The 56,179-nt window shown below is 56.0% G+C and carries 55 protein-coding genes and 8 pseudogenes (2 of these 63 only partly in view); 30 read left to right on the forward strand and 33 right to left on the reverse strand.

The genetic code is table 11. The annotated features are described in order from the left end of the window. Positions 1-634, forward strand: the 3' portion of a protein-coding gene (locus tag N6V40_RS03675) for a sugar diacid recognition domain-containing protein (protein WP_131089494.1). It extends 425 nt beyond the left edge of the window; only the last 634 of its 1,059 coding nucleotides appear in the window; its start codon lies off the left edge, out of view; its stop codon occupies positions 632-634. A gap of 61 nt (positions 635-695) precedes the next feature. Here the strand turns inward: N6V40_RS03675 and N6V40_RS03680 are convergent, their stop codons facing one another. After that, positions 696-956 carry a type II toxin-antitoxin system Phd/YefM family antitoxin gene (locus N6V40_RS03680; protein WP_131089493.1) on the reverse strand — a complete coding sequence of 87 codons (261 nt, stop codon included), beginning with the start codon at positions 954-956 and terminating at the stop codon, positions 696-698. A gap of 315 nt (positions 957-1,271) precedes the next feature. On the opposite strand from N6V40_RS03680, the gene N6V40_RS03685 reads away from it, so the two are divergent. After that, positions 1,272-2,633, forward strand: a complete 1,362-nt coding sequence (locus N6V40_RS03685) for a GntP family permease (RefSeq protein ID WP_262199057.1) — start codon at positions 1,272-1,274, stop codon at positions 2,631-2,633. Between the two features lie 90 nt (positions 2,634-2,723). Here the strand turns inward: N6V40_RS03685 and N6V40_RS03690 are convergent, their stop codons facing one another. Further along, positions 2,724-3,089 carry an SdpI family protein gene (locus N6V40_RS03690; protein WP_131089489.1) on the reverse strand — a complete coding sequence of 122 codons (366 nt, stop codon included), beginning with the start codon at positions 3,087-3,089 and terminating at the stop codon, positions 2,724-2,726. A 313-nt stretch (positions 3,090-3,402) separates the two neighbouring features. Between N6V40_RS03690 and N6V40_RS03695 the strand changes: the two genes are divergently transcribed. The 3 genes from N6V40_RS03695 to N6V40_RS17265 are packed head-to-tail and all read left to right on the forward strand — an operon-like array spanning position 3,403 to position 5,884. After that, a complete protein-coding gene (locus N6V40_RS03695) occupies positions 3,403-4,629 on the forward strand; it encodes an acyl-CoA dehydrogenase family protein (protein ID WP_262199058.1) in 1,227 nt (408 codons plus the stop codon). Between the two features lie 26 nt (positions 4,630-4,655). Beyond that, positions 4,656-5,423: an acyl-CoA dehydrogenase family protein gene (locus N6V40_RS17260; protein WP_315973762.1), complete on the forward strand. Its 768-nt coding sequence runs from the start codon at positions 4,656-4,658 to the stop codon at positions 5,421-5,423. Continuing rightward, positions 5,372-5,884, forward strand: a complete 513-nt coding sequence (locus N6V40_RS17265) for an acyl-CoA dehydrogenase family protein (protein ID WP_315973763.1) — start codon at positions 5,372-5,374, stop codon at positions 5,882-5,884. Before N6V40_RS17260 ends, N6V40_RS17265 begins: the two co-directional genes overlap by 52 nt. A 79-nt stretch (positions 5,885-5,963) precedes the next feature. Here the strand turns inward: N6V40_RS17265 and N6V40_RS03705 are convergent, their stop codons facing one another. Beyond that, positions 5,964-6,284: a hypothetical protein gene (locus N6V40_RS03705; protein WP_131089484.1), complete on the reverse strand. Its 321-nt coding sequence runs from the start codon at positions 6,282-6,284 to the stop codon at positions 5,964-5,966. Positions 6,285-6,688: 404 nt separating this feature from the next. On the opposite strand from N6V40_RS03705, the gene N6V40_RS03710 reads away from it, so the two are divergent. Next, a complete protein-coding gene (locus tag N6V40_RS03710; protein ID WP_131089482.1) occupies positions 6,689-7,126 on the forward strand; it encodes a DUF6069 family protein in 438 nt (145 codons plus the stop codon). Between the two features lie 67 nt (positions 7,127-7,193). Here the strand turns inward: N6V40_RS03710 and N6V40_RS03715 are convergent, their stop codons facing one another. The 4 genes from N6V40_RS03715 to N6V40_RS03730 form a co-directional block, all read right to left on the reverse strand. Continuing rightward, complete coding sequence (locus N6V40_RS03715; RefSeq protein WP_262199059.1) at positions 7,194-8,855, reverse strand: glycoside hydrolase family 13 protein; 1,662 nt, start codon at positions 8,853-8,855, stop codon at positions 7,194-7,196. Between the two features lie 61 nt (positions 8,856-8,916). Next, a complete protein-coding gene (locus N6V40_RS03720; RefSeq protein WP_262199060.1) occupies positions 8,917-9,792 on the reverse strand; it encodes a carbohydrate ABC transporter permease in 876 nt (291 codons plus the stop codon). Continuing rightward, positions 9,789-10,715: a carbohydrate ABC transporter permease gene (locus N6V40_RS03725; RefSeq protein WP_262199061.1), complete on the reverse strand. Its 927-nt coding sequence runs from the start codon at positions 10,713-10,715 to the stop codon at positions 9,789-9,791. The genes N6V40_RS03720 and N6V40_RS03725 overlap by 4 nt, the downstream gene beginning before the upstream one ends. A gap of 18 nt (positions 10,716-10,733) precedes the next feature. After that, entirely contained in the window at positions 10,734-11,945 is a 1,212-nt protein-coding gene (locus N6V40_RS03730) for an ABC transporter substrate-binding protein (RefSeq protein WP_262199062.1), read from the reverse strand. A 149-nt stretch (positions 11,946-12,094) separates the two neighbouring features. On the opposite strand from N6V40_RS03730, the gene N6V40_RS03735 reads away from it, so the two are divergent. After that, complete coding sequence (locus N6V40_RS03735; RefSeq protein ID WP_262199063.1) at positions 12,095-13,288, forward strand: ROK family transcriptional regulator; 1,194 nt, start codon at positions 12,095-12,097, stop codon at positions 13,286-13,288. Between the two features lie 89 nt (positions 13,289-13,377). Here the strand turns inward: N6V40_RS03735 and N6V40_RS03740 are convergent, their stop codons facing one another. Together N6V40_RS03740 and N6V40_RS03745 are read right to left on the reverse strand one after the other, a co-directional pair. Beyond that, positions 13,378-14,016, reverse strand: a complete 639-nt coding sequence (locus tag N6V40_RS03740; protein ID WP_262199064.1) for an MFS transporter — start codon at positions 14,014-14,016, stop codon at positions 13,378-13,380. An 87-nt stretch (positions 14,017-14,103) separates the two neighbouring features. After that, positions 14,104-14,532 carry an MFS transporter gene (locus tag N6V40_RS03745; protein ID WP_315973801.1) on the reverse strand — a complete coding sequence of 143 codons (429 nt, stop codon included), beginning with the start codon at positions 14,530-14,532 and terminating at the stop codon, positions 14,104-14,106. 553 nt (positions 14,533-15,085) lie between these two features. Between N6V40_RS03745 and N6V40_RS03750 the strand changes: the two genes are divergently transcribed. The 3 genes from N6V40_RS03750 (at position 15,086) to N6V40_RS03760 (ending at position 17,803) form a co-directional block, all read left to right on the forward strand. After that, complete coding sequence (locus N6V40_RS03750; RefSeq protein WP_262199065.1) at positions 15,086-15,841, forward strand: ATP-binding cassette domain-containing protein; 756 nt, start codon at positions 15,086-15,088, stop codon at positions 15,839-15,841. Between the two features lie 101 nt (positions 15,842-15,942). Beyond that, on the forward strand, positions 15,943-17,097 hold the full coding sequence (locus N6V40_RS03755; RefSeq protein ID WP_262199066.1) for a hypothetical protein: 1,155 nt from the start codon (positions 15,943-15,945) through the stop codon (positions 17,095-17,097). Positions 17,098-17,197: 100 nt separating this feature from the next. Continuing rightward, the gene (locus N6V40_RS03760) at positions 17,198-17,803 is read left to right on the forward strand and encodes a hypothetical protein (protein WP_165477318.1); all 606 of its coding nucleotides are present in this window, start codon (positions 17,198-17,200) and stop codon (positions 17,801-17,803) included. On the opposite strand, the gene N6V40_RS03765 is transcribed toward N6V40_RS03760, so the two are convergent. From N6V40_RS03765 to N6V40_RS03790, 6 genes and pseudogenes are all read right to left on the reverse strand, one after another. Then, positions 17,800-18,615, reverse strand: a complete 816-nt coding sequence (locus N6V40_RS03765) for an HpcH/HpaI aldolase/citrate lyase family protein (protein WP_262199067.1) — start codon at positions 18,613-18,615, stop codon at positions 17,800-17,802. The genes N6V40_RS03760 and N6V40_RS03765 overlap by 4 nt on opposite strands. Continuing rightward, entirely contained in the window at positions 18,608-19,114 is a 507-nt protein-coding gene (locus N6V40_RS03770; protein ID WP_131089469.1) for a MaoC family dehydratase, read from the reverse strand. The genes N6V40_RS03765 and N6V40_RS03770 overlap by 8 nt, the downstream gene beginning before the upstream one ends. After that, positions 19,111-21,071, reverse strand: a pseudogene (locus N6V40_RS03775) (acetyl/propionyl/methylcrotonyl-CoA carboxylase subunit alpha). The gene N6V40_RS03770 and the pseudogene N6V40_RS03775 overlap by 4 nt, the downstream one beginning before the upstream one ends. A gap of 15 nt (positions 21,072-21,086) precedes the next feature. Continuing rightward, positions 21,087-22,623 (reverse strand): annotated as a pseudogene (locus N6V40_RS03780) (carboxyl transferase domain-containing protein). Between the two features lie 69 nt (positions 22,624-22,692). Beyond that, positions 22,693-23,022 (reverse strand): TetR-type transcription factor C-terminal domain-containing protein, encoded by a 330-nt coding sequence (locus N6V40_RS03785; protein WP_262199068.1) that lies wholly within the window; start codon positions 23,020-23,022, stop codon positions 22,693-22,695. 218 nt (positions 23,023-23,240) lie between these two features. Further along, positions 23,241-23,327, reverse strand: a pseudogene (locus N6V40_RS03790) (TetR/AcrR family transcriptional regulator); the annotation flags it as partial. Between the two features lie 237 nt (positions 23,328-23,564). Between N6V40_RS03790 and N6V40_RS03795 the strand changes: the two are divergent. Beyond that, positions 23,565-24,329, forward strand: coding sequence for a carbonic anhydrase (locus N6V40_RS03795; RefSeq protein WP_262199069.1), 765 nt, complete (start codon positions 23,565-23,567; stop codon positions 24,327-24,329). A 186-nt stretch (positions 24,330-24,515) separates the two neighbouring features. Here the strand turns inward: N6V40_RS03795 and N6V40_RS03800 are convergent, their stop codons facing one another. Next, the gene (locus tag N6V40_RS03800) at positions 24,516-25,547 is read right to left on the reverse strand and encodes an ABC transporter substrate-binding protein (RefSeq protein WP_396268318.1); all 1,032 of its coding nucleotides are present in this window, start codon (positions 25,545-25,547) and stop codon (positions 24,516-24,518) included. A gap of 166 nt (positions 25,548-25,713) precedes the next feature. Between N6V40_RS03800 and N6V40_RS03805 the strand changes: the two genes are divergently transcribed. Both N6V40_RS03805 and N6V40_RS03810 read left to right on the forward strand, forming a co-directional pair. Beyond that, entirely contained in the window at positions 25,714-26,703 is a 990-nt protein-coding gene (locus tag N6V40_RS03805) for a FecCD family ABC transporter permease (protein WP_262199070.1), read from the forward strand. Next, positions 26,700-27,695: a FecCD family ABC transporter permease gene (locus N6V40_RS03810; protein ID WP_262199071.1), complete on the forward strand. Its 996-nt coding sequence runs from the start codon at positions 26,700-26,702 to the stop codon at positions 27,693-27,695. Before N6V40_RS03805 ends, N6V40_RS03810 begins: the two co-directional genes overlap by 4 nt. Before the next feature lie 62 nt (positions 27,696-27,757). Here the strand turns inward: N6V40_RS03810 and N6V40_RS03815 are convergent, their stop codons facing one another. Further along, the gene (locus tag N6V40_RS03815) at positions 27,758-28,333 is read right to left on the reverse strand and encodes a hypothetical protein (protein WP_262199072.1); all 576 of its coding nucleotides are present in this window, start codon (positions 28,331-28,333) and stop codon (positions 27,758-27,760) included. Next, complete coding sequence (locus N6V40_RS03820; RefSeq protein WP_262199073.1) at positions 28,330-28,872, reverse strand: RNA polymerase sigma factor; 543 nt, start codon at positions 28,870-28,872, stop codon at positions 28,330-28,332. Before N6V40_RS03820 ends, N6V40_RS03815 begins: the two co-directional genes overlap by 4 nt. A gap of 115 nt (positions 28,873-28,987) precedes the next feature. Here N6V40_RS03820 and N6V40_RS03825 point away from each other — a divergent pair, with 115 nt between their 5' ends. From N6V40_RS03825 to N6V40_RS03850, 6 genes are all read left to right on the forward strand, one after another. Beyond that, entirely contained in the window at positions 28,988-29,500 is a 513-nt protein-coding gene (locus N6V40_RS03825; protein WP_131089856.1) for an Asp23/Gls24 family envelope stress response protein, read from the forward strand. A gap of 24 nt (positions 29,501-29,524) precedes the next feature. Continuing rightward, a complete protein-coding gene (locus tag N6V40_RS03830) occupies positions 29,525-29,701 on the forward strand; it encodes a hypothetical protein (protein WP_165477316.1) in 177 nt (58 codons plus the stop codon). 5 nt (positions 29,702-29,706) lie between these two features. Next, positions 29,707-30,078, forward strand: coding sequence for an Asp23/Gls24 family envelope stress response protein (locus tag N6V40_RS03835; protein ID WP_262199074.1), 372 nt, complete (start codon positions 29,707-29,709; stop codon positions 30,076-30,078). Next, complete coding sequence (locus tag N6V40_RS03840) at positions 30,075-30,626, forward strand: DUF6286 domain-containing protein (RefSeq protein WP_262199075.1); 552 nt, start codon at positions 30,075-30,077, stop codon at positions 30,624-30,626. Before N6V40_RS03835 ends, N6V40_RS03840 begins: the two co-directional genes overlap by 4 nt. A 2-nt stretch (positions 30,627-30,628) precedes the next feature. Then, the gene (locus N6V40_RS03845; protein ID WP_262199076.1) at positions 30,629-31,213 is read left to right on the forward strand and encodes a hypothetical protein; all 585 of its coding nucleotides are present in this window, start codon (positions 30,629-30,631) and stop codon (positions 31,211-31,213) included. A gap of 77 nt (positions 31,214-31,290) precedes the next feature. Continuing rightward, positions 31,291-31,551, forward strand: coding sequence for a GlsB/YeaQ/YmgE family stress response membrane protein (locus N6V40_RS03850; RefSeq protein WP_262199077.1), 261 nt, complete (start codon positions 31,291-31,293; stop codon positions 31,549-31,551). A gap of 74 nt (positions 31,552-31,625) precedes the next feature. Here N6V40_RS03850 and N6V40_RS03855 read toward each other — a convergent pair whose 3' ends face one another. The 6 genes and pseudogenes from N6V40_RS03855 to N6V40_RS03880 form a co-directional block, all read right to left on the reverse strand. Beyond that, positions 31,626-33,086 carry an SLC13 family permease gene (locus tag N6V40_RS03855; protein WP_262199078.1) on the reverse strand — a complete coding sequence of 487 codons (1,461 nt, stop codon included), beginning with the start codon at positions 33,084-33,086 and terminating at the stop codon, positions 31,626-31,628. A gap of 11 nt (positions 33,087-33,097) precedes the next feature. Continuing rightward, the gene (locus tag N6V40_RS03860; protein ID WP_262199079.1) at positions 33,098-34,213 is read right to left on the reverse strand and encodes a PrpF domain-containing protein; all 1,116 of its coding nucleotides are present in this window, start codon (positions 34,211-34,213) and stop codon (positions 33,098-33,100) included. A 452-nt stretch (positions 34,214-34,665) separates the two neighbouring features. Beyond that, on the reverse strand, positions 34,666-35,421 hold the full coding sequence (locus N6V40_RS03865) for an iron ABC transporter ATP-binding protein (RefSeq protein ID WP_262199080.1): 756 nt from the start codon (positions 35,419-35,421) through the stop codon (positions 34,666-34,668). Beyond that, positions 35,418-36,451: pseudogene (locus N6V40_RS03870) on the reverse strand (iron chelate uptake ABC transporter family permease subunit). The gene N6V40_RS03865 and the pseudogene N6V40_RS03870 overlap by 4 nt, the downstream one beginning before the upstream one ends. Positions 36,452-36,455: 4 nt before the next feature. Continuing rightward, on the reverse strand, positions 36,456-37,436 hold the full coding sequence (locus N6V40_RS03875; RefSeq protein ID WP_262199081.1) for an ABC transporter permease: 981 nt from the start codon (positions 37,434-37,436) through the stop codon (positions 36,456-36,458). Positions 37,437-37,529: 93 nt separating this feature from the next. After that, positions 37,530-38,514: pseudogene (locus tag N6V40_RS03880) on the reverse strand (siderophore ABC transporter substrate-binding protein). Between the two features lie 262 nt (positions 38,515-38,776). Here N6V40_RS03880 and N6V40_RS03885 point away from each other — a divergent pair. Then, a complete protein-coding gene (locus tag N6V40_RS03885; protein WP_262199082.1) occupies positions 38,777-39,370 on the forward strand; it encodes a GNAT family N-acetyltransferase in 594 nt (197 codons plus the stop codon). Here the strand turns inward: N6V40_RS03885 and N6V40_RS03890 are convergent. Then, on the reverse strand, positions 39,367-39,576 hold the full coding sequence (locus N6V40_RS03890) for a hypothetical protein (protein WP_131089443.1): 210 nt from the start codon (positions 39,574-39,576) through the stop codon (positions 39,367-39,369). The genes N6V40_RS03885 and N6V40_RS03890 overlap by 4 nt on opposite strands. A gap of 185 nt (positions 39,577-39,761) precedes the next feature. Between N6V40_RS03890 and N6V40_RS03895 the strand changes: the two genes are divergently transcribed. Together N6V40_RS03895 and N6V40_RS03900 are read left to right on the forward strand one after the other, a co-directional pair. Next, positions 39,762-40,448 (forward strand): SDR family oxidoreductase, encoded by a 687-nt coding sequence (locus N6V40_RS03895; RefSeq protein ID WP_262199083.1) that lies wholly within the window; start codon positions 39,762-39,764, stop codon positions 40,446-40,448. 386 nt (positions 40,449-40,834) lie between these two features. After that, the gene (locus tag N6V40_RS03900; protein ID WP_262199084.1) at positions 40,835-41,566 is read left to right on the forward strand and encodes a YoaK family protein; all 732 of its coding nucleotides are present in this window, start codon (positions 40,835-40,837) and stop codon (positions 41,564-41,566) included. Between the two features lie 129 nt (positions 41,567-41,695). Here the strand turns inward: N6V40_RS03900 and N6V40_RS03905 are convergent. Together N6V40_RS03905 and N6V40_RS03910 are read right to left on the reverse strand one after the other, a co-directional pair. After that, positions 41,696-42,432, reverse strand: a pseudogene (locus N6V40_RS03905) (aspartate/glutamate racemase family protein). 7 nt (positions 42,433-42,439) lie between these two features. Then, positions 42,440-43,969 (reverse strand): NCS1 family nucleobase:cation symporter-1, encoded by a 1,530-nt coding sequence (locus N6V40_RS03910; RefSeq protein ID WP_131089437.1) that lies wholly within the window; start codon positions 43,967-43,969, stop codon positions 42,440-42,442. A 663-nt stretch (positions 43,970-44,632) separates the two neighbouring features. Here N6V40_RS03910 and N6V40_RS03915 point away from each other — a divergent pair. The 8 genes and pseudogenes from N6V40_RS03915 (at position 44,633) to N6V40_RS03950 (ending at position 51,472) form a co-directional block, all read left to right on the forward strand. After that, complete coding sequence (locus tag N6V40_RS03915) at positions 44,633-45,451, forward strand: hydroxypyruvate isomerase family protein (protein ID WP_131089435.1); 819 nt, start codon at positions 44,633-44,635, stop codon at positions 45,449-45,451. Positions 45,452-45,460: 9 nt separating this feature from the next. Next, positions 45,461-46,359, forward strand: a pseudogene (locus N6V40_RS03920) (2-hydroxy-3-oxopropionate reductase). Positions 46,360-46,429: 70 nt separating this feature from the next. Further along, the gene (locus N6V40_RS03925) at positions 46,430-46,552 is read left to right on the forward strand and encodes a hypothetical protein (RefSeq protein ID WP_262199085.1); all 123 of its coding nucleotides are present in this window, start codon (positions 46,430-46,432) and stop codon (positions 46,550-46,552) included. Between the two features lie 59 nt (positions 46,553-46,611). Further along, positions 46,612-48,405: a glyoxylate carboligase gene (gene gcl / locus N6V40_RS03930; protein ID WP_131089433.1), complete on the forward strand. Its 1,794-nt coding sequence runs from the start codon at positions 46,612-46,614 to the stop codon at positions 48,403-48,405. 146 nt (positions 48,406-48,551) lie between these two features. Beyond that, a complete protein-coding gene (gene allB, locus N6V40_RS03935; RefSeq protein WP_131089432.1) occupies positions 48,552-49,937 on the forward strand; it encodes an allantoinase AllB in 1,386 nt (461 codons plus the stop codon). Positions 49,938-50,098: 161 nt separating this feature from the next. Next, positions 50,099-50,446, forward strand: a complete 348-nt coding sequence (locus N6V40_RS03940) for a hypothetical protein (RefSeq protein ID WP_262199087.1) — start codon at positions 50,099-50,101, stop codon at positions 50,444-50,446. Positions 50,447-50,524: 78 nt separating this feature from the next. Beyond that, positions 50,525-51,055 carry an ASCH domain-containing protein gene (locus N6V40_RS03945; RefSeq protein ID WP_131089430.1) on the forward strand — a complete coding sequence of 177 codons (531 nt, stop codon included), beginning with the start codon at positions 50,525-50,527 and terminating at the stop codon, positions 51,053-51,055. Between the two features lie 120 nt (positions 51,056-51,175). Beyond that, positions 51,176-51,472, forward strand: coding sequence for an antibiotic biosynthesis monooxygenase family protein (locus N6V40_RS03950; RefSeq protein ID WP_262199089.1), 297 nt, complete (start codon positions 51,176-51,178; stop codon positions 51,470-51,472). A gap of 52 nt (positions 51,473-51,524) precedes the next feature. Here the strand turns inward: N6V40_RS03950 and N6V40_RS03955 are convergent, their stop codons facing one another. The 6 genes and pseudogenes from N6V40_RS03955 to N6V40_RS03980 all read right to left on the reverse strand — a co-directional run. Then, entirely contained in the window at positions 51,525-51,911 is a 387-nt protein-coding gene (locus tag N6V40_RS03955; RefSeq protein ID WP_262199090.1) for an MFS transporter, read from the reverse strand. A 151-nt stretch (positions 51,912-52,062) separates the two neighbouring features. Beyond that, positions 52,063-52,968, reverse strand: a complete 906-nt coding sequence (locus N6V40_RS03960; RefSeq protein ID WP_262199091.1) for an MFS transporter — start codon at positions 52,966-52,968, stop codon at positions 52,063-52,065. Next, a complete protein-coding gene (locus tag N6V40_RS03965) occupies positions 52,965-53,399 on the reverse strand; it encodes a MarR family winged helix-turn-helix transcriptional regulator (protein ID WP_131089427.1) in 435 nt (144 codons plus the stop codon). Before N6V40_RS03965 ends, N6V40_RS03960 begins: the two co-directional genes overlap by 4 nt. A gap of 158 nt (positions 53,400-53,557) precedes the next feature. Next, positions 53,558-53,935, reverse strand: a complete 378-nt coding sequence (locus N6V40_RS03970; RefSeq protein ID WP_262199094.1) for a universal stress protein — start codon at positions 53,933-53,935, stop codon at positions 53,558-53,560. 9 nt (positions 53,936-53,944) lie between these two features. Further along, positions 53,945-56,034 (reverse strand): annotated as a pseudogene (locus N6V40_RS03975) (tripartite tricarboxylate transporter permease). 12 nt (positions 56,035-56,046) lie between these two features. After that, positions 56,047-56,179: the final stretch of a type 2 periplasmic-binding domain-containing protein gene (locus N6V40_RS03980; RefSeq protein ID WP_165477315.1), read on the reverse strand. It continues 845 nt past the right edge of the window; 133 of the gene's 978 nt are visible here — the last part of the coding sequence; its start codon lies beyond the right edge, outside the window; its stop codon occupies positions 56,047-56,049.

A 56,179-nucleotide genomic window follows, 5' to 3' on the forward strand; every position in this document is an offset into this window, starting at 1 on the left:
CGGACACGTGGCCGCTGAAGTAATCGAGCGAACCCTAGAAACACACGGGCTGCGCGCACCATGGCAACTTGAACTGTGGATACCGCGCAGCGAACAGGATCCTGAGTTGGAGCAGCCTGCGCTCGACGGGATACGCACCGCATGGGTGGGGCTATTTGGCGCTCACTGGCGACTTCGGAAAGCCGGTGGTGAGGCAGTCGACGCCCCGAAAGCTAATGATCGCTATCTTGTCGGGCCGGAGGCTTCGGACGCAGGGGAACTATTGGCGCAGGCCGAAGTGTTGCGTACTTTGGTGGCTCGTCCGGCGCTACTGCCGCAACACGGACATCAGGCAATCTGGAATCAGGATATCGCCGTAGCTGTGGCGCGCGCGCCCGCACGGAGCCTGAAGTATCTGGCCCTCAAAGCGCAGGTGCTGAACCAAGAGCAGGCCAAAACCCTGCTGGTGGTCGTCGCAGCATCTTCTATGTCAGAGGCAGCAGAATCCTTGCATATTCACCGCAATACGCTGGTGCAAAGGTTGGAACGGATCGGCCAGGTGACGGGTGTTGAGATTCGGCAGGCCGCCGAGTCGCTGCGTTTGCAGCATGCTGTGTATGCGCGGATCGCGCTGGATGAACTGCGAATCTTCTAGCCGGAGTTCTTGCAGGCAAGCGCCTTAGTAGTGGTAGCGGGCCTGACTCGTATGAGGCGCGTTAGTCCTCAAGGTCAGAACGGTCCAGTTCATGCTCGGTCCGTACTCCGTTGCGAACTCGCTCATAGGAATCGAGTAGTCGGCGAGCGTTTGCCGGGGAGTGAAAAAGATACGCGGATTCTTGCCATACCGCGTATTCGTCAGCGGGCATGAGCACCGCGTTGCCCTTACGGGAGACGATCTCGATAGCTTCTTGATCAGCATTAACCCGCTCGATTAAGGAGAATAGGGTCTTACGGGCTTCACTTGCGCTGATCGCCATGACGTCTCCTGAAACTAAAAGCGTTTATTAGAACCAAGTTTGCGGGACAACTCGATAAATGACTAGATGCACGAGTTGGCGCCCAGCGAGAAGCTGATCTTTGGATCTCGCGCACACATTTCACCCCTTGATCCCTATGAATTCTGGGCAAATGCCCATAGGTTATTTTTTGTCTGGTTCCTAGTATTGGCACAATGGTTGCTCTTTAAGCACGGTCGCACCGAATGTTTTCGACTGCGTGTGATCGCGTAACCAAAGCTTGAGCCGCGTTGGTGAGCAACGAACTATCAAAATTGGCAAAGGAGCCAACCTACCGTGTACGAACTTATTGTTCTGTTGATTCTTGTGGTCGCCATTGTGCTGGTGACCGCACGATGGAAAGTCAGCCCCTTCCTTGCACTGATTGGCGCCGCAATTCTTGCCGCCTTTGCCTACAAGATCCCCTTGGCTGAAGTAGCCAGTACGGTCACCACCGCTTTTGGTAGCACCATGGGCAACATCGGCCTGGTGATTCTTTTTGGCACGATGATCGGCATCATCCTGGAACGATCCGGCGCAGCCATCTCCATGGCGGATGCACTAATCAAGGTGTTGGGAACAAAATTCCCTAATCTGACGCTGACGATCATCGGCTATATCGTCTCGATTCCGGTCTTCTGCGACTCGGGCTACGTGGTGCTCAACTCGCTGCGCAAGGCCATCACCCTGCGCACCGGCGTCTCCGCGCTGGCTACGTCGGTGGCGCTGATGACCGGTCTTTACGCGACGCACACCATGGTTCCGCCAACTCCGGGACCACTGGCTGCGGCCGCAAGTATTGGCATCGCCGATAACCTCGGATTGATCATCGCGGTAGGTCTGCCAGTGGCAGCAATTTCTGCTCTAGCCGGGCTGGCCTATGCCAGCCGGTTTAACAAGTCCACCTGGGCTCCACTGCCTTCCGAAGACGAAAACGACCTGGCTGATCTGGACTACGAACAGTTGCGCGCTAGCTTCGGCAAGCTGCCGCGCCCGGCTTTGGCCTTCTTGCCGATCCTGGTGCCGTTGATCCTGATCTGTGCGGCGTCGATCGCCAAATTACCTTCGCAACCCTTGGGTGCGGGAACGCTTGTTGAGCTTCTGTCATTTATTGGAACCCCGGTGATCGCGTTGATCTTCGGTCTGCTTTCGGCCACCTTGTTGTTGCGTGGGGACAATAAGCTCGCAGACTTCAATGAGCAGATGCATGAGTCGGTGCGCACCGCTGCGCCCATCTTGTTGATTACCGGTGCTGGTGCAGCATTGGGTGCTGTGCTGGCCGCGTCAAAACTGACCACGATTCTTTCGGATTCTCTCAGTGGTCTTGGTCTGGGCTTGGCGGTGCCGTTCCTGATTGCGGCGGCGCTGAAGTCGGCGCAGGGATCGTCCACGGTTTCCATGGTGACCACTTCCGCGCTGGTCGCGCCGATGCTCGGATCTTTGGGTCTGGATTCCCAGCTGGGCATGGTGCTTAGCGTTCTGGCCGTAGGCGCTGGTGCGATGGTAGTTTCGCATGCCAACGACTCGTACTTCTGGGTGGTTTCGCAGCTCAGCCGGATTCCGGTGATTACCGCGTACAAGACCCTCAGTATTGCTACGGCGATTCAGGGTACCGCCGCCTTTGTGACGGTATGGATCCTTGGGGCTGTGCTGCTTTAAGACGTGCTGCTCTAAGGTCCTGTCGAGTGCTTCGTACGCACCGCGCCTTCATTGCCCTTTGGTGTTGAAGGCGCGGTGCGGTTTTAACTTCTAGGCGGTTGGGTACTGCTTGGCGACGTTGTTGGCCCGGAAGCCCGCGACGAGCAGAAGTGCCAGGCATGCAATAAAGCCGGCAGTAGCGACGACAAAAGCGGCGGGGAAAATCTTCAGCAGGCTAAAAACAGCCGCAATGACCAAGAGGATCCATCCGGTCCAGGCCGTTACGCGAAGCATCGGTGCAGCGTGATGGTGAGCAGCTAACCACGCTTCATCGCTGGAGAGGGTATGGCGGGTTCTGATGCCCACCATGGTATTTCGCTTGAGTCGCCCATCGGCGGATCGTGGTGCCAAGATGCTCGCAGTGAGCGCGAGGATAGCTAGACCGAACATCAAACTCAGCGTGCTGAATGAATCCATGGAATTTCTCTGCCTCTCGGTGTGCTTGTATTCAGTCTATACGGTTGTCATATTTCTCAAAACCCAAGACATCACCAAACTTTCACCACGGATATTCAAATACTCGCCGATTCACACGAGGTCATAGGCCGAAATACGGCGACGGTTTTTGGGTCTGATGGGGGCCCGGGCCATGACGTTTCATGACGATATTCCGGCAGGTGACGCGGGCTCTATCGTCGTCGGTTCGTCGATGTTTCACTGGAGGGACAAACCATCCAGAGCGGCTGACAGACCTGGTTCCGTGACGCCGCAGCAAGTAGGGAGAACGAAGATGACTGTACTAAGTACGCAACTACCACGCGTCCCTTACATCGGAACCGCCGATGACGCCGAGCTTGATCGCTGGCGCGAAGTCGCCCAGAACGTGGCGGACCAGCTGGCTGTTGATGCACTGGAACGTGACCGCAAAAACGAGCAACCATTCGCTGAGGTGAAGTTGCTGCGTGAAGCCGGTCTATTGGATCTGCTGGTTCCTGCCGAGTTTGGCGGAGCAGGAGGACACTGGGAAACAGGCTTCGAAGCGGTACGCATTATTGCTGCCGCCGATGGTTCGGTCGGGCAGTTGCTGGCCTACCACTACATCAACCAGTCGGGCATTGCGTTCTACGCGGCCCCAGAAACTCAAGGCCAGTGGTGGCAGCGCACGGTTGAGGGCGGCTGGCTCTGGGGCGACTCGGTCAACCCGATTGATCCCACCTTGACGCTGGTTCCCCAAGGTGATGGCTTCACCCTGAACGGTGGCAAGCGTTTCTCCACTGGTTCCGGTGTTGGTGAAGTCATCGTTGTGAATGCTGAAATCACCGAAGGTGAACGCGCCGGTGAGGTGCTGGCCTTTGTGATTCCGCGCGACCGCGAAGGTCTGGAAATTGTTGATGACTGGGATTACCTAGGTCAACGACTGAGCGCCTCAAACTCGCTGAAGTTCCACAATGTACAGGTGCAGGCCTCAGATATCCTCGGTCCGGTCACCGCAGAGCCGGTGTCCACGCTACTGACTCCGGGAATCCAGCTAGCCTTTGTGAACTTCTACTTAGGCATTGCCGAGGGCGCACTGGCTCGTGGCAAGCGGATCATCTTGGGACGCAAAAACGCTTGGCTGTTCTCCCAGGCAGAAACCTACTCTCAAGATCCGATTTTCCAGCGCACCATCGGAGAGCTTAAGGCGCGCACCGCAGCGGTGGCGGCGTTGACCGAAAAATTAGGGCGCAAATTTGATGCCCTACTTTCCAAGGCAGGCGAGGTGACCCAGACCGAACGCGCGGCGCTCGCCGTAGAGATTGCAGAGGCCAAGGTGGTGTCCACCGAAACCGCTATTGAGGTTGCCAACCGCATCTTTGAGGTCACCGGATCCTCGTCGGCCGCGAGCTCGGTGGGCTTGGATTTGTTCTGGCGCAATGTGCGCACCCACTCGTTGCATGACCCGGTGGACTACAAAAAGATCGAGGTTGGTGCCTACTTCCTGCGCGGAGAATCCCAGCCACTTTCGCTTTACACCTAAACCACAATCACGGATAGGATCCAACGATGACTGCACTTGCTACAGGCAATTCTCGCGCGACACTCAAAGCCCGTTTCGCCCCGATTTTTGAGCAGATTGCGGCCGGCGCCGCCGAACGCGACCGAACCGGTGAGCTGCCCTATCAGCAGGTGGCCGACCTTGCCGCCGCCGGTTTTGGTGCGGTTCGTATTCCAGAATCGCATGGCGGAGCAGGTGCCACCCTACCCGAGCTCTTCGAACTCTTTGTGGATTTGGCTGCCGCTGATTCCAACATCGCCCAAGCGTTGCGGGCGCACTTCGCGTTTGTGGAGGATCGGCTGATCTCTGCTCCTGGTGCGGGCCGGGATAAGTGGCTGGCTCGTTTTGTTGATGGTGAGCTGGTGGGTAATTCCTGGACCGAGGTCGGTACGGTGAAGGTCGGGGACGTGATCACCAAGGTCACCCCGGACGGTGAAGGTGGGTTCCGGATTAACGGCACCAAGTACTACTCCACCGGCTCAATCTTCGCTGACTGGCTGGATACCTACGCGGAGCGCACGGATACCGGCAAGCGGGTGATCGCCGCGGTCAACCGGCACCAGCCAGGGGTTGAGCTGGCCGATGACTGGGATGGTTTTGGTCAGCGCACCACCGGCACCGGAACCTCGACGTTTACCGATGCGATTGTGGCCGAAGAAGATCTGATCGACTTTGATACCCGCTTAAGTACCAGACTGCTTTTTATCAGCAGGTGTTATTGGCGGTGCTGGCTGGTTCGGCCAAGGCAGCGGAACGCGATTTTGCAGCAGAGTTAAAGGCGCGCAAGCGCACCTTCAGCCATGCGGCAGCCAATGTGGCAGCCGAGGATCCGCAATTGTTGCAGGTCATCGGCGAGGTTTCGGCAGTGGCATTTGCCGCGGCGGGAACGGTGGAACGTGTTTCGCAGGCTCTTGAGTCTGCCTATGAAACTGCGTTGGCTTTGCAGTCGGGGCAGATTTCGGTGGAAGAAGATGAAGCAGCCAATGATGCTGCCGAAGTCGCCAGCGCCCAGGCTCAGGTGGTGCTCACCCCGCTGGTGCTCAACGCCATCACCCATGCCTTTGATGCGTTGGCCGCTTCGGCCACCAGCGTTTCGAAGAACCTGGATCGGCACTGGCGCAATGCGCGCACCGCAGGTAACCACAACCCGTGGGTGTTCAAGGCGCGTCTGATCGGTGACCTTGCGGTCAACGGCACTGAATTGCCACGTGTGTGGGCCATCGGCGCCTCGAAGTAACCGTCAAAAATCTTGCAGGCCCAGCATTCTTTGCCGATGCCGGGCCTGCAGTATTTTGTGCGTCACGGCCGGGCTTCATTTAGGAATGGTTGCCCGAGCTGTGGGTGGTTTGCGCTGCTGTTGTCTGGAGCCGTTGCGTGCTCTGTGAGAACTTTTCGATGCGTCGTTCTGGCCCAAGAACTGGTTCTTGAGTGCTGTAGGCGACCTTTTTCCATCCGCACGAGGTGCAGGTCCAAGCCACTTCACGCATTGTCATCTGGGAATCATGACGCTGGCCAGCGTCGTGGCCACCTTCGTTGTCCCAGCTTTTTAATTGACGTTGCTCATCGATGTATCGACGGGTTTCGGTTTCTACCAACGTGTTTCGATAACACCGTGGGCAGCTGATTGGCTTATCCATGACGGATTCTCCGTTACTGCGTAGCCCTTATTGCTGCGAGTATCGCAGGCTTTGTGAATTGATGTGGATGCCACGTCACGGTGGCTAAAGAGTGATATCCGGTTCAACACTGCTGCGTTAATCTGAACGCCGTCCCAGAAATTGAAGGACAGCACAAGAGCTTGATGCCGGAAGGAGGAAACCTCTAACGAGGAAAAAGTGGAAGTAAACTCCAATTTCAGTTTACGCCGGTTTGACCAAGATGTACTGGGAGTTGTCACTGAGAGCAGGGCTTGGGCGCATCGGGTGCTCGCTCAGAAAGATAGCTTCCCTAACTGTCGTGGATCTCACGCACCAATGAGAGCCAAGGCACGGGGGTGCGAAATTAGACTTGTTGAGGACTTTCAACGATTTTGAGGAACACCATGACTGCTCAGGGACAACCAAATAGCCCTTTTAACTTCATTCAGGTCGTCATCGCCGCACTGGGCGCAGGCTACCTCAATGTCATCATCTTCTTCATCGGTATCGCTTCGGGCGCTTCGATGAAGGTTGGCTCTAACCCTGAGAAGGTTATCGGTTTTGATAACATCCTGCAGGCAACCTGGATCCCACTGCTGGCCTTTGGATTCATCGTGTTCTTGATCGGTCGTGCTAAGAAGGGCATCATCAAGGTTGCCCAGTGGGTCGGCTTGGTCATTGCAGTTGTATCGAGCATTTCCGCGATCATGACCGCTGCGGATGTAGCAACCGCCGTGACCTTGACCGTTATTCACATCGTGACCGGTGCTGCCTGGTTCTTCGCTGTTCACTACGGCAACAAGAAGCTGCACATTCCTGCTAAGGACGTTGTTGTAGCCTAAGGGTTCTCATACAAACAGTTCGGCACCGCAGAGACATTTCTGCGGTGCCGAACTGCTTTAACGGGTACTATTTGGCACGTAACCAAGCTGTTGTTGCTGCCGGCAACCGGCCAGCTTCATCTAATGGTGCACTGGAAAGCAGAAGGGTGCCTTCGGGAAGCGTCTGCGGCTGAGCGCTGAAGTTCGTGACGCTGATCCAGCCATTTGGTCGGACAAAACTGAGCACACCTTCGCTTGCATCTAGCCACTGGAGGGACTCATCGCTTTGTAGTTCCCTACGTAGGCGCAGCGCCTCGCGGTAGAGCTCCAGAGTCGATCCCTGATTGCCATTCTGTGCCGCGACGCTTAGTGAGCCGAAGGACTCCGGCTGCGGCAGATGGGGCTGAACTTCGCCAAACCCGAAGGATGGGCCCTCGGCTTCCCAAGGGATTGGCACGCGGCAACCGTCTCGTCCTACCTCTACGCCCTTGTTTTTAAAGAAGGCAGGGTCCTGACGCTGTTCGTCAGAGATCTCGGTGACCTCTGGCAAACCCAGTTCTTCACCCTGATACAAGTACGCGCAACCGGGAAGAGCCAACTCCAGCAGTGTTGCAGCACGCGCGCGGCGAAGTCCTAGCTCCGCATCCATTACCGAAGGATCGGCCCCGTGTAGCAACCACTTCTTCGCCGAGTCTGGATCACCGGCAAGAGGTAGTCCATAGCGGGTGGCATGGCGCACGACGTCATGATTGGAGTACACCCACGTGGTCGAAGAGCCAGCGATATTCGCTTGGTCGAGATTGAAAGAAATGATCTTCTTGAAGGCCGCTGCGTCAAAGTCTGCCTGCAACAGATCGAAATTGAAAGCTTGGCCAAGCCCGGTTGAACGTGCGTAGGCAGGACGACGATCGGAGTTGGTCCAGGCCTCTGCCACGGCAATCCGGGGAGGGTCGTACTCGTTGAATACCTGGCGCCATTGAGCATAGATTTCGTGGACCTCATCACGATCCCAGATGGGGTGGGTGCCGTCCCATGGGTGGGCATCAAGCTCCGCTTTACTGGGCAGATCCGCCAACGCTACGTCTTTGGTCAGTGCGTGGGCCACGTCAACGCGGAAACCGTCCACGCCACGATCGGACCAGAAACGCAGGGTCTTGAGGAAGTCCTCTCGAACCTCGTTGTTGGCCCAGTTGAAGTCGGGTTGTTCCTTGGCAAAGAGGTGTAGATACCACTGGCCATCTCCAACTGGCTCCCAGGCTGGTCCACCGAAGATGGATTCCCAATCGGCTGGAGGCAAGTCGCCATCGGGTCCTGCTCCATCACGGAAGATATAACGATCTCGCTCAGCTGAGCCCTTGGGCGAAGCAATAGCTGCTTGGAACCATTCGTGGAGATTCGATGAATGGTTGGGCACGATATCAACGATGACCTTAATGCCTGCCTGATGAAGCTGTTGCGTCATCTGGTCAAAGTCTTCCAAGGTGCCTAGTCGTGGGTCCACGTTGCGGTAGTCGTCCACGTCGTACCCGCCATCGGCGAGAGCCGATGGGTAGAACGGCGAAAGCCATACGGCATCGATGCCCAGGGTCTTGAGATAGTTGACCCGCGAAGTGATTCCTTTCAGGTCACCTAGACCGTCGGCGTTGGAATCCGCGAAACTGCGCGGATAGATCTGATACACGGCAGCTTGGCGCCACCAAGTAGCGTCCTTGGAAATGCTGGTGTTGGGGGTGGTGTCTTGCAGTGTCATGATGCTTCCTTTCAATGGTGTTTGCAGCCTAGGAATGGCTGGGTGTAGCGGTTAGTGCGGTTTAGGATTTGACGGCGCCTTGGGTCAATCCCGACATCACCCAACGTTGGGTGAAGAGATAGGCCACCACGCTGGGGGCCATGGCCATCAGGTACGAGGCAAAGGACACGTGGTAGTTATTCGAGAACTGTGTTTGGAAAAGTTGTTGAACCACGGGAAGAGTTTGATCTGCCTGTTGGGAGATGATCAGCGAAGGCATCATGAAGTCGTTCCACGAACTGAGAAACGCGAAGATAGCCACCGTGGCGCTCATTGGCGCCAAAAGAGGGAAGATGATCCGCCAGTAAGTGGTCCAGTTGCTGGCTCCATCGATGCGTGCGCTTTCTTCCAGCTCGCCCGGAAGGCCACGCAAGAAAGAGGTAAATAGCAAGACGTTGAAGGACAGTCCGAACATGACATGCAGAATCGCAACACCTGCCGGGTTATCTAGACCGAAGATGCCGGTGAGCTTGACCTGCGATAGGGCCAAGACCGGGAACGGCAGAAACATTGCTCCCAATAGGTAGTAGAAGCTGAAGCGATAGAAGCGCTTATTCCAGTTCCGGTGGATTGCATACGAGGCCATGGACGCCACAAGTACTGCACCAAGCACTGCTACGAGGGTAATCACCAGCGAGATAGTGAAGGCCCGCGGGAAGTTTACTAAGTCCCACGCTGCGGTGAACCCTTCAACTGAGAAAGGCTTTGGCAGCGAGAAGGCTTTCCCGTCAACGGCTTGCTTGGCGGATTTGAACGCCATTGAGATGGTGACGAACAGTGGAACCACGACGGCCAGTGCACAGATGCCCAAGATGCTGGTGGCCCACCAATTGATGCGTTCTCGTCCGATACGTGTGCGCGAGCGTTTGTTGAGTCGTTGCTGCAAGGTGAGGCTCATTTTGCTTGTCCCTTGTTGGTCAGGCGCAGTTGGAACAGCGCGATAATCAGCGAAATGATGAAGAAGACGGTCGCATTGGCCATCTGGTAGGCGTAGTCTCCACGTTCAAAACCGGTGAAAATTGTCATGGCAATCGACCTAGTTTGCACTCCGGGACCACCGTTGGTCAGGCCGACAATAATGTCGTAGGCTCCCAAGAAATTCTTGAATCCGATAATGATGTTGATACCGATGTATCCGGTCATCAGTGGAAGGGTGACATTCTTGAGCTGCCCGAAAGAACTGGCACCATCCAAAGACGAGGCTTCGTACAAGTCATAGGGGATAGCCATTAGACCTGCTATGTAGATGAGCATCGCCGATGGCACGGCCTGCCAGGCAGTAACGATGACGATGGATAGCCAGGCGAGGTCCGGGTTAGACAGCAACGACTCCTTAAGGAAGCCAATGCCAAGGTATTCACCTACGGCGGGCAAAGTATTCGAAAACAAGAAGTTGAAAACGTAGGCAATGACGATGCCGGAAATGACCATGGGCATGACAAAGATTGTCCGCAGAGCGACTCGGGCACGAATTTGTGCGGTGAGCCCAACTGCCAGGAAGAAGGCCAACGCATTGGTGAGTATGACAGTGACGAGAGCGAACCCGATTGTGAAGCTGTAGGAACCGATAATGGCTGGATCAGTGAACAAGGCGGCGTAATTTGCCAGTCCGACGAGGTTGTAGTCGCCAAATCCCACCGAGTCGGTGAAGCTGAAGTAAATGCCCATTGCCGCTGGCAGGGTGATGGTGATGGTGAAGCAAATCAACGCTGGAACGAGGAAGCCTAAGTAGGTGGCTTCGAATTGACGCCGTTTCACCGGTCGGGTGGGAGTCGCAACCTTAGCGTCGTTGCTGGGTTTAGTGGGGGTAGTTAGTGCCATGGTGTTCTCCTGAGCTGGCTAACTGCGTTGGGCTAGTCGGGCCCAGTCCGCGTCGAGGGTTGCTAGGGTCTGCTCTACGCTGCCGCCGGTCACCAGGCCCTGCATGTAGTTTTCGAAGGGGATAGTTCGCGGAATCGCCGTTGATACTCCTTGATAGAGACGCCCGGAATCGATGTACGGCTGCATCTGCTTCAGGCGAGGGTCTTTGGTCGGCGGTGAATCGGTACGTACGCCAAAACCGAGAGCTGATTCGTTATAGGCATCTTGGATTTTGGGTTGGCAGAGGAACGCGAGGAGTTCACGTGCTTCGGCTTTGTGGTCGGACTGTTCCGGGATCCACAGCGCTAGGTCGAGATTGACCCTGATTTTTAGGTCGTTGGGGTCTTCTGTCATCGGTAGAGGGAAGGCGCCGATATTGGCATCAGGATTGGTTTTGGCGATTTCAGGCAGAGCCCAAGGCCCCTGCAGGTACATGGCTGCTTTGCCATTGGCAAATGCAAGGTTGCCATCTCCGTAGCCACGATTGGCTGCGTCTTTGTTGGAGAACTTGGCCAGTTCTTGCATCTTCAGTAGCGGCTCGGTGAATGACTTCGAAAAGGTGACGGCAGCATTAGGGGTGAAATCCGAACCGATTTCTCGTAGTGCAGCAAAGTGCTGGTTAATGTCGACAGCCCCGCCCAAGGAATAGTCGGCTAATCCCTGAGAAGCGGTCCAAGCGTCTTTGAACGTGGAGTAGATGGGCGTAACGCCTAGGTCGGTCAGCTCACCGCAGAGTTCTAATAGTTCTGAATAGCGAGTTGGGATGGCGAGATCATGTTTCTCAAAAATGTCTTTGTTGTATAGAACGGCGGCGCCCATCATTGAGTAGGGCAAGACCGATGTCCGTCCGGGATAGTCGGGATAGAGCGCCAGGAGCTCTTTGATGAATGGCGCATTCGTCTTTTGCTGGGGCAAATCAGAGAGATCTGAGAGGGCTCCACGTTCTTGGAATCTTGCCATCTCAAAGTTGTAGTTGAGGCAACCCAAATCCGGTGGATCGTTGCGAGCGAATGCTGCAGAGAGTCCTGCAGTTACCTCGTGGGTTGCGGTAGTAGTTTTCTGGGAAGCATTGAACTGCCCCAACAGATCACGAAAGTAGGGGATCACTTCCGGCTTGGACTGGTTGAACCGAATTGTGGCTCGGGGGTCGCTGGGGCTGCAACCGGCCAGGGCCATGGCTCCGGTTGCCATTACCGATGCAATGAACGACCGTCGTCGCAACGGCCGTGACAAGGCACTTGATCCAAGATTCATAGGTTTCTCCAGTGGGAAGTGAAGTGGGTCACTTTATTTTCTCAGTAAATTTAGCATCTAAATAAAGTCACGTCTATACTTTGAATGTGAGTTCACCGAGAAATATTGATGCACCGAGCGCCGAGTCCCTAGAAGGCGTTACTGCGATGCGTCGTCGCAACACCCAACGCGTTCTGGATGCTGCTTGGGACTGTGAAGCAGTGACCGCCAGTGAGCTCATCTCGCTCACCGGTTTAACTCGTGCGACAGTGCTCAACCAAGCAAAAGACCTGGTTGAATCTGGTTGGCTTATCGAGGCCCAAGACACTCGGGCTGTTGGAGCTTATTCCAAAGGCCGACCGGCGCTACGTTATGAATTGAACCGAACTCATCGCCTGATTGCTGGAATCGATGCAGGCCAACACCGCATCAGCCTCACTCTCAGTGATGTGCGAGGAAATCTGCAAACTCGCGCTGAGGCAAAAGTGGATCCACTGTCTTCGGGACAGCATCGAGCTGACGTTACCGAGAAGCTACTCGCAGGCGTGTTAGCTGAATTCAACGTAGACAAGCTTGCCGCGATGGTGATCGGGGTCCCCGCGCCAGTTGATGCTTTCGGCACGTCGCCGGATGACGACAATGGTTTTTGGGCAAATATGAACCCTGATTGGAAATCCGCGCTCGGCAAATATACGCACCTCTTGAGGGTTGAGAACGACGCGAACCTAGCGGCGATTGCCGAACTGGCACATGGCACTGAAGGTTCTTTTGCCTCATTGATGATTGGTGAGCGCATCGGTGCTGGGGTTGTGGTCGACAACCACCTGCTCCGTGGAGCTAAGGGGTTGGCCGGTGAAATGCGGTTCCTTTCGCAAGTTGCCGGGGTCGGTGATGCTCACGGTTTGGGATATTTGGCTAGGGAGCAAGCAAAATCAGCGTTGGCCGCCGGCGTCAGTAGTAGCTTGGCGTCTTTGGACGCAGAGTCCTTGCGTGCAGAAGACGTATTTCAGGCAGCCGCGAACGAAGACCAGCTGGCACAGGAAATCCTGGAATCCCTCGGTGCCCGATTGGCTCGGATCAGCGCTGTTATTTCCGGCTTTGTCGGGTTGGAGCGTGTGGTGCTTTCCGGTGCGATGGCAGAAATCGTGGGGCCAGTAGTTTCCATTGCCCAGCGCGAGCTAGCTCAGGAACCGGCGCTGACTTGTGTCCAACTGACTGCTTCTACTCTGGGAAATGAAGTCGTGATGAGGGGAGCCGTTGACCTCGGAGTGCAGCTCGTGCGTACGGCTGCACCTTTCTAAAACACCGAGGAATGCAGCCCTGCGCGAGTGCGGGTGTTTCTATCGCTCCCGATGCACCGGGTAGATGAGCATTTACAGCCAGGGCACGTCTATGACGGGACGGGTTCAATCACTGGCGACTCGACCGCCTGACGCATGCGGGGCATCAACAGCAAGCTGGCAGCAGCTGCAAAACACAACACTGCAGCGGTAATCCACGCGGCCAGATAACTTCCGGTGGTCTCTCGGGATAGGCCTGCAGTCAGGGAGCCGGCACCTGCGCCGACCATATGGAAAGCGAACACCCAACCAAAAACGACAGTTGCTTTAACCGGTCCAAAGTACTGCCGGCACAAGGCCACCGTAGGCGGAACCGTGGCTACCCAGTCCAGGCCATAGAAGACGATGAAGATCCACATTATCGGCTGAACTGTGGGGCCCATCAGGGTGTGCAAGAACAGTAGCGACATTCCGCGCAGCAGGTAGTACACAGCTAACAGCAGCCATGGGCGTATGCGGTCGGTGAGCCAGCCCGAAAATACTGTTCCGAGAATGTCGAAGACACCGATGAGTGCCAACAATCCTGATGCCGTGGTGGCAGGCATTCCGTGATCGTGCGCAGCAGGAATGAAGTGCGTCTGAACCAGGCCGTTAGTCGACCAGCCACAGATCCAGAAGGTCATCGCCAGCACCCAGAATGCCGGGTATCGAGCAGAGCTGAAGAGCACCCGTAAGGTCGCCGCGGCCATGGATCCTTCGGGCTTCGCAGCGGGAACTGCAGGTGCGGTCGCGCCGTAGGGCAGTACCCCGACCTCGGCGGGGGAGTTGGCAAAAGGTCAACGTAAAAACGGAATGATCAGTAGGGCAAAGGCGGTGACCACGAGGGCCACAATCCGCCAGGAGCCGTTTTCAATGATGGCAACGATGGAAGGTAAAAAGATCAGCTGGCCAGCAGCGTTGGCGCCAGAGAACAGCCCCATCACCAGACCTCGTCGCTTGCTGAACCAGCGGTTGGCGACTACTGAACCGAAGACCAAGGCCATGGCGCCGGTTCCCAATCCGACAAGCACGCCCCAAAGCAACCACAACTGCCAGTAGTGGCTGATAAAAACGGACAGTCCGGCACCGGTGGCCACCAAGGCCAAAGCTGCCATCGCCACCTTGCGCATCGAATAGCGTTCCAGCAAGGTGGCAGCAAAGGTGCGGCCAAGCCGTAAACCACCAGGTTGATGGTTACTGCTGTGGATAGTTGAGAACGCTGCCAGCCGAACTCTGCTTCAAGAGGTTCAAAAATGCGCCGGTGGTGGACCGAAAGCCGCTGCCGCAACCAAGGCCAAAGTGGTGACGATGGCTACCAGCCAAGCCCGGTGTACTCGGGGACGCCGGGCGGAAGGCGGAGTTATTGCGGAGTCGGGCTGATCGTTCATAAACAAAGCATCACACTGGCACGCACCTGTGGCCTAGTTCGTGACTGTTCTTGCCATGCGCAACAACACCCCACGCGGCACGTTTCCTGCTGGGTAGTGACTTGCTGGGGCACTGTGCGGTCAAGCGAAGGGACGCTGGTGACAGTGTGAACAGTCGCATTCCCCTGTCGTCGACGTTCTGAGATTGACATTAAGTTCTACATCCGAAAAAATACTTACGATTGTTTCATTATGTGAGGTCAATCTATCTTTTGACCCATCTAGTGATAATAAACTAAATACCACTTAAGAGGCATGGCGATCGTCAGTCGCCCATTTTGCAGGAGTCTACTTTTGTTGAGCCACAAGCTACGGGCAAGCGCCCTAGCCGGAGTAAGGACTGCCCTGCCTGATGAAGAGCATTAAGATCTGTGTGACTAGCTACGCGTACTCGTCCAAGGCGAAAATTTTTCAAGATCTGAATCTTGAGTTCCACTCTGGAAAAACAGCACTCTTGGGCCCCAATGGCGCCGGGAAATCTACATTGATGTCCCTTATGGCAAGTGTGGTGACGCCCTCCGCCGGAACTATCGAGATTATCGAGGCTGGCGGGGAACGAATCGGTACTCGCCACTTGGGAAAATTTCGTCGTCTTGTGGCATGGTTGCCGCAAGACTTTTCGCCCGTCGCAGGACTCACTGTTTTGGAACACGTCAGATACTCAGGCTGGCTGAAAGGGATGTCCAGGAAGGCTGTAAAAGAAGCGGCACCGCAAGCGCTTTTAGCGGTCGGGCTAGAGACTCTTTCAGAGAAGAAAGTCACTGAACTATCAGGCGGACAGCAACGACGGCTAGGTCTAGCTGGCGCACTAGTTCACCAGGCAGGCGTGGTTCTTTTGGACGAGCCTACCGCAGGACTCGACCCTAGCCAGCGGGATCGGTTCCGTCAGATCTTGGCCTCCTTGAATGATGAGAACATAACCGTGGTTTCCACGCATCAGACCGAGGACATCGACGGATCTTTTGATCATGTAGTTGTGCTTGTTGGTGGACGCGTTAGGTTCAACGGATCGGTCAGCGAGTTCATGGCTGTAGCTCCAGCGAGTGTTACGGATCCTCGTGATCGAGTACGGCTGGCCTATGCGGCATTAGTTGAAGGCGAGATCTGAGGATGCTTCCTATATCTCGTCGACCAGCGTGGTGGCTGTTAGCCCCCGGTATGATCTTGGCGGCTTTGTATGTGCAACAGTATGTGTCAAAGGAGCGGGTCTTGGCCGATGCTCAAGCAGCCGTGGCGGCCTCTGGACTACTGCTCATATTTGCTGCGTCATTGGTCAGCGTCTCGGCTGCTGTCGAAGTAGGGCGTGATAGGTCCAGCAGGGGAGTCGCTGAGGTCGCGGTACGGGGCAAAATAATAGTGGCCTGTGCGCGGCTCTGGCCCAGTCTTGTAGCCGGCGCTCTCATCCAACTTGTCGGAATTCTCCTATTGCTGGGCAAAGCTGGTTCTTCACCCAACAGATTCCCAGTTCTCATCGCCGTCGGTCTGTTCAGTGCTTTGTTCTTCCATGCGGGAATAGGGATGTTCCTCGGCACATGGCTACGAGCGCGCTTTGCAGTTCCTCTGGCGTTGGTGGTCTCCTATATTTGGCTTGGATTCGCCTGGAGCTTTGACTTTGTACCAGTGAGATATTTGGCGGGGCTCGCTTTGGAAGGTTGCTGCTCCCCGGTCGAAACCTTGGATGTCGCTGCTGTCTATTCTTTGATGGTGTTCTCGGTCCTAGGCTTCTTCGGATTTGTGCTCCTGGCCATGGGCGTCAGCGGTAGGAAGATCCTGCCCCGTGGAAAGGCCGCCTGGTTGCGTGTCACCGCAGGTCTGCTGGTGCTCGTCCTGGCGGCTTCGCTGGGCTTGTTCATTGCGCGTCAGGTGGCGGCGACCCCGGTGAAAGCTCGCCCACTATCAGAAGCTGAATGCTCCGCAACCGTTCCAGAAGTCTGCCTGTTCCCAACACAGCTGGCACGTGGAGATACTCGTCCGGTGTATGCCGATACTTTCGAGGCCTTAGAACACCATGGGATGCGAAAAATAACCAAGGTCTATTCAACTAGCACAGCACAAGTGCCGGTCCTCTCAGACGAGGGCGTTGCAAATGTCATGGCCGCACCAGGCCAATCGCGCACCCGTGCAGTTGAATCGGCAGCCAGCACTTACGCGGATGCTCTTACCTACATTGAGTGTCCTCAAGAAACCTCCGCTGATGTTTACGGATGGGCCGAAGTACTGAAGGCTTGGTCAGTTCAAACTGCGGCTCAGGAAGTACTTGCACCGGACGAACGGGCAGGCTTGCCGGATACGAGCATGCTGGAATCGGTCTCGATCCCGGACGAGACGGATTTTTTGGGCAGTGGAGCAAACTGCGCAAGTTAGACGAAAAGTCACAGACTCAGTGGGTAACGGTAGCCTATGACCGACTAAGTACATGCCGACTTCCGGATGCGGTCAGCGCGGGTGTCCGGTGAAGTGGGCAATGAAGGCTCGACACTATCGGGTGGCAATGATTGGCGCCGCTATCGCGAGCATTCTGGGAACAATGGCAGGAAATATCAACCTACCAATTCCATTCTTGAGTTCGCTTATTGGCCCTTCGACGATGCCAGCGCCCGTTGTCCCCAGCGTGATTCTGGTGGTATTGACGGGAGCAATGCTTCAATCCGCTGAACTGTATTGGACAGAAGCCTCAGTGCGAAACGTGGTGGCTCATTCAATGCTGATGGCCGCGGGATTGGTTGCGCTGGTCTGCGCCGTTTCTCATCTCACTGGCATCGTGGTGCATGACAATGCTGCTGCTTGGCTGATGGTCAGGGACGTGCTTGGGCTCTTGGTACTTTGGTCGAGTGCAAGAGCCCTCGGTATCAACCGATTTGCTGGGCTTGTTCCAGTCGTCTATTTGCTGATTGCTTCAGCCTTTGCGCGAAATTCGATAGGCGAGGTCCGCGGATGGGCTTGGATCTTGGGTAGAAACCTCAGTGATCCGTGGGGACTGGCAACTATTGGTTCGGGCTGTTTGCTGACATTGTTATATGTTCTTCGACGAAGGCCGTTAGCTGGCACAACTGCCCGGTCAAGCAGTTAGCCCAGCTTCGCGGCGCTGGCGAGGGTAGCCCGAGCCTGACGCAGCAAGGGTTCATCCACCATTTTCCCGTCCAAAGAGAAAACGCCCGGATGGGTTTTGGCCTCGGCGAGGATGCGTTCGGCCAAGGCCACTTCGGCTGCCGTTGGCGCGTAGGCCTGACGGATAATCTGCATCTGGTTGGGATGGATGGAGGCTTTGGCCGCGAAGCCAGAGGCCTTGGCATCCTGAGATTCGAGGAACAATCCTTCGGCGTCTGGGATGTTCAGATACACAGAGTCGATGGCAGCCTTTCCGTTGGCTACCGCATGGATAAGCACCTGGGAACGGGCAAAGCTGGCGACCTGGCGGTAGCTGCCATCGTTATGGCGCGATGAGGTCCCGCCCAGCGAGGCAATCAGATCTTCGGCACCCCACATCAAGGCCACCACATTCGAGGCTGCCGCAATCTGCGCCACGTTGGCGATGCCGGCCGCGGTTTCACACAGCGCCACCACGTCGTAGCCAGCTAGCTGGGCAGGTTCCGCGGCCGACTGCGCCTTGGGCAACATGAGCGTGGTGTAGTTGGTACGCCGTACCGCTTCAAGGTCGCGGGCGAAGTGTTCGGTGTCTACGGGGTTCACTCGCACAATGGTGCGCGCCGGATCTAGGCTGCTTTCCACCAGTGCAGTGCGGGCTGCGTCCTTATTTTCATGGGCCACAGCATCTTCTAAATCAATGATTACCGCATCGGCCCGATCCGCGGCCTTGGTAAAACGCTCCGGCCGGTCCGCAGGGCAGAAGAGAATAGCCGGACCCATCTGGAAACTAGTCATCGGACTCTGCCTTCAACGATTCTTGGTGCGCCTGTTGGGTCCACATCAAACAGGTGCGGGTGGCGGTGGCGACAATCTCGCCGTGCTGGTTGCGTCCGGTATGCGTCATCGAGGCTAAGCCTTGGCCGGGTCGAGATTTGGAGGGGCGCAATTCGGTGATCTCGGTTTCGGTGTACAGGGTATCGCCGTGGAACATCGGGTGAGGGAAGCGCACGTCGTTGATGCCCAGCTGGCCAATGATGGTGCCTTCGGTCAGCTGCGCCACCGATTGACCAATCATGGTGCTCAGCGTCAACAGTGAATTAATCAGCGGCCTGCCGAATGGTTGGGTGGCGGCCCACGCGGCATCCAGATGTAAGCCCTGATTGTTCATGGTCATGGTGGTGAAGGCGATGTTATCCGCCTCGCTCAGGGTGCGACCGGGCTTGTGAACGTAGCTGGCTCCCAGCACCAGTTCATCAAAATACAGGCCGCGCTGTTCAAATCGTTGCTGGCTCATGCTCGGTGCTCCTGTTCAGTTTCTAGGATTGGTTCCACGGTGGCGATCACCTGTTTGGCCTTGACCAGATCTCCTGCCTGTAGCGCCGAGATGTGAACAATTCCGTCAACCGGAGCCAGCAGCTGGTGCTCCATCTTCATCGCTTCCACAATGGCCAGCACCTGGCCAGCGCTTACCTGTTGACCGTCGCTGACTTGCACAGAGATGACGGTGCCCGGCATTGGAGTCTGTACATCGGGGGAGTAGGTGCCCGATTCTTTGGCCAGGCTGGCCAACTGGCGTTCGAGTACTTCTTCACGTGACAGTTTGCGAAAGGCAGCGCTCCATCCCTGATCGCTGAGCCACAGGGTGCCATCGGGGGCAAAAGCATGTTCGATGCTTGTGGGCTCGGCTCCAACCGGCAGTGACGTTTGGACGTGAGTATCACCAACTTCGAAGTGCATGATGATCGGGCGGTGCACCCCGGCCCGCCAGCCATCGCGGGCGCCCCACGGGGTGCGCAGTGTAGGTACTTGCTGATATTCCAGCTGAGCAGCCAGCGCCAATTCGCTGGGACCGATAGTGCGGAAGGTGAACTGATCCATCTTGCGCGCAATGAGATTAGTATCCAACTGTCCGGCGGCCACCTGTTCATCGGCCAACAGCAGGCGCAAATATTCGTTGTTGGTCAGTACGCCCAGTACAACGGTGTCCGCCAGAGCGCGGTCCAGCTTGGTCAACGCCTCGGTTCGATCCTGACCCCAAGCGATCAACTTGGCCAGCATCGGATCATAGTGGGCACTGATTTCTAGCCCTTCGCGCAGGGAACTATCTACACGCACGTTGACCGGTTCTCGAACCTTCAGCACGGTTCCGACCGAGGGCAGGAAACCGGCCGATGGGTCTTCTGCGTACAGGCGTGCCTCGATTGCGTGGCCAACGAGCAATACCTGTTCCTGAGTGAAGTTCAGTGTTTGACCGGCTGCGATGCGCACCTGCCAATCCACCAGATCCAGTTTTTCTCCGTTAACCCGCACCACTTCTTCGGTGACCGGATGCTCCACCTGCAAACGGGTATTCATTTCCATGAAGAAGAACTCGTCCGGATTTTCGTCGCTGACCAAGAACTCCACGGTTCCAGCGCCCACGTATCCGACCGACTGCGCGGCAGCTACGGCGGATGCTCCGATGCGTTCACGGATTTGTGCGCCGTGCTCCAGATTTTCGAACAGCGGGGCAGGCGCTTCCTCGATGACCTTCTGATGTCTGCGCTGTAGCGAGCATTCGCGCTCGCCGAGGTGCACGGTGTTGCCGTGCGAATCAGCCAGAATCTGTACCTCGATATGCCGGGGATTGCGCACCAAGCGTTCCAAGAACAAGGTGTCATCGCCAAAGGCGTTCAGCGCGGTGCGCCGAGCGCTGGATAGAGCTTCGGGGAGCTGATCTACGGATTCCACAGCGAACATACCCTTGCCACCGCCGCCGGCCGAAGGCTTGATCAAGAGCGGGAAACCTACATCGGAGGCCGCCGCCAGGAGCTGTTCATCGCTCAAGCCCGGTTCTGCAATGCCCGGAACCACCGGAACCTGATGGGACTGCACGTGGTTTTGGAACGGATCTTGTCACCCATGAGATTGATGGAGTCCACCGGTGGACCAATGAAGGTGATCCCGGCAGCTTCTAAGGCGCGGGCGAATTCCACATTCTCGGAAAGGAAACCATAACCTGGGTGCACCGCTTGGGCCCCGCTGGTCTTGCAGGCATCAATGACCGCGTTGATGTTTAGGTAGCTCTCATTGGCGGGAGCACCGCCAAGACGGACCGCGGTATCGGCTTGGGTAACGTGTAATGCTTGAGCATCAGCGTCGGAGTAGACCGCAACGGAACGGATGCCCAGCGCTCGCAGGGTGCGAATAATGCGCACCGCGATTTCTCCGCGGTTGGCGACCAGGACCGTATCAAAAAGTTTGCTGTTCATGGTGATCTCTTGGGCCTACATCCTGAAGAGACCGAAGCTGGTCTCTGGTAATTCGGTTCGGGCGCAAACATCTAAGGCAAGGCCAAGCACCCGGCGGGTATCGGCTGGGTCAATGACTCCGTCATCCCATAAACGCGCGGTGGAATAGTACGGGTTTCCTTGAGTTTCGTATTGCTCGCGGATGGGGGCTTTGAAGTCCTCTTCTTCGTCGCTGCTCCAGGAGCCACCACCGGCTTCGATCCCGTCACGCTTAACCGTGGCCAGTACCGAGGAGGCTTGGTTGCCGCCCATCACCGAGATGCGCGCATTGGGCCACATCCACAAGAAGCGTGGGGAGTAGGCCCGTCCACACATTGAATAGTTGCCTGCGCCAAAGGATCCGCCGATGATAACGGTCAACTTGGGGACCCGGGCGGTTGCTACCGCGGTGACCATCTTGGCTCCATGCTTGGCGATGCCGTCCGCCTCATAGTCGCGGCCCACCATAAACCCGGCGAGATTCTGCAGGAAGATCAGCGGGATGCCGCGCTGGTCGCAGAGCTCGATGAAGTGGGCACCCTTCATGGCCGATTCGGAGAAGAGTACCCCGTTGTTCGCAATGATCCCGACTTGGTGGCCGTGGATATGCGCAAATCCGGTGACCAGGGTGGTGCCGTAGTCGGCTTTGAACTCATGGAATTTACTGCCGTCCACAATTCGGGCGATGACTTCGTGCACGTCATAGGGTGCGTTTACGTCTACCGGAACAACGCCGGATAGTTCGGTGCCTGGATAGAGCGGTTCCGTTACCTGCTCGGCAATGTTCCATGCCGGGGTGGGGTTGAGCGGCAGGGTGGAAACGATGTCGCGGATGATCATCAGCGCATGCTCATCGTTTTCGGCCAGATGATCCACCACCCCGGAGGTTTTGGCGTGCAAGTCTCCGCCACCTAATTCCTCTGCGGTGACAATCTCACCGATGGCAGCCTTCACCAGTGGTGGACCGCCAAGGAAGATGGTGCCTTGGTTGCGTACGATGACCGTCTCGTCGCTCATCGCCGGAACGTAGGCGCCGCCGGCGGTGCAGGATCCGAGGACCGCGGCCAGCTGTGGGACCTTCTTGGCGGAAAGCTGCGCTTGGTTGTAAAAATCCGGCCGAAGTGATCGCGGTCCGGGAAGACCTCATCTTGCATCGGCAAAAATGCGCCGCCGGAATCCACCAAGTAGATGCAAGGCAGTCGGTTTTCTAATGCGATCTCTTGTGCGCGCAGGTGCTTCTTTACCGTCATCGGGAAGTAGGTGCCACCCTTGACGGTGGCGTCATTGGCAATGATCAGCACGTGTCGACCGTGAACCAAACCGACGCCAGCGATCATTCCGGCGCCGGGGCAGGCGCCGCCATACATGCCTTCGGCGGCCAGTGGAGCAATTTCCAAAACGGTGAACCGTCATCGAGTAGTTGGTCCACACGCTCGCGGGGCAGTAGCTTACCGCGTGCTACATGGCGTTCCCGAGACTTTTGCGAGCCACCGCGACCAGCGCGTTCGAGGCGTTGATGCAGGTCCGCCAGCAGGGTGGCGTTGGTTTGAGTATGGCTCGCAAATGCTGCGGGATCCGGTTGGGAACGAAGCGTCTTCACTTTTCAGTCCTTGGGCTCGGGTTCGCTGGCAATAACCAGCGGGGCAGGGAGTTCTTTGATGGCCAACGGGAATTCGTCGGTGACGGCGAGCATTCGCATGGCGAGGGAGACAAAATTTAGTTGCACTTCGGGCAATGACAGCCGTCCATCGCGGCGATACCAGTGGGATGCTCCGGTGCCCATTTCCATCATGGCTAGTCGGGCGATGCCCAGGTCCACGGTGTTGAACAGGCCTTGAGTTGTGCCGGTGGCCAGGATGGATGCAAAGAGCTGCTCGTAGTCATCGCGGAGCGCCTGCATGTCTTCGGCGTGCTCGGCGGACAGGGCGCGCATTTCGTGTTCTGCGACGCGGGAGGTTTTGGATTAGTGGCGGTGAAGCCTACGTGGAAGGCAACAAGCAGGGCCAACTGACGTACTGGATCGGTGCTGTCGGCGATGGCCTGCCCGGCTCCTTTGATCATGGAGGTCAGACAATTGTTGATGATGCCAACGAGGAGTTCTTCTTTGCCCCCGACATAGTGATAGAGGGTGGCAGAGTTCAGATTCAAGGCAGTTCCGAGTTCTCGGATACCGGTCGCGGCGAATCCGCGCTGCGCAAAACAGGAGACTGCAGCCTGCTGGATTTGACCCAATTCCATGGACACCACCTTGTGTTCCCAATCAATCGATTGACAGTGTCTATCCAATCCGAGAACCGGTGTGGTGTCAATCACTTTTAGCTCAAGAGGCCGATTCTGGCGAGGTTCTGACAAGCGCGAAATATTTGGAAAATCGTTTATGAATCAAATGCATAACGGTAGGCTTCATGATGGTATTTACATTGAAATCTGAGTTAATGACATTCAGGTGCCCACGAAATACGACCGGAAAGCACTATGCCACGACCCACTGACACCGTCGTCACTGCCCATGTAACTAGCCGGCGAAAGCTCTTAGCTGGCGCCACCGGACTGATCGCACTGGCCTCTCTGAACGCCTGCTCGACACCAGAGGCTACCGAAACCGCTCCTGTCGCTCATGCTGAAACACCCAAGACACCGGACGAGGTACTCAAAGCGCTGAAGGAAGGCAATCAGCGCTATCTTTCGAACGAGCTTCAGCACCCCAACCAAGATGAAGAACGGCGCGACGAGCAGGCCGAGCATCAAAGCCCTTTCGCCCTGATCCACGGGTGCGTCGACTCGCGCGTTACCCCGGAGCTGCTTTTTGATCAAGGAATCGGTGACCTCTTTGTCACCAGAACCGCAGGCGCAGTCCTTGATGACACCTTGGTGGGCAGCATGGAGTTTGCCGTCTCCGAACCTTACTCGGTTCCCCTGTTGGTGATTCTCGGACATACGGCCTGCGGCGCGGTGACCGGAACTCTTCAAGCCATGGAAAAGAATGCCGATAACCCTGAACTGCCCGGAGAGATGGATGACTTCGCGGAGCAAATTGCGCCAGTGGCCCGCAAGGAAAATGTTTCAGGATCAGATGCTGATGCAGTGAACAAGGTGGTCAAAGCTAATGCGATAGCCGTTGCGCAGCAGCTGGTGGAACGCTCGGTCATTATTCGCAAGGCAGTGCAAGAGAAGCGTACCCGCGTGGTTAGCGCCGTTTATGATCTGCAGACCGGCGAAGTGAGTTGGCTGGAAAGCTGAGTTAGATGTCGGCTTAGATCTCAGGACAAGAAGTTAAGTGAAATCCCCGTCGGCTAAGCCGACGGGGATTTCAACGATCATCACTCGCACCTTCAATGAGGTACTTACTACGTTACCCAAGCTTTCTATGCTCGGGCTGAGCAAAAGCTTCGCGGTTGCAGTGCGTTGAGACGGGGTGAGGAATAGTTACTTCACCAAGTTGGTGCGCAGATCATCAAGGACCAGGGATGCGCCAGTTGGGCCTAGGCCTAGGAACCAAACGTCGTCATTCACGCGCACCGCTTGATCGTTTTGAACAGCCTTGAGCTTCTTCCACAGTGGACCTTCAATCGCGGCCTTTTCACCGGTGGCTTCAGGGGTTCCGTAGGAAGTGTAGAAGATCCAGTCCGAGTCTGCCTCGGTGAGATTTTCAGCGGAAATTTCAGCCGCTAGGTCTTCGATGCTTTGGTTCCCTGGACGCTTCAGGCCAGCATCCTTGAGGATGACACCAATCAGTGACTTGTTGGCGTAGAGACGAATCTTTTCTGGCATGAAGCGCAGCAAGGAAATCTCTGGGTCGCCCTTGACGTCGTTGCCTAGGGCGGAAGCTTTGTCCTGATACTTGTTCAGTACGTCCACAGCCTGGGTCTCTTCGCCCAGTGCCTCACCGGCTAGCAGGAAGTTTTCCTTCCAAGGAAAACCTGGACGAATGGAGAAGACGGTTGGTGCGATCTCGTTGAGCTGAGCGTAGAGCTTATCCGCGCGCAGCTGCGAACCTAGAATCAGGTCTGGCTTTAATGCTGCGATGGACTCGAGGTTGAGTTCCTGGATGGTGCCAACGGTCTTGGCGTCCTTAACCTTGTCGGCAAGGTAGCTCGGGATTGGGCTGGAACCTTCGGTGGACGGAATGCCTACCGGGGTGATGCCCAGGGAGATCACCTCATCGAGTTCACCAGTATCAAGAACCACAACGCGCTTTGGCTTTGAGTCCAAGGTTGTGGTGCCGTTGGCGTGGGTGATGGTGCGAGGGAACTGGCCAGCTTCGGCGTCGGAGCCGAACTTTGCAGTCTCCCCATCCGCGGTGGTGAAATGTGCGCCGCCAATCGCAACATCTTTATTGCCCGAGTTGGTGTCGGTAGTGGTGGACGCGCCACAGCCGGCGGTCAGGCCAACCAGCGCTACGGCGGTGGCTGAGATTAGGGCGCGGCGCCATGCGGTGCCCATCTTCGATAAATTCACATCACAAATATACCTTATTTTACTAAGCCTACCCAAAGGTTATGACGCTAAACTTTCCTTGCGCACGGTAAAGTAATCTCGTTCCCTGCAGTACATCTGACGAAGGGCGCCGGTCATTAGCGCTAATCTCACCAGGCCCACCAAACCTGTGCCCAGCACCAACAGCATGAGTCGACAAGTGGTCCTACTCTGTGCGCTCGCGGCGATATTGCTGCTCTTGGTTGTGGCGTCGTTGGCCATTGGATCTCGTTCGTTGCCTTTGGGAAGCGTCATTCACGCTCTGCTTGATTCCGAACCCACAGTGGAACGAAGCATTGTGGTTGAGTCGCGATTACCGCGCGCGGTTCTGGCCTTGTTGGCCGGATTGGGCCTCGGGGTCTCTGGCGTCCTGGCGCAAAGTCTGACACGAAATCCTTTGGCTGAACCCGGAATTCTGGGCGTGAACGCAGGGGCATCGCTGGCCATCGTGATTTCCGTCGGATTCTTGGGAATCCAAAGCTTCAGCGGATATGTATTTTTTGCCTTTATTGGAGCACTGCTGACCACGGCCGTAGTTTATGTGGTGGGAATGCCTCGGCCTGGGTCCAGCGATCCGGTCCGGCTGGTACTCTCCGGCGTAGCTATCGGGTCGGTGCTCACCGGTGTCGGAACGGCCCTATCCTTGGTCAAGCCTCAAGCTTTTGATCAGCTGCGAGCGTGGACTATCGGCTCGCTGCAGGGCAGGGACCCTTCGATTATTCTCACCTTGGCTGGTTGCCTTGTCGTGGGACTAGTGCTGGCGGGCAGCAGTGCTCGCTCCCTTGATTCCTTGGCTCTGGGTGAAGACAGCGCGCGGTCTTTAGGGACCAATGTTGGACGCACTCGCGTGTTGGTTTTGCTGGCAATTACCGTTCTGGCCGGTGCCTCAACCGCAGCGGTTGGCGTCATCGGATTTATTGGCTTGATGGCTCCGCACGCTGCCCGTCGCTTGGCCGGGGCAAATACCGGGTGGATTATCGCTTTCACTGCGTTGTTAGCGCCGATGCTTTTGCTGTGCGCTGACATGCTGGGACGTGTTGTTCTGCCCGGTGAGTTGCAAGCCGGTGTGGTCGCAGCCTTCCTTGGTGCACCATTGCTGATCATGATCGCCCGCGGACGAAAGGCGGTGGCACTATGAGTCTGCGTTCCAAACTACGCGCACCTAGTGCGCTGCTGATCTTGGTGGTGCTCTGCCTGCTGGTCACCGTCCTTGCCATCTCCGGAGGTGAGTATCAGATGAGCCCCTGGAAAGTTCTTCGGGTGCTCTTTGGCGGCGGAGAAGGCATTGAAAACATGGTGATCTGGCAATGGCGGATGCCACGAGCCATGGCAGCTTTACTCTTTGGCGCGGCGCTGGCACTTTCTGGTGCGGTCTTCCAGTCGCTGACCAGAAACCCCTTGGGATCCCCGGACATTATCGGCTTTTCCACCGGTGCCTACACCGGTGCGCTGGTGGCATTAACCGTGCTTGGTGGTGGCTTTGTGGCCACCAGCATTGGAGCGTTGCTGGGCGGTTTGCTCACTGCGGTGCTGGTCTATGCGCTGGCTTGGCGCAATGGAACCGCTGGCTTTCGCCTCATCCTCGTGGGCATCGGTATTTCCTCGGTGCTGGCCTCGTTTAATCACTTCATGGTGCTGCGGGCCGAACTTGATGTGGCCATGGCCGCCGCGGTCTGGGGTGCAGGAAGCCTGAACGGGCTGACGTGGCAATCGGTGATTCCCACAAGCATCCTACTGGTGCTCGTTTCAATCGCTTTGCTGGCCAGTTCATCGCGGTTACAGATGCTGCAATTGGGTGATGACCTGTGTCGGGCGCTTGGCATGCGGGTGGAGCGCACCAAATTATTCTTGGTGGTGCTGGCAGTCCTTCTGGTCGCCGCAGTCACCTCGTTGGCAGGACCCATTGCCTTTGTGGCATTGGTGGCCCCGCAGATTGCTCGGCGTTTAGCCGGAGCTAACGGACTGCAATTACTACCCACCGCCCTTGTCGGCGCGTTACTGCTAGCCAGCAGTGATCTTCTGGCGCAGCGTCTTTTTGCTCCGGTACAGCTGCCCGTTGGTGTGGTGACCGTCGTGTTTGGTGGCGTGTATTTGATCTACCTGCTGAACCGCCAAACCACCCGTCTTTAGAGTGAGGTCATTGTTAATGACCCCACCCGAAAACCGAACAAACACAACTGCTAGTACGCGGACTAGCTTTCTCCGCGCAGTGTGATGGATTCGATGGCGTGACCGTGAAGGTCCTCGATCACCAGATCAACGACTAATTCATTCCAAGAAATCAGCGGACTGATCGCTTGAGAAACGTAGTCCAGTACCTGCTGTTCGATCACCTGAACCGAGCTGTCCTCGGCCATGCTCACATGGCATTGCGCCTTCCACGCGAGGTGCGGGATCGCGGTATCGGTGGCCTTAAATTCCGTGAAATTCAACTGAGCCGTGGTTGAACTGGCAAACACCGCTCTGATGGCTTTGATCAGGTCCAACGAGGACATCCGTTGCGGCTGACCCGTCGCAGAATCCTGCACATCCCACACGCGTTGACGCGGCACAAAGCCTGCAATCTTGCCCAAGATGCCTTGAGAAAAGGCCTCGGATTGATGCTCGGGCATAGAAGTTTGCAGTAGCTGGGTGATGAACCCATTCTGATCTTTGAGTCGCTGGCGCTCGGCATGGCACCAGCGGCACTGCAACTCGTGCAGATCGGCTGGCTCATCGAGGTTCAGTAGGACGTCTTGGGTGGATCGTCCGCAGGGAAGGGTAGTCATGACACCGCCTCGCTGATTGCATTGCGTGCCCGTGCAAGTCGACCTCGCACAGTTGATTCTGAAACGTTGGTTACTAGCGCGGCTTCTTTGTAACTCATTTCTTGGAGCGCCACCAAGACGAAGGTCTGGCGTAGTGCTGAGGGCAACGAATTAATAATCTCCCACGCATCGGCGATTTCCCCACGTTGTACGGCAATATTTTCAGGTAATTCGCGTTCGGCAACCGGGGTTCGCTCTAGTGCTTCGCCATCTACAGGTTGTTGATCGTTCGCCCGTTGGCGGATTCGATCCAGGCAGATATTTCGAGCCAAACGATAGAGCCACGTTTTGAATGCAGCGCGTTCGCGAAGTGAGTCCAAAGACTGCCAGGCGCGGATCCATGTATCCTGTGCTGCGTCTTCGGCGTCATGCCAACTGCTAAAAAACGTCTTGCAGTACTGACGTAGCCCGGGAGTCATGCCGGAGACCAGCTCGCCGAAAGCCTCAGGATCGCTTTCCATGGAGCGACCAACAAGAAGAGCCAGTCGGGTCGGGTCCAAAGACTCCTCCTAATGTGATCTAAGTCACGTGCAAAACGTGTGAGGATTTCTGTATAGCTCTCGTCTGTACGAGTGTAAGGCACAAAATATCCGTTCAATGAATGAGGAGACCATCATGGTGCAACGCGATTCACAAAGCCCGATCATCAAGCCAACCGGCGAAGAGCTGGAGCGTCAAGCAAAGGCCAACGCCGCAAATGAAGCGCAGAACAATGAAGAACTGCGCGGTCCACTACACACTGAACTGGGCAAGACGACCATTGAAGATCGTGTTGTTCAGAAGATCGCCAGCATCGCCACCCGCGAGGTTTCCGGCGTTTACGCCATGGGCAATGCAGCACGTCGAACCTTCAACTCACTGGCCGAACGCATCCCTGGTGCACAGGCCAACTCCGCTGGTGGAGTGAGCGTTGAAAAGGGTGAGCAGCAGACCGCCATCGACGTATCGATCGTGGTTTCCTACGGCTTCTCAATCGTTGAGGTCTCCAACGAGATCCGCTCAAACATCATCGCTCAGGTTGAGCGCGCCACCGGCCTGGAAGTTATCGAGGTGAACGTCGAGGTCACCGACGTACATCTTCCAGAAGACGATGACGACGACACCGAGCCCCGCGACGGCCTGAAATAACAGTCCGCACTTAAGGAGCAGAACATGTTACACGTCAAGTGGGGTTTGATCATTGGAGCCCTCGCCGGGCTGCTGATTGCCTTCGGTTCGTTTACCCAGTTTGTAGTGGTGGCATTCTTCGCCATCATCGGTGCCGCGGTCGGATGGCTCTTGCAGGACAGGGTTGATCTTAGCCAAGTGTTCAACAAACGTCGGCGGTGAATCAAATGACAGAGCTGTCCTCAAACCGTGGCAACACCACGGTGAATACGGCCGTCTATTCAAAAATCGCCGCTCAGGCCGCCTACAAGGTGCCTCTGGTTGGTTCGGCCGCCGGAGGGATCTTGGGGCTGCGCAAGTACAAAGATTTTGACAGCCGTCCCAAGGCCAAAGCTGAGGTGCTCGGAAGTGCGGTCATCATCGAGTTGGACCTAGGGCTGAGCTATCCGAGCAATGTCCAACAAGCCTGCGAAGACGTGCGGGACATGATCGCCGAGGATCTTTATAAGTATCTGGGCGTCGAAAACGTCCAGACCGACATTCGGGTGAGTTGGATGTCTTCACCGGATCAAAACACAGGGAACAGGAGACTGCGATGAGAAGATTCTGGCACGTGCGCAGTGCTCGCACGCTGGCCTTGATGATCACGTTAATCACCTTGTTGGCCGTGAGCATTCTCCTCGCGCTTTCCTGCATCCTGCGATTGGTTAGTGGCCAATGGACCGGCCCTGCTGAACAGGTTCTGAATACGCTCAGCGGTATGCGCCTCAATGACAGCCTGGCAGTTAGCGTCATGGCAGTTCTTGCGGTGCTCGGCCTTGTGCTGCTGCTTTGCGCGCTGATCCCGGGACGCCGCCTAAGCATCCTGTTGGACACCGATGATCCTGGAGCGGAATCGGAACAAGCAATGTCGTGCCGGGGCATCTCCACCTTGGTGGGCTCCGCGGTTGAACGAACCGACTCGGTGACTCGGGCCAGCGTAAAGACCACGCCGGCCTGGGTGCACGTCAGTGTTCAGACTCCGGCGCACTCGGTGGAACGCGTTCGGCAGAACGTGCAAACGCGGGCGCAAAGTGTGATTGATGGCCTGCCGTTGCAACAGGCGCCCAAGGTTAAAGTCTCGGTCCAGCAGCGAGGAGGGAACTAAGAATGTGGACAACACATGTAGTGCGCCAGCGAATCATCCTGGCGATCCTCGGACTGGCCTTGCTGGTCCTTGGTGGCTTGGGCCTGGCTGCAGCATTGCTTGGTTTTCCCAAGATCAAGGATCTTGGTCAAGCGCAGATTGGTGACAGTTTGCCGATAGACCAGCAGTACTTACTGCCACTGGGATTGGCTGTAGGGATCGTGGGCATTGTGCTTTCACTGGCCGTGATTATCACCGCCATTCCACGCCGTCCGGCGGCACACGAATTCAGATATGAATCGCGCAACGAGGGAGTCAGCGAGATCGAAACGTCGGTAATAGCTAGGGCTGCGGAATCCGCCGCTCAAACGCAACCAGAAATTGTGGATGCGAATGTTCAAATCGGTGGCAGCGCCACGCAGCCCGTACTCTATGCGCGATTCACCTTGCGCGCCGATGCACCGGCGAATCGAGGAATAGAGCTGGTTAACGGCCGGGTCATCCCTGACCTTGAAATGGTGCTGGGTGTGCCCTTTGCACACAAGCACGTTTCCTTCAGTTTCCAGAAACCAGAAAAACAGGATTCGGATAAAGCCGTGCTCATCTGAGCCGGCCTCCGGGTAATAAGTAGTAAATCACTAGCGGCACGTTTGTCGTGCCAAAAACACATGGGGAGTAACAAAAAATGGGCATTATTGGTTGGATCATCCTTGGACTCATTGCCGGCGCCATCGCAAAGGCCATCAAGCCAGGAAACCAGGGTGGCGGCTGGATCGCTACGTTGGTTCTTGGTGTAGTTGGTGCACTGCTCGGCGGTTGGATCGGCTCGGCAATTTTCGGTGTCGGGGTAAGCCAGTTCTGGTCGCTTTCGACTTGGCTGCTAGCTATCGGTGGTTCCCTGATCGTATTGATCGTTTGGGGCTTCATCACTGGCAAGCGCCGCTAAGCTAAAAGTAATGGCAGTGGGCGCCGATCCTTTTGGATCGGCGCCCACTGCCATTTAATGCTTGAAGCGTAGTTCTACATGATGCCGGTTGGTACCAGCAGGGCCCAAGCCAATGCCGGAGCGATAAGGACAACAGCACCTGCGTACATCATCAACTGCTTGTAGGTGCGCTGACGGTCTTGTTCCTTCACGTTGGCCACTACCAGCGCGCCAGCGGTGGAGAACGGGGAAACATCAACCACGGTGGCCGAGATGGCGATGGCAGCCACGGTGCCCGAAACACTCAACGAGCTCACCGACAACAGTGGTCCAGCCAGCGGGATGAAAGCGGCCAGCAGTGCGGTGGATGAGGCAAAGGCCGAACCAATACCGATGACGTAGCACAGCACCAAAGCGATGAGGATTGGTGCACCCAAAGCCAAAGCCATATGGGCCAAGGTATCAATCACACCGATGTGCGTCAGCAGCGAAACGTAGGTGATCATGCCGGCCACCAAAAGAACGGTGGACCAGGAAATCCCGGCGACAAACTTGTGCTGATCCTTGATGTTCAGCAAGGCCAAGAGCAGACCTGCACTCAGTGCGACAAAGCCGATCGGCAGACGCAAAACCAAAGCGCAGAAGAGCATCACAGCAATGAGTACCAGCGTGTAGATCTGCTGTCCGTGCGGACGGGTGCTGCGTGACTCTTCAACATCCGTATGTGCCACACCTTCACCGGAACGCAACTTACCCAGCGCAGCGAAGACGATCACGGTGAGAATCGAAAGAATCAGGTTGATGGCAAAGCTGGCGACAAATAGTGCGTTGGCAGAGACCGGGAAACCATTTTCCATGGCGATGTCGTGGACCAGAACACCGGAAACCGACAGTGGCGAGAATCCGCCTGCGTGCGCACCGTTGATAATGAAGGCGCCCATGAGCAGCGGGTGGATGCGCGATTCGTAGGCGAAGCCAATCGCAGCTGGGGCCAGCAGCGCCACGGCTGCCGGGGAGAAGGTTCCCAACGAAGTTAGCGCGGCGGCAACCAAGAAGAATACCCATGGAAGCAGCATGGTTTTGCCACGGACCAGGCGCACACAATTTTGCACGATGACATCAATGGTCCCGTTGTGCTGAGCCATGGAGAAGAAGTAGGTGACGCCGATAATGGTCAGCACAATGCTGGCTGGGAAATCCGCCAAGATTTCTTTGTCATCCATGCCGAGCATGAAGTAGCCGATGCCAAAGGAAGCAACCAGACCCATCACACCGATATTCACCGGCCACTTGGTGGCGATGATGAACATCAGCACCAGGACGACCAGTGGGACGATCTGTTCTAAAATTAGGCTGCTCTGTGGGTCGGCCGGTGCCGCGGAGTTAGCCATTGAAGGGCCAACCAGGAGTGCAATGAGTACAACCACGGCGGCTACGGCGGCAACAATCAGGATATTACGACGGGTGCGACGCTTTTGGCGGCGTGGGTCAACGGTGTGAAAATCAACGTCATTGCGATCAGTCACTGGCGCAACGTCGAGCTCAGTTTTAGTCATGGTCTCTCTCCTTAGCGACTGGCGCTTGCTAGGTCGGTCCCGGCAACGCTGCCGAGGGACTCGGGGAGGTGGATAGTGCTACTGGCGATAGAGCGGGCGGTACGATCTGCTCCGACGAGCAATGAGCCTTCTCGCTCTTCACTCCAGGTTTCGATGATTCCCGCGGGAGTTCGCAGCCTCAGTGTGGCGCCGGTTGGATCCCCGGTAATACTGTGCAAAACCGTGCCGGGTGTGCGGGCACCGATGGTCAGTGCAATACTTCCGGTGATAGCTAAGGCGGGATGCGGCTTTCCCATGGAGAGCATCATGACGTTGATATCACTGCCGGATTCTACCTGTGGGGCTGCGGCGATGGCTAGCTTTGGAATGGCACGAGCGGCCTGCTCGGGTGTTGTGGCCAGCCCCATGCGTACCGCAGCTTCGCGACGTACCTTATCAAGGATGGGAAGCTGTAGTTCAACGGCGCTCATCCACGATTCGTAGTCATTGATATCTAGGCTCAAATCTTCGGCACGGACAACCACTACTGGTGCTCCGGCGTCCACCATGGAAACCCTCCAGCTCTGGCCTTCAATATCTAAGGTGTCGGTCGGATTGCCGGTAGGTAGCAGACTGCCGGTGGTCTTGCCTGCTGGATCACGGAATCCTAGGCCGACTTTGTAGCCGGGAGTAGCGACACCCGGCATCTGAGCTTGGGGCACGATTGGCAGGGCGCCGTTGGGGGTGTCTACCCGCTGAATGATGATCTGTCCGGTGTTGGTATTGCGGGTGATAACCCGGGTGACGTCGCCTTCGGGGGTGACCCATCCCTGCTCAATGGCATAAAGTCCAACAACTGCAGAGCAGTTCCCGCAGTTGCTGCCCCAGTCCACGGTGGCCTCTTCGATACCGACCTGAGCGAAGGTGTATTCAACATCAACGTCTGCATCGGTAGAAGGGCTAAGGATGATGGCTTTGCTGGTGGTGGAGGTGGCTCCGCCGACACCGTCGATCTGTCGTGAATCTGGGCTTCCGAAGATCTTTGGGAGCAAAAGATCAAGGCTAATCCCTGTCTGCTCCGCATGATCGGATTCGAAGACCCAGCACTTGCTGGTCCCTCCGCGCATCCATTCGGCTTGTATGTTCATCGTCATTCCTACGTCTCGTTGTGCCCGCTTTGCTCCCGGTCACTCGGTCCGGAATAAGCGTCATCCGGCTACTGAACGAACATAATCTGGATCACATTTGAAGTCCACGTACATAAGATTCAAGGGGATGTAGCAATGCTTAATTTGCTTGAATTGTGCTTATGTGGGGTAGGGATTCTGAGGATTCCGAGTCGATGGTTGAGGTAAATAAACCTGTTGAGTCCGAAGATTTTAGCGATTGAACCAAAAATGAAAATGATTGAAGTGTTGCTTACGGGTCCGTCGTGAAATCTGTGAAAAGAATTTAACACGGCGTTGAGGCGAAGCCCTCTGGGCTCAGTGCCCGCAGCGATCGCTTGATATTGAAGTGCGCAAAACGCTATTAAAGACGTCGCTGGCGCCACGAATTTCGTGGCGCCAGCGACGGTGGGTCTAGTGCAGGTGTCTCTGACTTAGTAGTAGACAGCCAGCGGTCCGTTGGGGCCGGGGATCACGTTCACCGGGGTTTCAAAAACTTCGGTGAGGATTTCATCTTGCATGATCTGCTCCGGGGTGCCGAACTCTACGACCTTGCCGTGTTTCATGGCGCAAATGTAGTCGGCGTAGTGCCCGGCGAAGTTGATGTCGTGCAGCACGATAACAATGGTGCGGTTCAGTTCTGCCGCAGCACGTTTGAGGTGCTGCATCATGACTACCGAATGCTTCATGTCCAAGTTATTCAGTGGTTCATCAAGCAAAACAGTATCGGTGTCCTGTGCCAGAACCATGGCAACGTAGGCGCGCTGCCGCTGGCCGCCGGAGAGCTCATCAAGGTAGCGCCCTTCCAGCTCACCAAGGTCCAGGAAGTCGATGGACCGCGAAATGATTTCTTCGTCCACCTGATTCAGCCGGCCCTTGGAATGTGGGAATCGTCCGAAGCCCACCAACTGTCGAACAGTCAGTCGAGTGACAAAGTGATTTTCTTGGCGCAGGATCGACACGATCTTGGCCAGATCCTTTGAATTGGTTTTAGTGACGTCGTAGCCCGAGACCTCGATAGTTCCTTCATCAATGCCCAGTAGACGTCCGACCATGGTGAGCATGGTGGACTTGCCTGCACCGTTGGGACCGACCAGCGCGGTCAGGCCTCCGGTGGGAATCTTGAGCGTCACGGGGCCGATGGCTACGGTGGAGCTGTACTTTTTGCTGACGTCTTTGAGGGTAATCACAGCCGTCCCTTTCGCAGGATGAAGATCAAGAAGGTAATGCCGCCAACGGCTTCGATGATGATGCCCACCACGCCTTGGGCGTAGAACAGGTTTTTCATGATGAAGTAGGCGCCGGCCAAAACCACAAAGCCGATGAGGAATGACATGGGGTAGATGTAGCGGTGGTCGTAGGTGTCAGCTAATTGATAAGCCAGCGTTGCCACGAGGAATCCAAGGAAGGTCAAAGGTCCCACCAACGCGGTGGTCACAGCCATCAAGATGGAAACAAAGAACAATGTTTTCATCACCTCGCGGCGATGATTGATCCCTAGATTGATCGTGGTTTCTTTGCCTAGGGCCAGGATGTTCATCTTCTTGGAAGCCAGCACCAAGTAACCGCCGGCGATAATGACCAGCGGGATGGCCACCGGCATATAGCTCATATCCGCGTTGGCCATGGAGCCAAAGAGGCGGGCGGTGAGTACATCAAATTCGCTCGGTGTCAGCAGGCGCTGCATGAAGGTAGAAATGGAACCTAAGCCGGTGCCGATGATGATGCCTACGAGCAACATGATCTGAATATTGCCGAGCTTGCCCGAGAGCAGCCAGCCGTACAACGCTACGGAGAGCCCAACCATGATGGCGACCTGCACAACGAACTGGCTGACCCCGGTCAAGAAAGTGACTCCGGCGGCGCCCAAGGCAAAGACCGCCCCGGTTTGCACCACACGGTATAAGGCTTCAAAACCCATGATGGACGGGGTGATGATGCGGTTGTTGGTCACCGTTTGGAAAGCGACGGTGGCAATGGACTGGCACAGCGCCACGATCACCATGGTCAAGATGTTGCTGGCACGAAGCTTCGCGATCACCCAGAACCCGATGGATCCCAGTGGCATCGGGTTATCCCAAGCCAAGAGTCCAACGGCAAAAATACTGCCAGCGTTGCAAGGATCCACAGGGTCAGCCAGTAGCGTTTGCGCACCTTGACGGTCGGTAGTGGGCCCGATGAGCGGCCAGTATGATGAGCAGCACGTGCAGGGGAAGAAATGAGATTAGCCAACTTTGCGCTGCCTCAACAGAAGGAAGATGAATACGATCGCACCGAGTACCCCGAGGATCAGGGAAACCGGAACTTCGAAGGGCATGATGATGGTGCGGCCGATGAGGTCACACACGGTGGTGATCGCGATGCCCAGCAGGCAGACCCATGGCAAATTGCTGCGCAGGTCATCGCCGCGCACCATGGAGATAATGTTTGGCACGATCAGTCCCAAGAACGGCAGGTTGCCAATCACTACGGTGACCACGCCAGTTGCAACTGCGATCAGTGCGGTACCGAGGAGCATCACGTGGCGGTAGTTCAAGCCCACGTTGGTTGCGATCTCTTCGCCTAGGCCTGCAACGGTGAAGCGGTCGGCCACGATGTAGATCGCGACGGCCACCAGGGCGACGATCCACAGCACTTCGTATTGGCCGCGGATCACCGAGGTGAACGAACCGGCCAGCCAGATGCCCAAAGACTGCAATTTGTCGGTGCTCAGCGCCAAGAATGTCGAGAACGCGCCGACCACCGAGCCGAGCATGATGCCCACAATTGGCACCGTCAACGAAGCCTTGAGTGAGACGCGTTGGAGGAAGAGGAAAAAGATCATCGTTCCGGCGAAAGCGAAGGCGATAGCCACACCCATTTTTGCCAGGAGGCTTGCGGTCGGAAACAGCACCAGCATGGTGAGTAATCCAAGGCCGGCCCATTCGGTGGTGCCCGTGGTGGTGGGTTCAACAAACCGGTTTTGGGTCAGTAGCTGCATGACCAAGCCGCTCATGGCCATCGCGGCTCCAGCCAAAACTAAGGCGATGGTGCGCGGGATGCGTGTGATGGCGAACATCTGTGCGCCGTCGTCTTGGCCAAAAATGTCGTACACGCCGGTAAAGAGCGAGAAGGCTAGGAGCAGTAAAACGCCAAGGATGCCCAGTGTTAGTTTGCCGGTGAAAACCCTTGGTGGGGTTCGCGCCGAGGTGATTGTGCTTGTCATATTGCCGCCGTGAAGAAGTGTGGTGGAAAAACAGCTTTAGTGGCGAAGCCGAATTCTGGCTTCGCCACTAAAGAGTTGAGACGTGTCTGGATGTTACTTGGCAGCTTCGAGAGCGTCAGCGAATTCGTTGAGGAATTCGGTGTAGGTCTGGATGCCCTCGTTGGTGTAGGTATCTGCTGGCATCACCAAAACCTGGCCTTCCTTGGCTGCAGTCACGTTCTGCAGTGCCTCGGATTCTTCCAGTAGTTTTTTGGCTGGCTGGTAGTCAGGGCCATCGGATGCAACGGCGGCATCGCGGTCCATGACGATGATCCAGTCAGGGTTGGACTTGGCGATGGCCTCAACCGAGACGTCGTCACCTTCGTGGTCGGTGGAGGAGTCTTCAAGTTCCAGCGCTGGGGTCAGGCCGAGGAAATCAAACATTGGGCCAACGGTGCGTCCGGTCTTCGGCGCTGAGTAGCCAAGCTCGCCCCCGAAGCGACCAGGCCCATGACGGTGTCATCGGTGTAGTAGGCAGCCTCGACGCGCTTTTGGGCTGCTTCGAACTGGTCAACAAGCTTTTGGCCTCGTCCTGCTTGGCGAAAATCTCGCCCATTGTGGTGACCTGGCGTTCTAGTTCAGCATCCAGTGGCTCGCCATCGCGAGGGTCTAGCGAAACGATCGTGGCCTCGGGGGCCAACTCCTTGAACTTATCTGCATACTGGGCGTAGCGCTGACCGTTGATGATCAGGTCCGGGTCTACGGTGACGACTGATTCAAGATTTGGTTCCTTGTGGCTACCCAGATCAAGAATGTCCTTGTCCTTGGTGTAGGAAATGGTGTCAGGCATCAGGGTGACGGCTGCTGCGGAGAGCTTGATGCCCCAGCTATCCAGGGTTTCGAAGGTTCGGTTGTCGGTTGCGACGATGGACGTGGCTGGTACGGAGACGTTCTTTTCGCCGTCGTTGTCGGTGAAGGAAACTTTCTTGGCATCATCCGCGTTAGCTTCTGCGGCGGTATCAGTGGAAGAGCCGCAAGCGGTGAGGGACAGGGTAGCGATGCTGAGAAGAGCAGCGGCGCGGAGCTTGATGGAGGCCATAGCGTCCTTTCTTATGACAACCTTCATTGGTTGCGCGAGTGGATGATCTGATAATTAGCTTAGCCTTATCTGACTATATTAAGCCAAGTCGGATTCAGGCCATCGGTACCCTTCTGCTTCGAATGTTGCACGTGAAACACAGTAAACAACGTTAAGTACTTGCTTAGTTCGGACATTCATTGCGAAAGACGGGATAAATACATGCTGTAGCAGTTCGCTATTTCACGAAACATGAATTGGCTTCACTGGATAAGATAGCTTCATGACTCCTAGCCTTGAGCAGATCCAGTGGCCCGTGCGCACCGAGAGACTACGCTTACGACGACTGACCGAACAAGATCTGGAAGCTACTTGGAGCTACCGCAAGTTGCCAGAAGTAGCCCAGTGGATCACTGCCGGACCTCACGACTTTGAGACTTACCGAGAGCAATTTCTGCAATCGGGGAAGATCGATCTCGATGTCGCAGTAGAGCTGCAGACCCCGGATGGCCAACTGCGCCTCATTGGAACCGTGATGGTTTACATCAAGGATGCTTGGGGCCAACGAGAAATTGTGGAACAGACTAAATCCGTGGAAGCCGAACTCGGCTGGAGCTTTGATCCCCAGTTCGCTGGCCAAGGTTATGCCAGCGAGGCGGTGCTCAAGGTCATGGAAATCTGCTTCGAAGATTTGGGGCTACGCAGAGTTGTTGCGGAATGCTTCGCAGCCAACAAACCCTCGGTGAAACTCATGGAACGGGTAGGCATGCGCCGTGAAGCTTTTGAAAAAGCTAACAGCCTGCATCGCAGCGGGGTCTGGATGGACAGTTATGCCTACGCGCTGCTTGCTGACGAATGGTCGGCTCACCGAGGCTAATGATCTTGTCGTGCGCTGTGCATAACAAGCCCTAGGATTTCTTGAACTTGTTCTGCACGAGATTTCCAGTAGCCGGTATCTAGGCTCATTCCGAGCATGGCTTCATCGGCACGCTTTTTGAAGTAATCCCGGTGGTCTTCTAAAGCGTTGGTGAGATCGGCGAATTGATCATTGGTCAGTTCCAGGTTTAAGGTTTTCTGCTTCATGAGCGTTCGTCCAAGGTTGAGGTTTTGTTTTCTGCATCGAGGCTACGCTCGGTGAGCATTGAATAAAACTGGCATTGAGCGGACTACCAGATTGGGTCTGTTTAGTGGTCTCTTGGGAATAGTTCACAACTCATCGTCGTTGTGCCGAATAAGACGATGAGATCAACGATCAGAAGGAGTAGTACATGTCTGAAGAACGTCGAGTAGTCCTTATTGGTGGCCATGGCAAGGTAGCTTTGCTGGCTGCACCAAAACTGGTCGAGCGCGGTTTCGCCGTAGACTCCCTGATTCGCAACCCTGCGCACTCTGAAGAGATCACCGAGACCGGTGCCAACCCAGTGGTGCTTGATATCGAAAACGCTGATGTTGAACAGCTGACCGAAGCCTTCACCGGCGCACACGCAATTGTCTTCTCGGCCGGCGCCGGCGGCGGTAGCCCAGAACGCACCGTCGCCGTGGACTTTGATGCTGCGGTTCGTTCGATGGAAGCTGCAAAACAAGCAGGTGTCAGCCGCTTCGTGATGGTTTCCTACTCCCGCGCATTAGTAGATGTGGACAACCTCGATCCAGAGAGCTCCTTCTACACCTACGCCAAGGCAAAGCATGATGCGGATGCCGTACTTCGAGACACTGACTTGGAATACACCATTCTTGGTCCAGGCGCACTGACCCTTGAACCAGCCACTAAGAAGCTGGTCATCGCTGATGAGTCCGGAAACATTGACGGTGCTCCGGCCAGTTCAGAGACCGGCAAGGCATCACGCGACAACGTCGCAGAGGTCATCACGCACGTAGTTGATACCAAGGCAGCGGTTCGCCAGACCGTGAACTTCTACGACGGATCAACCCCGATTGCCGAGGCCATTAGCTAAGCAGCTGGTGCACCAAGCGATCCCTAGAGGGCAAAACACCTACGGTCGTCGTAACTCCTGAATTCTCAGGAGCTACGGCGGCCGTTGGTGTTTAAGTTGGGTATTCACAGCGCAAACCACGAAGAGAGGAACGAAGATAGCAACGATATGACGCATGGTTGCGGGCAGAATTCGCAGCGTTACCCAGCTGCGCGATTTGTTACGTTAGCTGGTCTTTAGTACCCCGTCATCGAAATAGTCTCGCGTGCAGCCCGACGATTAGCATGCAAACAGGAGTTTCGAGTTTGCATGCGGTGGTGACTGAGCTGCACTTTTGCGAAGGCAGCCAAGGACGGCGCGAACCTCGCCTCCCCAAACCTGTCCGGAAGTAGCGAAAGAAAATTAGAATGACTCAGCTGTTCAAGACTTACGGCCCTGACCGAATCAATCTCTGGTTGATGCTCGCACTGACCTTTACCACGGGAATCATTGACGCCGTTGGTTACCTCGGACTGGACAGGGTCTTCACCGGCAACATGACCGGCAACGTAGTAATCCTGGGCATGGCGCTTTTGGGTGCGGATGATCTTCCCGTGGTTGGCCCGGTTGTGGCACTGGCCGGATTTGTTGTGGGTGCCATGATCGGTGGTCGCGTTTTGAAGAGGGAACTAGCTGGCTGGAACCGACGAACTACACTGTTGATCGCTGTGGTGGGTGTGTGCCTCGCGTTGACTTCGCTCGCTTTGTTCCTAGACCTTCACCAAGCATCAGACGTTGTGGCACTGTTGATCACTGGCTTTATTGCCGCCTCGATGGGACTCCAAGCAGCAACCGCGCGACACCTGGGCGTTAAGGACGTCACCACGGTCGTGGTGACTTCAACCCTGACCGGCCTTGCCGCTGATTCGCCACTAGGTGGTGGCAGTGGAAAGTTCTGGCAGCGACGATTGCTGGCGGTTGTATTGATCCTCGCCGGTGCAGCAACCGGTGCCGCCTTCTTGCAGATCCACATTGGGTTGGGAATTCTTGTGACCGGTGTGCTCGCCATCGCTGTGGCGTTGGTTGGAGAGGCATCACGCAAATACGCTGCAGATCAGGAAACTGAACAGCTGGTTGAGGATAGCGTGAACACCATGTAATCCACTGACGCAAAAGGAAACCCCGATGCCGAAGCATCGGGGTTTCCTTATGTCATCACTCGCACCTTCATGAGGTACTTACAACTCTAAACGCGCTGTCTGTGCACCAACTGGGATGCTCCTGCGCATTCACTTGGTAAGGGAATTGGCAGTGATTGGCCACCCGGTCAGGATCTTGGGACGTGGGGAGCGTAGGTGCGAACCTTCGAGGTGTTCAGCCCCATTCGCACCAAGGAATCCGCGATAGTCACCGCAGCGCGGACCCCGTCAACAATCGGCACACCGGTAGCCTGCCGCACTTGTTCCTCCAGCTCGGCCATGCCACCACAACCAAGACAGATTACTTCAGCCTTGTCCTTTTCCACTGCGATTCGAGACTGCTCAACGATCGCAGCTACCGCGCGCTGTGGGTCAGATTCCAGTTCAAGAACACCCAGTCCGCTGGCGCGCACCGAGGCGAGGCGATCCGTGAGACCAGCGAGCTTCAGCCGGTCTTCAATCAGCGGCACCGCACGATCCAAGGTGGTAACCACCGAATACTTGTGGCCCAGGAATTGAGCTGTCGAGGCCGCTGCCTCGGTGATGTCTACAACGGGGACATCAAGGAGTTCTTGCAGCCCTTCGCGTCCATGTTCGCCATAGCCGGCCTGAATCACCGCATCAAAAGGTTCTGGATATCGAACCACTTTGTCCATGACGGCAATGGCAGCAAGGTAGCTTTCAAAGTTGCCTTCGCAGGAGTCCGCGCCGAAGTCCGGAGTCAGCTCAACAATTTCTGTGCCCGGTGAAGCTACCTGCCGAGCCGAGTCGCCGATGGCCTTGGTCATGGACGCAGTGGTGTTCACATTCAAAATGAGGATTCGCATGATGCTCCTAGTGAGTTGGAGCCACGGCGATAGGCTCACCGTCAATGTCGACAAGATCGTTGTGTCGCTTGGCTAGGGCAAGATACGCCAGGGCACCTGCGCCAGAACCGAGGAACCACGCGAAGGATCCAACGACGTGAAGTGCAGGAACAAAGGCCAAGACCAGAGCGATGGCTGAGCTGATCACTAGGGCGGTCACCGCGCGGTAGTTCACCCCGCGGGTGAAGTAGTAGGTTCCTTCCGGATTTGTCCGATACAGATCCATGACGTTGATGCGCGCACGGCGGATCAGCCAGTAGTCGGCCATGATGATGCCAAATAGTGGGCCAAGCAATGCACCGAGTCCACCAAGGAAGTAATTGATGATTTCCGGAGAGTTGTACATATTCCACGGCAGGATCACCAGGCCGATAACTCCTGAGATCATGGCGGCACTGCGGAAGTTCAGTTTTTTCGGGAACAGATTGGTTAGCGCGTAGGTGGGTGCCACAAAGTTGGCCATGAGGTTTACCGCAATGGTGAGCACCAGCAAGGCGGCGGAAGCTAGCAACAATAAGAAGGTGTTGGGAATGGCCCCGACAACATCAGAGGGTGAGGTGATGACCTTGCCATTGATGGAGAACTGGGTGCCGGTCAAAACCACAACGATAGCTCCGAAGAACAACATGTTCAGTGGGATGCCAAAGAAGTTGCCCTTGATGATGGCCTTCTTGGAGGAGGCTCCGCGAGTGAAGTCGCAGAAGTTCAGAACGAAGGTTCCGTAGATGGCGACCCATAGGGCGGCGGCACCAAACATCGCGGCCCACATCTGCCCGCCAGTTTTGGTTTCGCCGGTGCTCAGCGAGATGTTAAATCCGGATTCGAAGAGCATCCAGATGGCCAGTGCCAAGAAGGTTACCAAGATGACGGGACCGGCGAAGGCCTCGTACTTGCGGATCATTTCCATGCCATAGCTGACAATGACCAACTGGACGGCCCACAGTGCCACAAAGCAGATCCACCCGAGCACGTTGAGCCCAAGGAAGCTGGAGGGTTCAAGACTTGCAACACCCGGGGCGACGGCTACAACCATCACCGAAAGTACCTGCGAGGCCAGGTAGGTTTGAATGCCAAACCAGGCGATAGCCACTGCTCCACGAATCAGCGCAGGAATTTGGGCGCCATTGATGCCAAAGGCGATTCGACTCATGACGGGGAAGGGAACGCCGGTCTTTTCACCCATGTAGCCGGAGAGGCTAAGGAGGACAAAGAGTAGGGCCGCCCCGATGGCCAGTGCGCCAAGAATTTGGCCGGCACTCATGCCTAAGGCGAAGAGTCCGATGGCAAAGGCGTAGTTGCCTAGAGAGTGAACGTCGTTGGCCCAGAGGGTGAAGATGCTGTAGGCATTCCACGATCGTCCATTGCGGGTGGTTGGTGCCAAATCTTGGTTGTACAAGGTGGGGCTGAGCTCGTGCGGGTTGGCAGGATCAATTCCCTGGCTGGGTGTAAGTGCAACTGCTGGCGCGGCCAAGCCTGGCTCCGAAATGTTTTGCCTCATGGTGAGGTCCTCTTCTCAGAAGAATGCTGGAGGGCAGGGGTATGCAAAGAAAGAAATCTTTGGGGGATTGCCTGCACCTACAGCGCGCATGCACGAGGCATGCTGATCTATTTGTAGCGTGAGATTGCATCGGTCCGAATACTGGACCAGAGCCTTGGCTACGGGTAGATCGGTTGTCCGAAGTTCCGATAGAACTCGGACGGGGTGCCTACTACTGGCAAAGTCGCGGAGGGCAATTGCCCCCACGTCCTGCCAGCTGGACTCCCTATGAGACGTACGCTCATGGCTGCTCCTGAGTTAGAAAAAGTCACTCCGAGATGTGTGCCACATCAACTGGTTACCAACTGTAGGCTTGCGTTTTGGTTACCGCAATAGAAAATCCTGATTTCACTCAGTGGAAATATTTGAGAAACGCTTTCGCCATTCCGCGCAGGGGAATGGGCTGGCTAGACCCGGTTTCTGTCGATCATGTTTCGTGTATGAAGCAATCATTACTTGCCTTCCCGGGGACAAAAGCGTTCCGCAGCGGGCTATCGAGGAGTATGTAAAAGTTACTCCTCAAGGGGTTGACAGTGCTCCGAGTCGAGACTTACTGTTTTCATAAAGCAAAACCTAGATTCCACAAAGCGGAAATTTAGGAAGATGGTCTTGGAGGGAAATCCGGTGTCTTACACTCTGAATTGCTCGATTCTTCTTACTGAACTGCCACTGCTGCAGCGTGCTGCAGCAGCGCGTCAGGCGGGCTTCGAAAGTGTCGAATTCTGGTGGCCATTTACCCAGGCCGTGCCCACGGATCAGCAGGTTGATGAATTTGTCGCCTCACTGATGGACGCCGGAGTCCAACTCGACGGACTGAACTTCTTCGCCGGCGACATGCCAGATGGAGACCGAGGCCTAGTTTCCTGGGTGGGACGAGAAGCCGAATTCAAGGACAACCTCGACGTTGTTGTTGGTATCGCTGAAGCCACCGGATGCACTTCCTTTAATGCCCTATATGGAAACCGACTGCCAGATGTTGCCCCAGAAGCTCAAGATGCGCTGGCCTTGAACAACCTCCTGGCTGCAACCGCCGCGGTGGCCAAGGTTGATGGAACCGTGCTCATTGAACCGGTCTCCGGCATGGAAACCTACCCGCTAAAAACTGCAGCTCAGGCTCTCAACGTAGTCAAGGCGGTTCAAGCTCAGGGACAGTCAAATATTGCCCTCTTGGCTGACTTCTACCACCTAGCCGTTAACGGCGATGATGTCGCAGCGGTCATTGAAGAACATGCCAAGGACTTCGGGCACATTCAGATCGCTGATGCACCAGGCCGAGGCGCCCCGGGCACCGGAGAGCTACCACTGCTTGAATGGATCGCTCGCTCTCGCGAACTGGGATACACCGGAAAAGTTGCACTGGAATACAAGCAGGATGCAAGCACCGCTTTTGACTGGTTGGCCACCGCCCAAGCTTCGACCTATTCCGAGTCCACACCACTTTAGGAGCACCGCATGACACAGAATATTGCCTTTATTGGACTGGGAATCATGGGCCTGCCAATGGCCAAGAATCTTGTTCACGCTGGCTTCAACGTCACCGGCTATAACCGCAGCGACGCGGCAGTCGACGCACTGGCAGCCGTTGGCGGAACCAAAGCAACGTCCATCGCCCATGCAGTCGCGGACGCTGATGCAATTATCACCATGGTTCCAGATTCTCCCGACGTCCAAGACGTTGTCCTTGGCCAAGACGGAGTTTTTGCCAATGCCGAGGCCGGCGCCCTATGGATTGATAACTCAACAATCCGTCCAGATGTGGCAGTCTCGCTTGCAACCTCTGCCCGCGAAGCAGGGCTTCGTCCACTAGATGCTCCGGTCTCTGGTGGAGAAGCAGGAGCTATTAACGCAGCATTGTCCATCATGGTCGGCGGGGAATCAGCGGACTTTGAAGCCGCCCGCCCAGTGCTGGATGCAATAGGAAAGACCGTTGTGCTGGTGGGACCAGCTGGCTCCGGGCAGACCGTGAAAGCGGCCAACCAACTGATTGTCGCCGCCAATATTCAAGCGCTCAGTGAAGCAGTGGTGTTCCTTGAAGCCTACGGAGTGGACACCAACGCAGCGATCACGGTGCTCGGCGGGGGACTGGCCGGCTCCAAGGTACTTGACCAAAAAGCGCAAAAATCCTGGACCGCGAATTCGAACCCGGATTCCGTCTTGCCCTCCACAACAAAGATATGGGCATCGTGACCTCGGCCGCCAGAGAAGCTGGAGTGGTGCTCCCACTCGGTGCTTTGGTGGCCCAACTGGTGACCTCCACCGTGGCCTGCGGCGATGGAGCGCTGGACCACAGCGCACTCTACAACGGCGTACAGCGCCTGGCCGGAAAGATCGACGCACCCCAACCGGCCTAGGCCTTCCTTATTTCCTACGGCGAGCAGCGCAGCCAGCGCCAGCTCCTCAGAACTTGGTACGAGCCACCGAATGATTCGGACAGCCGCGACTTTGGTACACGGTAAGTCGCAGCCAGTTCCGCCGGTGGCCCGTGAGGGCTACGTTCCAGCCCGCCACCAAAATCTGGTGCTCAAGGAGCAGATGCTGTGGTGACTCAAACGCCGCGCAGCTCGCCGTAGGTTCAATCTTTCTTCTCAAAGGACGTGTTACCCATGCCAAAGATGCGTGCAGTAGATGCCATCGTTCAGATCCTGGAAAAGGAAGGCGCCACCGAAGCCTTCGGCCTTCCCGGGGCAGCCATCAACCCGTTGTACTCAGCCATGAAAGACCATGGCGGAATTCGCCACACCCTGCACCGCCACGTGGAAGGTGCCTCCCATGCCGCCGACGGTTACTCACGGGCCACCGGCAAGATCGGCTTGTGCCTAGGAACTTCGGGTCCGGCTGGCACCGACATGATCACCGGCCTCTACGCAGCTATTGCGGACTCAATTCCAATGCTGTGCATTACCGGGCAAGCTCCGACCAACGTATTGCACAAAGAAGATTTCCAATCGGTAGATATCGTATCCATCGCCAAGCCGGTAACTAAGTACGCCTCCATCGTTTTGGAGCCAGGTTTGGTTCCCGGAACCTTTGCCAAGGCCTTCCAGATCATGCGCTCAGGACGTCCCGGCCCAGCACTTATTGACCTGCCGATTAACGTTCAACTGGCAGAGATAGACTTTGACATTGATGCCTATGAACCATTGCCCTTTGAGCGGCCCAAGGCCACCCGCGGACAGGCAGAAAAGATTGTTGATCTGCTGCTCAGCGGCAAAAAGCCAATCATCATTGCCGGTGGTGGAATCATCAACGCCAACGCCAGCGAGCAATTAATTGCGCTGGCTGAAGAGTTGAACATCCCGGTCTCACCAACGTTGATGGGCTGGGGTATCATCCCGGATGATCATCGTTTGCAGTCAGGCATGGTGGGCATCCAAACCCATACCAAATACGGCAACGCCAGCTTCCTGGAATCAGACATGGTGCTGGGCTTGGGCAACCGTTGGGCCAATCGCCATACCGGTGCACTGGATACCTACCGGGCGGGCCGAAAGTTCATCCACGTAGATATCGAAGCGACGCAGATTGGCCGAGTGTTTTCTCCGGATCTAGGCGTTGTCTCTGATGCCAAAGCAGCAATCGAAGCCATTCTCGAAGTGGTGCGTGAGCGCAAGGCCGCAGGCACCCTGCCGGACTACTCCAGCTGGGCCGATGAGTGCACCGCACGTAAGTCCACCGGGCACCGGAAGACCAACTTTGAGAACATCCCGATCAAGCCGCAGCGTGTATATCAAGAGATGAATGCAGCCTTCGGCCAAGACACCACCTACGTCTCAACCATTGGGCTTTCGCAAATTGCTGGCGCACAGATGCTGCACGTTTATGGTCCACGCAAGTGGATCAACGCCGGGCAAGCAGGCCCGCTGGGCTGGACCGGACCTGCCGCGCTGGGCGTTGTACGTGGCAAGCCTGGACAACGAGTTGTAGCCCTTTCCGGTGACTATGATTTCCAGTTCATGATCGAAGAGTTGGCCGTGGGAGCGCAGTTCAAGCTGCCTTATATTCACGTGGTCGTCAATAACTCGTACCTTGGCCTGATTCGCCAGTCTCAGCGACCTTTTGACATGGATTATCACGTCTCGTTGGGCTTCGATAACATCAACTCTCCCGAGACCAACGGGTACGGGGTTGACCATGTGAAGGTAGCTGAAGGCTTAGGTTGCAAGGCGGTTCGTATTGAGGATCCGAGCCAGCTGGCCGACGGTTTTGCTCAAGCTAACGCGCTGGCCAAAGAACATCAGGTTCCAGTGGTGGTCGAGGTGATACTGGAGAAGGTCACCAACATCTCCATGGGCGCTGCGCTGGATTCCGTCAATGAATTTGAAGACCTGGCTCTGTTGCCTGATGACGCACCAACCGCATTGGTGCCATTGGGTGCAGTAGCCACCGTGGGTGCGTGAAAGGCAGTCGTCGCTGACTTGCGAACCCGCAAAAATATTGGCGCGGGGCACCGGTTCACCAATCTGGGTGTGCCCCGCGCCACTACCACCTAAACTGGCATTGAGCTGCCAAGCACAACACCACCAAAAACGAGTAGGAACAACGTATGAGCATCAATGAGACCGTTGACCGCAATTCCGCCGAACCCTCCACAACAACCGGTGCTTATGATCTGGTTCTTCGCGGTTCGCAGGTACTAACTGCGCAGGGAATTGGCCCGCGCGAAGTTGGTGTTCGTGACGGCAAGATCGTCGCCATTGAAGAACTCGGAGCTCAGCTTGTTGGTGAGCGAGTCATCGAGGTAGCTGAGGACGAAGTGCTTCTACCCGGGCTCGTGGATACTCACGTTCATGTTAATGAGCCGGGTCGCACCGAATGGGAAGGCTTTGAATCAGCCACCAAGGCAGCTGCCGCTGGCGGGGTAACCACCATCGTGGACATGCCGCTGAACTCCATTCCTCCCACCGTGAATCTTGAAGCGCTGAACATCAAGCGTGAAGCCGCCAGCAAGAATGCGTTTGTGAACGTGGGTTTCTGGGGCGGAGCGGTGCCGGGCAACAAACAGGATTTGCGCGAGCTACACGAGGCTGGTGTCTTCGGTTTTAAATGCTTCCTGTTGCATTCGGGAGTTGATGAATTCCCCTCATTGAGTGTTGATGAGATGGAAGAGGACATGGCTGAACTGGCCTCCTTTGACTCTTTGATGGTGGTACACGCCGAGGATTCAGAAATCATTGATAGTTCTCCTCAGGCTTCAGGCTCCACCTATTCGCGTTTCCTTGATTCGCGCCCGCGCTCAGCAGAAAACACGGCTATTGAGCAGGTCATTGACCGTGCTCGCAAGACCGGGGTGCGCGCACACGTGCTGCACCTTTCCAGCTCGGATGCGTTGGACATGATCCGCCAGGCTAAAGCAGAGGGCGTGAAGCTCACGGTGGAAACGTGCCCGCACTACCTGACGCTGTTATCTGAAGACATCCCAGACGGCGCAACCGCCTTCAAATGCTGCCCGCCAATTCGCGAAGACGCTAACCGCGACCTGTTGTGGCGCGGGCTTCAGGAAGGAATTATCGACTGCATCGTTTCTGATCATTCACCGTCAACGGTTGATCTGAAGGACGTGGAAAACGGTGACTTCGGAGTGGCCTGGGGTGGCGTCGCATCGTTGCAGTTGGGCCTGCCGTTGATCTGGTCCGAAGCTAAGAAGCGCGGGATCAGCTTGGAGCAGGTGATTTCTTGGATGAGCGTGAATCCCTCCAAGCTCGCCGGACTAAATAACAAGGCAGTGATCGAAGAAGGCCGCGACGCTGACTTCGCCGTCTTCGCCCCAGAGGAAAGCTTCGAGGTGGATGTGCAGAACCTTCACCACAAGAACCCGATTTCTCCGTACCAGGGCAAGGAACTGCAAGGGCTAGTCAGGCGTTCAATCGTCGCTGGCACCGACGTGGACTTCCAGACTCCACACGGTCAACTGATCCGTAGAGAAAACTAAGTAATTACCGTTCAAGGCCACTGCCCCGTTCTACGAAAATCGTTGACGGGCAGTGGCCTTTCGACATTTAACCGTGATCACATGAACGTATCGTAACGAACCCATATCAATTGCCTGAGAATGGCCAAGTTCACTGCGTGCGCACCATAGGGTGGAGTTCTATGGTGACGATGACGCGGTTGCTTACGATTTCAGGAACGAGTACGGATGCGAACTCTGCTCCGTCGTTGTTGACCAAAGAAATCAGTGATTTCACTCCCAACGACGTGCTGCTAGTTTCGGTAGTTTTTGGTGCAATACTCCTGAGCATTCTTATCGGCTTTGGAATCAAGACCTACCTTCACTTACGTCACTGCCTGAAGTTATCAACGGATGAAGATACTCCTGCGGTCCGTGCAGATCTGCCGGTAAAGATTGAACGGCCAGCGGCGACTCGCGAAGCCCCGCCAATGCCCGTTGGACTACGAAATTCGGAACCTGCCATGAGCAAGTTTGAAAACGGTAGCTGACCAATTTCCTGTCGCCCACCGTCGCCTCACTTCATTCCAGAACGCACTAGAAAATCCATCACGCCGTAGGATCAAGCTATGAATGAGAATCCTGTGCCAGAACTTCCACCGGTAAACACAACGGCTGCCGAAGCCATGTGGGCTGAACATCTGGCACATCGGGGCATCAATCCTGAAGCGGCACCGCACCATGTCGCAGAATCTTTCGGAGATCACCCAGCGCTGGCCGATGAACTGTTGAACGCCATTATGCATGGCACCAAGCGCGCTACGTCGTCATTGGCCAGTGAATACGCGTACTACGACGAACGCATTCCGCAAGTAGATGATCACTGCATCATCTGTGATGGTCAGGGTGAACCCAAAGCCATTCTTCGAGTGATCAGTGTGGAGCGTTCCAGCTTCGACGAGGTCGATGAGCAGTTCGCAGCGGCCGAGGGCGAAGGTGATCTGAGCCTTGGCTATTGGCAAAAAGAACACGAGAAATTCTGGCGACGAACTCAGAAGTCAATCGGTCGCGAGTGGTCACCGGCGGATACCCTGAAGCCCGGCGGTGAACTGATTTTGGAACGTTTTGAGATCTGCTGGCCAGAAGAATTCGCTGATTAGAAAGTCAATACGCGTCAAGGGCGTTGCACTGCGCCACGAACTGCCACCGGGGAAACTTCCGGCGTAGGGTGGCTTTGAGAAGCTTCTGTTTCGGTGAAGCACCGCTAAGAAAGGTTGAACATGTCGATTGTTGTCATCAATGCCCTGTCGGTTCCCGAAGGTTCCGGTGAAGAACTGGAAAAGCGCTTTGCGGCACGCAAACAGTCCGTGGATTACTCACTTGGCTTTGAAGGTTTTAAGCTGTTGCGCCCAGTAACCGGCGAAGACCGCTACTTTGTGTACACCCAGTGGGCCACACGTGAGGATTTTGAAAACTGGCGAGATGAGCGTTCGGGCGCAGCCCATGCTGGCAGCGAAGGCAAGAAGTCGGTAGCTCACGGTGCTGACCTGATGGAGTTTGAGGTCGTCGAGCTCTAGCCTGAGCGCAGGAACAATAAGTGACGCCGAAGGATCTACGGATCTTCCGGCGTCACTTCTTGTTTGCTCCCGAGGAATTGATGCGGGTCGGTACCGATGCGGTTGCTGGTGAGGAACGGAGCGCCGAATTGATCAACAGCGCTATACCGAGGGTTATGCACAGCACTGCACCGATCAAGAAGGTCATATTGATACTGGTCGAGCTGGCCTCGCCATGCAACCCGGGATGGGTGGCGATGATGGCCGCAGAAATCGCGGTGCCAAATGAGGAGCCGACAGTTCGCAAGACCTGGTTAAAGCTGACCGAGCTACCCAGTTCCTGGACCGCCACGCTTCTGGCAATCAGCGCTGGCATCGCGGCATAACTGGCTCCCATGCCAAGACCGAAGACCAGCATGCTCAACAAGATTTCCCAGAGCTGGGAATGCAGTAGCCACAACAGGTGCCGGCTAAGGACATGATGATGGCACCGACGGGCAGCATCACTTGAATGCCAATTTTCTTAGCCAAAACTCGGACAATTCTGTTGGCAGTGAAGCTACCAACCGAGAGTGGGAAGATGACAAATCCGGCCCAGAACACTGGCAAGCTCAGCCCGTATCCAGTGGAGGTTTCGGCCTGAGCAACCAGCGAAGAGACCGACATACCGATATACAGTGCTGCTCCGAGAGCGATGGCGGAGATATTGGCCAGGAGTACTTCTCCTGCTTGAGCGTGCGCAGGTTGATCAGCGGGAAGGCGAGTTTGTTCTCGACGAGAACCCAAACGGTCAAGATGACCACGGCAAAAATAATCAATGTCAGGGTAGGCAACGACGACCACCCCCATTTAGGTCCTTCTGAGATGGCCAAGAGCAGCGAGCCTAAACCGAAGGTCAGCAAGGCAGTGCCGAGGTAGTCGAAGGGTCGAGACTCGGCGTGCGTATCAGGACCGGAAGGAACTACTTTCCACACCACGATGATGGTGGCCAAAACAAAGATGGCGCCAAACCAAAAGGCGAAACTGTAATCAAAGAGCCCTGCGATGATACCGGTCAATGGGTAGCCAACGCCAATACCCGAGGAGACCGTCACCGACAGGGTGGAGATGGTTGGCTGAACTTTCTTTTTCTCAACATAGCGACGGGCAATGGAGATCGTGATGGGCACGATGCCATAAGACAGGCCCTGCAAGGCCCGGCCGGCCAAGAACAATCCGAAGTTTGGTGCCGCGGCGGCCAAGACTGATCCGAGGAACATGATGCTCAAAGAAACTAGGAGCAGACGCTTTTTATGCGGACCGTCGCTAAGCCGACCAAGAATGGGAGTTGCTACAGCACCTGCCAAGAGATTGACGGTGAGCATCCATTGGGCTGTCGCCACATCCACGTCGAATTGGCTGGCGATGGAAGGTACTAACAACATGCCGAGTGAAGAAACAATGGCCGTAGCTAGGGCTGCGAAGACGAGTGTGGGCAGCAGGGTCGTACGTTCAGTTGCTAATTTTGTATCGCTCATCGGGCTGCCGCCGTCTTGATTTTTGTCAGTGCAGGAATAGCGTCGTGGATAAGTTTGAGCTCCTTGTGGTTTAGTTCGTTTCCAATAGCTTTCTTGAGTGCTTCGCGACCTTGTTGAATTTCAGAATCTAGTTTTTGCTGGCCCGCTTTGGTCAGGCGGAACCAGAGCTTGCGGCGGTCTACGTCAGCTTTGTGTCGTTCGATCAGCCCTAAGGATTCCAACTCTTTAGTGGACAGTGAGATGGCTTGTTGGCTGACTCCGATCACCTGACTTAGCCGAGTCGCGCTGACATGTTCGTCTGCCGCGAGGGTTCTGAGGATGCCAATTTTCCCCGGAGAGAGGGTGCGGGCTGCATGGACCAATCCGAGCAGCGGGAACAGCGCGTCGAAGAGCGCTTGAGGTAAGTCAGATTCCTCCGAAGAAATTTCCATAGCCTCAGAATACAATTAATTTGTACAAGTTTGTTGAAGAAGTCTTATCTCATCGATCACCCAGAAGCTGAAGACCAAAAGGTTCCGCGTCTTGTTGATCAAATCAAAAGGACGCGGAACCTTGAATGGGACCGTAATTATTTTGCTAGACGCCTAGCCTAATCCTGAGCCTTCACTGCCAGCACCGGGCAGTCAGCCTCGATGAGGATGCGCTGAGCGACGCTTCCCATCAACAACTTTCCCACCCTGGAGCGTTTACGTAAGCCCAGAACAATGAGCGAGACTTGATGATCTTGTTCAGACTGAAGCACAAAGTCGGCGGGATCATGGACGGTGTCGGACTGCGGCAGGACCTGCAAAGGCACCCCGAAGTCCAACAACGCATTCATATCAATGCCAAGGTTCGCCTCAGAGATCGGTTCCCTATCGAGATTCGCGATCAACAATGAGTCCTGAGCCTTATGGGCTTCGGCCAGTGCCCGGCGTATTGCAGCTTTTTCTGCGGGCGTATTGCTAAAGAAAGCGAGAATTGCCATGGAGTTCTCCTAGGTAAAAGCGGAACAGAGCCACGAGGCCAGCAGGCCCTGTGGAAGATCGATGGGCAACAGAGAAGGTAGAGCCAGCATCAGCACAAAGAAGACAATTGTGTAGATGATGGTGGTTTTGAGCTTGGCGCGAGCCACGATCAACAAGAAGGTCGGAAGGAAGATGGAGATGGCAGCGAGGTAACCCAACAGTGCTGTCAGGATCAGGAAACCAGCCATCCATGCGAAGGTCCTTAGTGCGAAGGATGCATCGGCGGTCCACTTCGGACCCCACGAACCTCCGCCGCCGGGCATGGCAACACCGGGCAGGCTTGGAACCAAAGCATCCGTAGTTCGAGCTGAACCCACTACTGCTTCGTTAGTCAGTGCAGCATGCTTACCTGAAGCAGCTGATCCGCCGCGGACAGTGGTGGCACCGTCAGGGGTGACGGCCGCCTGTTCGTTCAAGAACGCGGTGGCATCAATGGGTACCTGCTGCGAAGTGTTTGCCGCCGCCTTGCGGGTGCGCAGCTCGGTCATCAACACAACCAGGGACATGATGACTCCGACCCAACCGACCAACTGCGGAACCAGCTTGGCATCCGGCGAGTAACTGGAGGAGAGCACCAGTGAACCGGCAAATACAACCAGTAGAACTGCGGCAGCGCACAGCGACCAGATGGAATTCTTCAGCGGAGCCTCAGCATCAGGAGCGCTGTCAGACTTCAGCTCATCATCAGCGCTGAGCTTGCGACGGGCACGGAACCACTTGAAGATATTCCAGAGGATCGGCAGAACCAGAATCGCGATGAACACCATGGCGCCGGGGCGCAGCATCCAGTCGAAGCCCTCGTACAGGCTGTCGGTAAGGAAGTAGTAGCGTTCCATCGGGATGGCCAGCACAAAGCCGATTAAAAATGGTGCGCGTGGGAAACCGGTGGACTTCAAAACCCAGCCAGCAACGCCGAGCAGCAACATGACCCACAGGTCTCCGAGCTGTCCACCGTCCTGGAATGAGCCCAACAGCATGATCACGACAAGACCGGCCGCCAAGATAGAGAAGGGAACCTTGGTCAGTGAGGACAACGGACGTACCGTCATAAAGCAGAAGAGCGCACCAAGTACCGAGGCAATGGCAAAAGCCCAAATGATCATGTACAGCAGGTCAAGGTGTTCGTTGATAATACTTGGACCAGGCTGGATGCCGTAGGTCAACAGCATGCCCAAGAGCATGGCCGAGGGAACACCGCCAGGAATGCCGAAGAGGAAGGTGGGGATCAAGTCGCCGGCCTCCAGCGAGTTGTTGGCGCTTTCCGGACCCACGATGCCTCGCGGGTCACCTTTACCGAACTGGCGCTTGTCCTTGGCGGTTGCCACAGCTTGACCGTAAGCCAACCAAATTCCAGCGGTTGCGCCCACACCAGGTAGAACTCCGGCCCAAATGCCGATCAGCCCACCACGAAGCACCTGAGACCAGTGGGTGAGCCATTCTCGGATGCCCGAGCCCCACCCACCGGTAACCTCTACCGACTGCTTGTCACCACGGCGCTGGCTGGCCCGCGAAGCAATTTCTGCCAGGCCAAAAATACCCAGCGCCACTGCTACTAGGGACAGTCCGTCGCCGAGGAAGAGTGAACCAAAAGTGAAGCGTTCTTCAGCGGTGCTCGGCGCGGTGCCAATCATGCCCACCAACATGCCAGCTAGCCCAGCGGTTAATCCTTTGATCACGTTGCCTCGAGAGAGCACCGCGGCCAGCGCCACGCCGAGAACGGTCAGCATAAACAGCTCAGGGCTCGTTTGGCTTGGCCTTTGCGCGCCATCGCGTACCCGTCAAGCATGGTGACCGAGGCAGAAGCTGAGCCCGGGGCACCAAGTAATACTGCCGATACCGTGTCCGAGGTATGTACTACGGCTAAGGCACCGATGAGCAGGGCCAGCGCGGACGCAGGTTCCATGCCAAAGGTGACCGGTAGCAGGATGGCTACGGCGGCGGTGCCGCCCAAGCCTGGGATCAGGCCCATAACCAACCCTGAGATAACGCCGATGAGCAGCATCAATAGCATGCTCGGATCGGCCCGCGAGGCCAAAGCGGCCAATGCGGAATCCAACATTGTCGTGCCTTCTTAATCTAATTCGATGCCGTAGGAGTCCTTGAGCAAGGTAGTGACATAGCTCTTGGTCTCATCGGTCACGGTGTAAACGTTTTTAACGCGTTCGGATAGGTCTTGATCAGCGACGATCGGGTAACCACCGAGT

Source organism: Glutamicibacter sp. M10 (assembly GCF_025452055.1).
Taxonomy (GTDB): Bacteria; Actinomycetota; Actinomycetes; order Actinomycetales; family Micrococcaceae; genus Glutamicibacter.

Excerpts from the sequence above, each read along its gene's own strand:
- N6V40_RS03715 (WP_262199059.1), bottom strand. The coding sequence starts at position 8,855 with ATGACACTGCAAGACACCACCCCCAACACCAGCATTTCCAAGGACGCT.
- N6V40_RS03785 (WP_262199068.1), bottom strand. The coding sequence starts at position 23,022 with ATGCGCGCCCTGTCCGCCGAGCACGCCGAAGACATGCAGGCGCTCCGC.
- N6V40_RS03965 (WP_131089427.1), bottom strand. The coding sequence starts at position 53,399 with ATGGAAATTTCTTCGGAGGAATCTGACTTACCTCAAGCGCTCTTCGAC.
- N6V40_RS03810 (WP_262199071.1), top strand. The coding sequence starts at position 26,700 with ATGAGTCTGCGTTCCAAACTACGCGCACCTAGTGCGCTGCTGATCTTG.
- N6V40_RS03885 (WP_262199082.1), top strand. The coding sequence starts at position 38,777 with ATGACTCCTAGCCTTGAGCAGATCCAGTGGCCCGTGCGCACCGAGAGA.
- N6V40_RS03690 (WP_131089489.1), bottom strand. The coding sequence starts at position 3,089 with ATGGATTCATTCAGCACGCTGAGTTTGATGTTCGGTCTAGCTATCCTC.
- N6V40_RS03900 (WP_262199084.1), top strand. The coding sequence starts at position 40,835 with ATGACTCAGCTGTTCAAGACTTACGGCCCTGACCGAATCAATCTCTGG.
- N6V40_RS03890 (WP_131089443.1), bottom strand. The coding sequence starts at position 39,576 with ATGAAGCAGAAAACCTTAAACCTGGAACTGACCAATGATCAATTCGCC.
- N6V40_RS03945 (WP_131089430.1), top strand. The coding sequence starts at position 50,525 with ATGAATGAGAATCCTGTGCCAGAACTTCCACCGGTAAACACAACGGCT.
- N6V40_RS03895 (WP_262199083.1), top strand. The coding sequence starts at position 39,762 with ATGTCTGAAGAACGTCGAGTAGTCCTTATTGGTGGCCATGGCAAGGTA.
- N6V40_RS17260 (WP_315973762.1), top strand. The coding sequence starts at position 4,656 with ATGACTGCACTTGCTACAGGCAATTCTCGCGCGACACTCAAAGCCCGT.
- N6V40_RS03855 (WP_262199078.1), bottom strand. The coding sequence starts at position 33,086 with ATGACTAAAACTGAGCTCGACGTTGCGCCAGTGACTGATCGCAATGAC.
- N6V40_RS03750 (WP_262199065.1), top strand. The coding sequence starts at position 15,086 with ATGAAGAGCATTAAGATCTGTGTGACTAGCTACGCGTACTCGTCCAAG.
- N6V40_RS03840 (WP_262199075.1), top strand. The coding sequence starts at position 30,075 with ATGAGAAGATTCTGGCACGTGCGCAGTGCTCGCACGCTGGCCTTGATG.
- allB (WP_131089432.1), top strand. The coding sequence starts at position 48,552 with ATGAGCATCAATGAGACCGTTGACCGCAATTCCGCCGAACCCTCCACA.
- N6V40_RS03765 (WP_262199067.1), bottom strand. The coding sequence starts at position 18,615 with ATGACTAGTTTCCAGATGGGTCCGGCTATTCTCTTCTGCCCTGCGGAC.
- N6V40_RS03910 (WP_131089437.1), bottom strand. The coding sequence starts at position 43,969 with ATGAGGCAAAACATTTCGGAGCCAGGCTTGGCCGCGCCAGCAGTTGCA.
- N6V40_RS03815 (WP_262199072.1), bottom strand. The coding sequence starts at position 28,333 with ATGACTACCCTTCCCTGCGGACGATCCACCCAAGACGTCCTACTGAAC.
- N6V40_RS03950 (WP_262199089.1), top strand. The coding sequence starts at position 51,176 with ATGTCGATTGTTGTCATCAATGCCCTGTCGGTTCCCGAAGGTTCCGGT.
- N6V40_RS03720 (WP_262199060.1), bottom strand. The coding sequence starts at position 9,792 with ATGAGCCTCACCTTGCAGCAACGACTCAACAAACGCTCGCGCACACGT.
- N6V40_RS03740 (WP_262199064.1), bottom strand. The coding sequence starts at position 14,016 with ATGGCCGCGGCGACCTTACGGGTGCTCTTCAGCTCTGCTCGATACCCG.
- N6V40_RS03835 (WP_262199074.1), top strand. The coding sequence starts at position 29,707 with ATGACAGAGCTGTCCTCAAACCGTGGCAACACCACGGTGAATACGGCC.
- N6V40_RS03805 (WP_262199070.1), top strand. The coding sequence starts at position 25,714 with ATGAGTCGACAAGTGGTCCTACTCTGTGCGCTCGCGGCGATATTGCTG.
- N6V40_RS03680 (WP_131089493.1), bottom strand. The coding sequence starts at position 956 with ATGGCGATCAGCGCAAGTGAAGCCCGTAAGACCCTATTCTCCTTAATC.
- N6V40_RS03830 (WP_165477316.1), top strand. The coding sequence starts at position 29,525 with ATGTTACACGTCAAGTGGGGTTTGATCATTGGAGCCCTCGCCGGGCTG.
- N6V40_RS03730 (WP_262199062.1), bottom strand. The coding sequence starts at position 11,945 with ATGGCAACCGGAGCCATGGCCCTGGCCGGTTGCAGCCCCAGCGACCCC.
- N6V40_RS03705 (WP_131089484.1), bottom strand. The coding sequence starts at position 6,284 with ATGGATAAGCCAATCAGCTGCCCACGGTGTTATCGAAACACGTTGGTA.
- gcl (WP_131089433.1), top strand. The coding sequence starts at position 46,612 with ATGCCAAAGATGCGTGCAGTAGATGCCATCGTTCAGATCCTGGAAAAG.
- N6V40_RS03725 (WP_262199061.1), bottom strand. The coding sequence starts at position 10,715 with ATGGCACTAACTACCCCCACTAAACCCAGCAACGACGCTAAGGTTGCG.
- N6V40_RS03845 (WP_262199076.1), top strand. The coding sequence starts at position 30,629 with ATGTGGACAACACATGTAGTGCGCCAGCGAATCATCCTGGCGATCCTC.
- N6V40_RS03825 (WP_131089856.1), top strand. The coding sequence starts at position 28,988 with ATGGTGCAACGCGATTCACAAAGCCCGATCATCAAGCCAACCGGCGAA.
- N6V40_RS03770 (WP_131089469.1), bottom strand. The coding sequence starts at position 19,114 with ATGAGCCAGCAACGATTTGAACAGCGCGGCCTGTATTTTGATGAACTG.
- N6V40_RS03940 (WP_262199087.1), top strand. The coding sequence starts at position 50,099 with ATGGTGACGATGACGCGGTTGCTTACGATTTCAGGAACGAGTACGGAT.
- N6V40_RS03875 (WP_262199081.1), bottom strand. The coding sequence starts at position 37,436 with ATGACAAGCACAATCACCTCGGCGCGAACCCCACCAAGGGTTTTCACC.
- N6V40_RS03960 (WP_262199091.1), bottom strand. The coding sequence starts at position 52,968 with ATGAGCGATACAAAATTAGCAACTGAACGTACGACCCTGCTGCCCACA.
- N6V40_RS03970 (WP_262199094.1), bottom strand. The coding sequence starts at position 53,935 with ATGGCAATTCTCGCTTTCTTTAGCAATACGCCCGCAGAAAAAGCTGCA.
- N6V40_RS03695 (WP_262199058.1), top strand. The coding sequence starts at position 3,403 with ATGACTGTACTAAGTACGCAACTACCACGCGTCCCTTACATCGGAACC.
- N6V40_RS03860 (WP_262199079.1), bottom strand. The coding sequence starts at position 34,213 with ATGAACATACAAGCCGAATGGATGCGCGGAGGGACCAGCAAGTGCTGG.
- N6V40_RS03850 (WP_262199077.1), top strand. The coding sequence starts at position 31,291 with ATGGGCATTATTGGTTGGATCATCCTTGGACTCATTGCCGGCGCCATC.
- N6V40_RS03925 (WP_262199085.1), top strand. The coding sequence starts at position 46,430 with ATGATTCGGACAGCCGCGACTTTGGTACACGGTAAGTCGCAGCCAGTT.
- N6V40_RS03795 (WP_262199069.1), top strand. The coding sequence starts at position 23,565 with ATGCCACGACCCACTGACACCGTCGTCACTGCCCATGTAACTAGCCGG.
- N6V40_RS03710 (WP_131089482.1), top strand. The coding sequence starts at position 6,689 with ATGACTGCTCAGGGACAACCAAATAGCCCTTTTAACTTCATTCAGGTC.
- N6V40_RS03760 (WP_165477318.1), top strand. The coding sequence starts at position 17,198 with ATGAAGGCTCGACACTATCGGGTGGCAATGATTGGCGCCGCTATCGCG.